Annotated in this window: 50 protein-coding genes (2 of these 50 only partly in view); 21 read left to right on the top strand and 29 right to left on the bottom strand. The window is 63.2% G+C overall.

The window, feature by feature from the left end; genetic code table 11:
- Positions 1-209 carry the final stretch of a Gfo/Idh/MocA family oxidoreductase gene (locus tag P8014_RS01645; protein WP_337815573.1) on the top strand. Its footprint begins 523 nt before the window's first position, so the window shows 209 of its 732 coding nt (coding positions 524-732); the start codon falls outside the window, past its left edge; its stop codon occupies positions 207-209.
- A gap of 120 nt (positions 210-329) precedes the next feature.
- Here P8014_RS01645 and P8014_RS01640 read toward each other — a convergent pair whose 3' ends face one another.
- From P8014_RS01640 to P8014_RS01590, 11 genes are all read right to left on the bottom strand, one after another.
- On the bottom strand, positions 330-2,339 hold the full coding sequence (locus P8014_RS01640) for a hypothetical protein (protein WP_337815566.1): 2,010 nt from the start codon (positions 2,337-2,339) through the stop codon (positions 330-332).
- Between the two features lie 124 nt (positions 2,340-2,463).
- On the bottom strand, positions 2,464-4,092 hold the full coding sequence (locus P8014_RS01635) for a methyl-accepting chemotaxis protein (RefSeq protein ID WP_337815565.1): 1,629 nt from the start codon (positions 4,090-4,092) through the stop codon (positions 2,464-2,466).
- 235 nt (positions 4,093-4,327) lie between these two features.
- Complete coding sequence (locus P8014_RS01630) at positions 4,328-4,690, bottom strand: nucleotide pyrophosphohydrolase (RefSeq protein WP_337815564.1); 363 nt, start codon at positions 4,688-4,690, stop codon at positions 4,328-4,330.
- 40 nt (positions 4,691-4,730) lie between these two features.
- Positions 4,731-5,276: a D-alanyl-D-alanine dipeptidase gene (ddpX, locus tag P8014_RS01625; RefSeq protein ID WP_337815563.1), complete on the bottom strand. Its 546-nt coding sequence runs from the start codon at positions 5,274-5,276 to the stop codon at positions 4,731-4,733.
- 62 nt (positions 5,277-5,338) lie between these two features.
- Positions 5,339-6,304: an ABC transporter ATP-binding protein gene (locus tag P8014_RS01620; protein WP_337815562.1), complete on the bottom strand. Its 966-nt coding sequence runs from the start codon at positions 6,302-6,304 to the stop codon at positions 5,339-5,341.
- Positions 6,301-7,311, bottom strand: a complete 1,011-nt coding sequence (locus tag P8014_RS01615) for an ABC transporter ATP-binding protein (protein WP_337815561.1) — start codon at positions 7,309-7,311, stop codon at positions 6,301-6,303. Before P8014_RS01615 ends, P8014_RS01620 begins: the two co-directional genes overlap by 4 nt.
- Before the next feature lie 11 nt (positions 7,312-7,322).
- Complete coding sequence (ddpC, locus tag P8014_RS01610; RefSeq protein ID WP_337815560.1) at positions 7,323-8,207, bottom strand: D,D-dipeptide ABC transporter permease; 885 nt, start codon at positions 8,205-8,207, stop codon at positions 7,323-7,325.
- Entirely contained in the window at positions 8,207-9,223 is a 1,017-nt protein-coding gene (locus P8014_RS01605) for an ABC transporter permease (RefSeq protein WP_337815559.1), read from the bottom strand. Before P8014_RS01605 ends, ddpC begins: the two co-directional genes overlap by 1 nt.
- Positions 9,224-9,325: 102 nt before the next feature.
- On the bottom strand, positions 9,326-10,888 hold the full coding sequence (locus P8014_RS01600) for an ABC transporter substrate-binding protein (protein ID WP_337815558.1): 1,563 nt from the start codon (positions 10,886-10,888) through the stop codon (positions 9,326-9,328).
- A gap of 66 nt (positions 10,889-10,954) precedes the next feature.
- Positions 10,955-11,809 (bottom strand): MurR/RpiR family transcriptional regulator, encoded by an 855-nt coding sequence (locus P8014_RS01595; RefSeq protein ID WP_337815557.1) that lies wholly within the window; start codon positions 11,807-11,809, stop codon positions 10,955-10,957.
- Between the two features lie 281 nt (positions 11,810-12,090).
- Complete coding sequence (locus tag P8014_RS01590) at positions 12,091-12,399, bottom strand: MazG-like family protein (protein WP_337815556.1); 309 nt, start codon at positions 12,397-12,399, stop codon at positions 12,091-12,093.
- A gap of 600 nt (positions 12,400-12,999) precedes the next feature.
- On the opposite strand from P8014_RS01590, the gene P8014_RS01585 reads away from it, so the two are divergent.
- The 7 genes from P8014_RS01585 (at position 13,000) to P8014_RS01555 (ending at position 19,991) form a co-directional block, all read left to right on the top strand.
- Positions 13,000-14,055 carry an ABC transporter ATP-binding protein gene (locus P8014_RS01585; RefSeq protein WP_337815555.1) on the top strand — a complete coding sequence of 352 codons (1,056 nt, stop codon included), beginning with the start codon at positions 13,000-13,002 and terminating at the stop codon, positions 14,053-14,055.
- A 22-nt stretch (positions 14,056-14,077) separates the two neighbouring features.
- Entirely contained in the window at positions 14,078-14,968 is an 891-nt protein-coding gene (locus tag P8014_RS01580; RefSeq protein ID WP_337815554.1) for an ABC transporter permease, read from the top strand.
- Positions 14,965-15,789 carry an ABC transporter permease gene (locus tag P8014_RS01575; protein ID WP_337815553.1) on the top strand — a complete coding sequence of 275 codons (825 nt, stop codon included), beginning with the start codon at positions 14,965-14,967 and terminating at the stop codon, positions 15,787-15,789. Before P8014_RS01580 ends, P8014_RS01575 begins: the two co-directional genes overlap by 4 nt.
- 70 nt (positions 15,790-15,859) lie before the next feature.
- On the top strand, positions 15,860-16,921 hold the full coding sequence (locus P8014_RS01570; protein ID WP_337815552.1) for a spermidine/putrescine ABC transporter substrate-binding protein: 1,062 nt from the start codon (positions 15,860-15,862) through the stop codon (positions 16,919-16,921).
- A 326-nt stretch (positions 16,922-17,247) separates the two neighbouring features.
- The gene (locus tag P8014_RS01565) at positions 17,248-18,165 is read left to right on the top strand and encodes a nitrilase-related carbon-nitrogen hydrolase (RefSeq protein WP_337815551.1); all 918 of its coding nucleotides are present in this window, start codon (positions 17,248-17,250) and stop codon (positions 18,163-18,165) included.
- A 63-nt stretch (positions 18,166-18,228) separates the two neighbouring features.
- Complete coding sequence (locus P8014_RS01560; RefSeq protein ID WP_337815550.1) at positions 18,229-18,351, top strand: hypothetical protein; 123 nt, start codon at positions 18,229-18,231, stop codon at positions 18,349-18,351.
- 443 nt (positions 18,352-18,794) lie between these two features.
- On the top strand, positions 18,795-19,991 hold the full coding sequence (locus P8014_RS01555; protein WP_337815549.1) for a M48 family metalloprotease: 1,197 nt from the start codon (positions 18,795-18,797) through the stop codon (positions 19,989-19,991).
- 379 nt (positions 19,992-20,370) lie between these two features.
- Here the strand turns inward: P8014_RS01555 and P8014_RS01550 are convergent, their stop codons facing one another.
- On the bottom strand, positions 20,371-21,717 hold the full coding sequence (locus tag P8014_RS01550) for an aspartate aminotransferase family protein (protein ID WP_337815548.1): 1,347 nt from the start codon (positions 21,715-21,717) through the stop codon (positions 20,371-20,373).
- Positions 21,718-21,892: 175 nt separating this feature from the next.
- On the opposite strand from P8014_RS01550, the gene P8014_RS01545 reads away from it, so the two are divergent.
- Entirely contained in the window at positions 21,893-22,435 is a 543-nt protein-coding gene (locus P8014_RS01545) for a cupin domain-containing protein (protein ID WP_337815572.1), read from the top strand.
- A gap of 82 nt (positions 22,436-22,517) precedes the next feature.
- Positions 22,518-24,023: an aldehyde dehydrogenase gene (locus tag P8014_RS01540; protein WP_337815547.1), complete on the top strand. Its 1,506-nt coding sequence runs from the start codon at positions 22,518-22,520 to the stop codon at positions 24,021-24,023.
- 166 nt (positions 24,024-24,189) lie between these two features.
- On the opposite strand, the gene P8014_RS01535 is transcribed toward P8014_RS01540, so the two are convergent.
- From P8014_RS01535 to P8014_RS01525, 3 genes are read right to left on the bottom strand one after another with little or no spacing between them, the layout of a single operon-like run.
- Positions 24,190-24,942 (bottom strand): hypothetical protein, encoded by a 753-nt coding sequence (locus tag P8014_RS01535; protein WP_337815546.1) that lies wholly within the window; start codon positions 24,940-24,942, stop codon positions 24,190-24,192.
- Positions 24,926-27,364: an ATP-binding protein gene (locus P8014_RS01530; RefSeq protein WP_337815545.1), complete on the bottom strand. Its 2,439-nt coding sequence runs from the start codon at positions 27,362-27,364 to the stop codon at positions 24,926-24,928. The genes P8014_RS01535 and P8014_RS01530 overlap by 17 nt, the downstream gene beginning before the upstream one ends.
- Positions 27,365-27,414: 50 nt before the next feature.
- Positions 27,415-27,852, bottom strand: a complete 438-nt coding sequence (locus P8014_RS01525) for a host attachment protein (protein WP_337815544.1) — start codon at positions 27,850-27,852, stop codon at positions 27,415-27,417.
- Between the two features lie 257 nt (positions 27,853-28,109).
- Between P8014_RS01525 and P8014_RS01520 the strand changes: the two genes are divergently transcribed.
- Positions 28,110-29,006 (top strand): DMT family transporter, encoded by an 897-nt coding sequence (locus tag P8014_RS01520; RefSeq protein ID WP_337815543.1) that lies wholly within the window; start codon positions 28,110-28,112, stop codon positions 29,004-29,006.
- A gap of 186 nt (positions 29,007-29,192) precedes the next feature.
- On the opposite strand, the gene dinB is transcribed toward P8014_RS01520, so the two are convergent.
- From dinB to P8014_RS01500, 4 genes are all read right to left on the bottom strand, one after another.
- On the bottom strand, positions 29,193-30,359 hold the full coding sequence (gene dinB, locus P8014_RS01515) for a DNA polymerase IV (protein ID WP_337815542.1): 1,167 nt from the start codon (positions 30,357-30,359) through the stop codon (positions 29,193-29,195).
- Positions 30,360-30,659: 300 nt separating this feature from the next.
- A complete protein-coding gene (locus tag P8014_RS01510; RefSeq protein ID WP_337815541.1) occupies positions 30,660-33,392 on the bottom strand; it encodes an EAL domain-containing protein in 2,733 nt (910 codons plus the stop codon).
- A gap of 4 nt (positions 33,393-33,396) precedes the next feature.
- Complete coding sequence (locus tag P8014_RS01505; RefSeq protein ID WP_337815540.1) at positions 33,397-33,858, bottom strand: prepilin-type N-terminal cleavage/methylation domain-containing protein; 462 nt, start codon at positions 33,856-33,858, stop codon at positions 33,397-33,399.
- Positions 33,859-33,984: 126 nt separating this feature from the next.
- The gene (locus P8014_RS01500; RefSeq protein WP_337815539.1) at positions 33,985-34,473 is read right to left on the bottom strand and encodes a GNAT family N-acetyltransferase; all 489 of its coding nucleotides are present in this window, start codon (positions 34,471-34,473) and stop codon (positions 33,985-33,987) included.
- Between the two features lie 66 nt (positions 34,474-34,539).
- Here P8014_RS01500 and P8014_RS01495 point away from each other — a divergent pair, with 66 nt between their 5' ends.
- On the top strand, positions 34,540-36,258 hold the full coding sequence (locus tag P8014_RS01495) for a GGDEF domain-containing protein (RefSeq protein WP_337815538.1): 1,719 nt from the start codon (positions 34,540-34,542) through the stop codon (positions 36,256-36,258).
- Between the two features lie 86 nt (positions 36,259-36,344).
- On the opposite strand, the gene glcF is transcribed toward P8014_RS01495, so the two are convergent.
- The 6 genes from glcF to P8014_RS01465 form a co-directional block, all read right to left on the bottom strand.
- A complete protein-coding gene (gene glcF, locus P8014_RS01490) occupies positions 36,345-37,559 on the bottom strand; it encodes a glycolate oxidase subunit GlcF (RefSeq protein WP_337815537.1) in 1,215 nt (404 codons plus the stop codon).
- A 4-nt stretch (positions 37,560-37,563) separates the two neighbouring features.
- Positions 37,564-38,628: a glycolate oxidase subunit GlcE gene (gene glcE, locus P8014_RS01485; protein ID WP_337815536.1), complete on the bottom strand. Its 1,065-nt coding sequence runs from the start codon at positions 38,626-38,628 to the stop codon at positions 37,564-37,566.
- Positions 38,628-40,118 carry an FAD-linked oxidase C-terminal domain-containing protein gene (locus P8014_RS01480; RefSeq protein ID WP_337815535.1) on the bottom strand — a complete coding sequence of 497 codons (1,491 nt, stop codon included), beginning with the start codon at positions 40,116-40,118 and terminating at the stop codon, positions 38,628-38,630. The genes glcE and P8014_RS01480 overlap by 1 nt, the downstream gene beginning before the upstream one ends.
- Positions 40,119-40,387: 269 nt before the next feature.
- On the bottom strand, positions 40,388-41,119 hold the full coding sequence (locus P8014_RS01475) for a sulfite exporter TauE/SafE family protein (protein ID WP_337815534.1): 732 nt from the start codon (positions 41,117-41,119) through the stop codon (positions 40,388-40,390).
- Between the two features lie 9 nt (positions 41,120-41,128).
- Entirely contained in the window at positions 41,129-41,701 is a 573-nt protein-coding gene (locus P8014_RS01470) for a mismatch-specific DNA-glycosylase (protein WP_337815533.1), read from the bottom strand.
- Positions 41,680-42,120, bottom strand: a complete 441-nt coding sequence (locus P8014_RS01465; RefSeq protein ID WP_337815532.1) for a response regulator — start codon at positions 42,118-42,120, stop codon at positions 41,680-41,682. The genes P8014_RS01470 and P8014_RS01465 overlap by 22 nt, the downstream gene beginning before the upstream one ends.
- A 364-nt stretch (positions 42,121-42,484) precedes the next feature.
- Between P8014_RS01465 and nhaA the strand changes: the two genes are divergently transcribed.
- From nhaA to rarD, 4 genes are all read left to right on the top strand, one after another.
- Entirely contained in the window at positions 42,485-43,858 is a 1,374-nt protein-coding gene (nhaA, locus tag P8014_RS01460; RefSeq protein ID WP_337815531.1) for a Na+/H+ antiporter NhaA, read from the top strand.
- 28 nt (positions 43,859-43,886) lie between these two features.
- Positions 43,887-44,465: a thioredoxin family protein gene (locus P8014_RS01455; RefSeq protein ID WP_337815530.1), complete on the top strand. Its 579-nt coding sequence runs from the start codon at positions 43,887-43,889 to the stop codon at positions 44,463-44,465.
- Between the two features lie 108 nt (positions 44,466-44,573).
- Positions 44,574-45,155: a hypothetical protein gene (locus P8014_RS01450; protein ID WP_337815529.1), complete on the top strand. Its 582-nt coding sequence runs from the start codon at positions 44,574-44,576 to the stop codon at positions 45,153-45,155.
- 137 nt (positions 45,156-45,292) lie between these two features.
- A complete protein-coding gene (gene rarD / locus P8014_RS01445; RefSeq protein WP_337815528.1) occupies positions 45,293-46,249 on the top strand; it encodes an EamA family transporter RarD in 957 nt (318 codons plus the stop codon).
- Positions 46,250-47,021: 772 nt separating this feature from the next.
- Here the strand turns inward: rarD and P8014_RS01440 are convergent.
- Genes P8014_RS01440 through pta form a run of 3 tightly spaced genes read right to left on the bottom strand, consistent with a single transcriptional unit; the run spans position 47,022 to position 51,376 of the window.
- Positions 47,022-48,041 (bottom strand): histone deacetylase family protein, encoded by a 1,020-nt coding sequence (locus tag P8014_RS01440; protein ID WP_337815527.1) that lies wholly within the window; start codon positions 48,039-48,041, stop codon positions 47,022-47,024.
- A 46-nt stretch (positions 48,042-48,087) separates the two neighbouring features.
- Positions 48,088-49,281 (bottom strand): acetate kinase, encoded by a 1,194-nt coding sequence (locus tag P8014_RS01435; protein WP_337815526.1) that lies wholly within the window; start codon positions 49,279-49,281, stop codon positions 48,088-48,090.
- A gap of 4 nt (positions 49,282-49,285) precedes the next feature.
- Entirely contained in the window at positions 49,286-51,376 is a 2,091-nt protein-coding gene (pta, locus tag P8014_RS01430; protein ID WP_337815525.1) for a phosphate acetyltransferase, read from the bottom strand.
- Between the two features lie 295 nt (positions 51,377-51,671).
- Between pta and P8014_RS01425 the strand changes: the two genes are divergently transcribed.
- Positions 51,672-54,353, top strand: coding sequence for a bifunctional acetate--CoA ligase family protein/GNAT family N-acetyltransferase (locus P8014_RS01425; protein WP_337815524.1), 2,682 nt, complete (start codon positions 51,672-51,674; stop codon positions 54,351-54,353).
- 70 nt (positions 54,354-54,423) lie between these two features.
- On the opposite strand, the gene P8014_RS01420 is transcribed toward P8014_RS01425, so the two are convergent.
- Positions 54,424-54,909 carry a YbjN domain-containing protein gene (locus tag P8014_RS01420; protein WP_337815523.1) on the bottom strand — a complete coding sequence of 162 codons (486 nt, stop codon included), beginning with the start codon at positions 54,907-54,909 and terminating at the stop codon, positions 54,424-54,426.
- A 188-nt stretch (positions 54,910-55,097) separates the two neighbouring features.
- On the opposite strand from P8014_RS01420, the gene P8014_RS01415 reads away from it, so the two are divergent.
- From P8014_RS01415 to panB, 4 genes are all read left to right on the top strand, one after another.
- A complete protein-coding gene (locus P8014_RS01415) occupies positions 55,098-55,352 on the top strand; it encodes a hypothetical protein (protein ID WP_337815522.1) in 255 nt (84 codons plus the stop codon).
- Between the two features lie 23 nt (positions 55,353-55,375).
- Positions 55,376-56,365, top strand: a complete 990-nt coding sequence (locus P8014_RS01410; protein WP_337815521.1) for an MFS transporter — start codon at positions 55,376-55,378, stop codon at positions 56,363-56,365.
- 118 nt (positions 56,366-56,483) lie between these two features.
- Positions 56,484-56,834, top strand: a complete 351-nt coding sequence (locus P8014_RS01405) for a GNAT family N-acetyltransferase (RefSeq protein WP_337815520.1) — start codon at positions 56,484-56,486, stop codon at positions 56,832-56,834.
- Positions 56,831-57,671, top strand: the 5' portion of a protein-coding gene (gene panB, locus P8014_RS01400) for a 3-methyl-2-oxobutanoate hydroxymethyltransferase (protein WP_337815519.1). It continues 32 nt past the right edge of the window; 841 of the gene's 873 nt are visible here — the first part of the coding sequence; it begins with the start codon at positions 56,831-56,833; its stop codon lies beyond the right edge, outside the window. The genes P8014_RS01405 and panB overlap by 4 nt, the downstream gene beginning before the upstream one ends.

Raw genomic sequence — 57,671 nt, 5'->3', positions numbered from 1 at the left:
CCGACTATGCCGCGTTCAGCCCCGCGCCCGGCCACGGCCTGGGCTACAACGACATGAAAATCGTGGAAGCACGCGACCTCGTCGACGGCATCTCTGGCGCACGGCCACTGTGGCCCGATTTCCGCGCCGGCTGGGAGATCGATCGCATCATCGACGCCGTGCTGCGCTCGCACGAACAGCGACGCTGGATTTCTCTAGAGACGTCGTAATCATTGCAGCATGCCATCGCTTACGCCGGCGCTACGCCTGAGCAGCGCAAGACCGGCGTAAGCCCTTCATCTGCCATCACATCGAGCGGCATGCCCAATTCGCCTGCACAAATCAATCGCCTAAAGCGGCACGAAGACCAGCGCCAGGATGTCGTTCTGATAGTCACCCGTGGTCTTGTATTCGCGATAGCCCTGCGACACGGCTGCGCCGACCGCGTAGCGGGCGCCGTCATACACCAGTAATGCCGAAGTCCGTGCGCCGTTCTTCAGCGTGAACAGATCGGCTTCGAGCCGTAGCGTGGAACCGACATCGAGATCGGCGCAGCTGCTGGCGATGATGCGCCCGCCGCGATCTACGAAAACGCCGAACGCACCCTTCAGTACCGCGCCGTCGTCATCGCGCGGCAGCGTGTCGTCCAGCATCGCGGCGAACTGCGGTGCGGAATCGAACACGATACCGATGCCGCCCACCACGCGCCCGGCAGCGCCGGGCGCACGTATCGACGTGAGGTAAATGTAGGTATGGCGCTCGTCGTAGAACGGCGTGGCCACAAACGGGGACACGGCGTAGCGCTGCGACTCATGCACCGCGAGAGCGGTACGCACGATACTCTCGTCAGGCACGGTCTGCCCCAGCCATTCGCGCTGCCGCGCGTCGGATACGGCCACGATCGTACCGCGGGTATCGAACACGAACAGATTGCTGTAGACCGTGTAAAGACTGTTGATGTAGGCGAGCACATCGCCCAACGCCGCGTCATCCGCCGCACTACGCTCCGGCTGGGCGAGAATCTCGCAAAAACTCGACGTCAGCGCCCACCAGCGCACGTCGTTAGCTCGCTCGTACAGATTGCGGTCCATGATGTCAACGGCCTGGAAGGCCTGAAACTGCACTTCGCTGAGCAGCGAAGCCACCACCGTGCTGTAGAGATCGGAGATCGAGGCCTCGAACACGCCGCTGGTGCGTCGCCCGATGTCGCGGATTTCCTCCAGCACAGGACCAAACTCCGCTGCATCGCGCTTGGCGGAAACGATCTGTCCGTTGAGCACCACCAGAGTGAGGTCGTCGGTCACGCGCACTGCATCATGACTGATCCCTCGCAACTCGTCCGAGAACGCTTCCGCCGCCTGCAATCCGCCCTCTCCTGCAGCGGGTTCGTCCTCACCCGAGCCTGCGAAAGCCGAAGCCACCCTACGCATGACATGGCCCTGCCAATCGAGGCCGCGATACCCCTGGTAGCCCCGCGTGGTCTGCGTGCGCGCCACATACTGCTCGCCGCGATGCTGCATCAAACCGAGGTCCTCGCGCCCTTGTCCGTGCACACGGAACTGCGTGGGCAATACCTCCGGGTCGCTGCTGGCGAGCACCTGCCCTTCGGCGTCCAGAATCGCGAGCGTCTCACCAGGGCGCGCCAGATTGGCGAACACGCTGCGCATCTCATCGTCGAAGCGAAAGCACAAACACAATACGCCGAGCACCCTCGCGCCCGATCCGTCGCCGCTGGTGACGGGCGCAGAAAAGACGTGCGCGGCGCGACGCCTCGGCTGCAGGTCGGAAGGGCGAAATGTTTCGACGTAAGCCGCCCGACTGCTCAGCGTCTCGAGGATAAGCGGATCACGGCAGTGCTCGATCGGATTATCAGCGTCCAGATGCGCACGCACCCGCCCCTGCGGATCGAGTAGAACGATTTCATCGTAGACGCTGTATTTGGCGGTGTACTCTCGCAGCCGTCCGACGATGGCCCGCACCGACTCCGGAGACGACTCTGCTTCGCCCAGGAACGTGCGAATATCGCCATCGGTCGCGAGAAAGCCGACGTCGGCGGTACGTTCGAACAGATTGCGAACGAGGATATCTATCGCAACCTGGGCGCGGGCGCTAAATTCAAGCTCCAGTTTGCGGACGTTTTCCTTGATCAGATTGGCGATCAGCCGATCCTGCAGCGTCTCGAAGCGCCGCCGCGTATCCTGCATATCCTCTATCAGGGTCGCCCCCACCGCACGGCTGTTGATCTTCCCGATCAGGGTGACTTTCTGCCACCACTCGCCCAAGGCGTGCAGCGTCTTGTCGTAGCGCGTCACCAACGGCATATACCGCCGACACGCGGCATACAGCGCCGAATCACTCATGCGTTACCCCCCTTACAACTTGTTATTATCAGCCCGGACCGGCGACGTTCCGTCGACACTGAGAGACGGCAGAACGCTGCCGAGACACTCATCATCAGCCCCCGATGACGGAGCGCATTTACCCTCAAATGCCTCGGAAGCGGCCGACCAGATGCCGTAACTCGAAAGACAATCCCGCCAGATCGTTCGCCGCCTCGGTCGATTGTTCGATCGCGCCGACCGTTCCCTCGGTCGCATGGCGGATATTGCTGACGTTGCGGTTGATCTCCTCGGCCACCGCGGACTGCTGCTCCGCCGCCGTGGCGATCTGCGCCGCACGGTCGGCGATGTCGTGCACCATCTCGACGACCTCTCCCAGCGCCTCGGCCACCAGACCAACCTCCTGGCCCGCGGCTTTCGAACGCGCCTGCGTCGCGTCCATCGTCTCCACGGCACTTTCCGCGGTGTGGCCCACCCGCTCGATCATGTCGCGTATCTTGCCTGTTGCCTCCTGGGTCTTCTGCGCCAGCGACCTGACCTCTTCGGCCACCACGGCGAAGCCGCGTCCGTGCTCGCCGGCGCGTGCCGCCTCGATTGCGGCATTCAGCGCCAGCAGATTGGTCTGCTCGGCGATCTGATTGATCAGATTGACGATCCCGCCGATGTCGACCACGCCCCGGCTGAGATCGCCGACGGTCTGGCTGGAACGCGCCAGTTCACTTTCCAGCTGTTCCATCACGGCCACCGCGGATCCAGCACGCTGGGCGCTGGCCTGGCCATTCTGCGCGGCCTTGCTGGCAAGACTGCTGGTCTGTTCGATATTGCGTGCCACCTCCTGCGCCGTCGCGCTCATTTCGTTGATCGCTGCGGCCACCTGCTCGGTTTCCACACGCTGCTGCTGTGCGCCGGACTTGATCTGCTCGGAGGAGACGGACATCTCGCCCGATGACGCCGACACCTGGGTCGCGGAATGGGCGACCTGGGTAATCACCTCATGGATGCGTTCGACGAAACGATTGAACGCCAACGCGATGCGATCCATCTCGTCGCGCCCCTTCACTTCGAGGCGTTGCGAGAGATCCGCGTCGCCGGCTCCGACGTTTTCCATCATCTTGAGCAGAGTCCCGATGCGCGACACCGTCCCAACGATGGTCAGCAACAGGAAACCGCCGCCGAAGACCACGGCGCTCAGCAGCAGCGCCGTGCTCAGCACCCACGTATGGTTGATCGTTTGCGTGATTTCCGCCGCACGGCTCTGGCGTTGCTTCTCCAGCAAGGTATTCAGGTCGTGCAGCGCGGCACGCAGTTTCAGCCACGCCGCATTCTCCTTCGGCAGTATGCCGATGGCGCCGGTGTAGTTGCCGTCCAGCATGGCCTTGAGAATTTCCCCGCGAAGCGCGGCGACCGGTTGCCATTCCTGCGTAATCACTCCCAGTTTCTTCTCCACCGAGGGTTCGCCCCGCGCCAGTTTCCGTGCCTTGGCCAAGGTGGAATCGAACTCGGCGAACAGGCGTTCGAGGGCAGCCGCCTTGCCCGCATTCAGGTCATACGCCATCACCTGCATGCGCAACTGGCTCCCTCCATCCAGACCCACGATGGTCATCGTGCTGACTGCGGCGCTCAGGGGCAAAACGTGCTGAGACTGGACTCCGAACTCGACCTTGATCTTGTTGCTCATAAACATGGTCGTGGCGATGGCGGACAGGGCAAGCACGGCGGTCAACAGGGAAGCCAGCGCCAACCGCCCCTTGATCGTCGACAAGAACGCAAGCATGCATAGTTCCTTGGCGTTATAGGATTTCTCAGGACAAGCCGCGGTGTCCCGCAGCAGCGGTTCACAAAGCAAAATTCAAGCCGGCGCATCGGGCACCGGCCAGCACTTGTATCGGGTGTCCGCCGACTTTCTTGAGTAGTCGATTCGCGCCATGTTTCGGTGCTTAGCGCACCATTCGGGGGCAATTGCATAGCGCCAAATCGCAAGAACGCGGGGATTCGCCCCGCAGCGCACTTCAGTCCTCGTATTCGTCGTATTTCAACGCCTTGCCGCGGACCCGATCGACCGGATATTTCTCCTTGTTGATCAGAATCTTGCGGCGTGCCGCCGCCCAAAGATCGACATCCAGCTGATCCGCGATGCGCACCAGGTACAGCAGCACGTCGGCCAGTTCCTCCTCGACGCCGGCGCGTTTCCTGCCTGCCAGCGTGCGGCTCTCCTCCGGCGTTAACCATTGGAAATGTTCGACCAGCTCAGCGACCTCCACTGACAACGCCATGACCAGATTCTTGGGCGCATGAAACTGATCCCAGTCTCGCTCGCGGGCGAACTCGGCAAGTTCCCGGCGCAGGTTTTCCAACGGATCGACAGAGACCATGGATGGAACGCTCCCGGCAATGAGTCACAGCGGACGCCCTTCAGTCGCCCATCAAACGCGCCACCGTTGCAACATCGTCGAGCAGCGGGTAGCGCAGCGGGTCAGGCAGATTGTAGTGCCACCATTCATGCGGCTCGTGCGCCCAACCGGCGGCGGTCATGATTCCGAGCAGCACGGCGCGGTTGCGCTGGGCCTCTACGGGAATGTCCGTGCGCGCATGATAGGACTGAGGCACCATGGCGTCGAAACCGGTCCCCATTTCCAGCGGCTCGCCTGTCGCATCCGTCAAGGTCAGGTCGACGGCGACGCCGCGGCTATGCGTGGAGCCGCGCGAAGGGTCGGCAACGAACACCGGGTTCGCCAGAGCCTCCCACAAACGCTGCTGTGCAGCACTCGGACGATACGCGTCGTAGATCCGCAGGCACAAACCCTGGCCCTCGGCCAGATTGGCGGCGCGCAGCAGCGCTGCATGGGCATCGGGGTGCAGCAACGCGACCGCACGAGCGTAGATCGGTCGCCCGGTGATGTTGTCCGGCGTCGCATAGCGTAGATCAATGTCGATAGAGGGGTGATTGATTTCCAACAAAACAGAACTCTCCGAATAACGGGAAAAACGGCGTGCCCCACAGGGAGAACACCGTTAAGGGATCAGGCGGCTCCGGCGACACGATGGCATCTGACCTCGTGCGCCACGGGCAAGTCTTGAAGTCTATTCAACAGCTGCGGTCTCTCACAGCCGTCGGTGGCTCGCGGGCAACGCTCGCGGAAAAAGCACCCGGCCGGCAAGCTGCGATTCGAGGGCAATTCAGTGGTATCCGCCGGCGTTTGTGCCGCAGCCGGCTCACCAACCTGCGGCACCGATTCGAGCAACAGCCGAGTGTAGGGGTGGCGCGGCGCCCCAAGCACTTCTTCCGCAGCGCCGAGTTCGACGATCTGCCCCAGATACATCACGGCCACTCGGTCCGCCATGTGCCGGATCACCGAAACGTCGTGCGAAATGAACACGTAGGTCAGACCACGGCTGCGCTGCAACTCGAGCAGCAGATTGAGGATCTGCGCCTGCACGGAGACGTCCAACGCCGACGTCGGCTCGTCGAGGATGATCACCTCGGGATCTGACGCCAGCGCACGGGCGATGGCAATGCGCTGGCGCTGGCCGCCGGAGAACTCGTGCGCATAGCGATCTATGTGCTCCGCGCGCAGACCGACCTGCTCCGCCAGCCGCGCGGCCAGTTCGCGCAGCGTGGCACGGCCGGACCGGCGATGCAGGAACACCGGCTCGGTAATCACGCGCCACACGCGCATGCGCGGATCGAGCGACGAATTGGGATCCTGGAACACGATCTGCACGGGGCGAACATCGCCGGATGCGCCGCTGGCGACGCGCACCGCTCCGGCGCTGGGCCGCACCAGCCCCGTCAGCACCTGCGCCAACGTACTCTTGCCGCAGCCGGACTCGCCGACCACGCCCAGCGTCTCGCCGCGGCGCACCGTCAGGCCGACGCCGTTCAGCGCGTGAGCGTACGACTTCGGCCGCCCCAGCCAGTCGCGGCCGACCGGAAAACGTACCTGCAGATCCTCGACGACCAAAGGCACTGCGTCCAAAGCACTCATACGGACTTCCCCTCCATGTGTTCAAGCCAGCAGGCGGCCGTGTGCCCTGCGGCGCCCGTCCGCGTGAACATAGGCGGGCGTTCACCACAGCGCGCGGCCGCATGCTCGCAGCGCGGCGCAAAGGCACAGCCCGCCGGCGGCGCACGCAGATCGGGCACGCTGCCCGGTATGGCGCGCAGCGGCGCCTTGGGCGGCGCGCCCTCGGGCAAGCCGTTGAGCAGCGCGCGCGTGTAGGGATGCGCCGGCGCGGACAACACATCCCGCGTGCTCCCCGCCTCGACGACCCGCCCGGCGTACATGACGTAGACGCGGTCGGTGTACTGCGACACCACGCCCATATCGTGCGTGATGAGCATGACGGCCGTATGCGAGCGGCGTGCGCGTTCGCGCAGCAGCGTAAGCACCTGGCGCTGTACCGTCACATCGAGCGCAGTGGTCGGCTCGTCGGCAATCAGGATCGCGGGGTCGCCCGAGAAAGCCAGTGCAATCAGCACGCGCTGGCGCATGCCACCGGACAGCTCGAACGGATAGCACCGCATCACCTCGGCGGCGTCCGCGATGCGCATCTCGCCCAGGGCACGGACCGCCAGATCGCGTGCGGCGGCCTTACCGAGCGGCTGATGGCGACGGATCACCTCGATCATCTGCGCGCCGACGCGGCGCGTCGGGTTGAGCGCGGTCAGCGGCTCCTGGAAGATCATCGCAGCACGGCTGCCGCGCAGCTCGCCCAGTTCGCGCTCGGATGCCGTCAGGACATCGGTACCGAGCAGACCGATCGCGCCGGCGCGCACACGGAAACCATCCCTGGGCAGCAAGCCCAGCGCCAGCAGCGAGGTGACCGACTTGCCGCAGCCGGATTCGCCGACCACGCCAACGATTTCGCCACGCCTCACTTCCAGGCTGACGCCGTCCAGTGCACGCACCGCACCGCCGTAGACGGGAAATTCGATACTCAGCTCGCGGATGTCCAGCAGCGCCTCGTCTGCCACCTCCGCCGTTCGGCCCATAACTGTCATCTTCAGCGCACCTTCTGTTTCGGATCGATGAGGTCGCGCAGACCATCGCCGAGGAAGTTGAACGCCACAGCAGTGAACAAAATCGCTGCGCCGGGGAAGCCCGAATACCACCACTGGTCCAGAATGTAGTTGCGCCCGGTGGCCACCATCGCGCCCCACTCAGCGGTCGGCGGCTGCGCTCCGAGTCCGATGAAGCTCAGCGCCGAGGCCATCAGGATGGCGTTACCGACGTCCAGCGTCGCCTGCACGATGATCGGCGGCAACGCGTTGGCGGCGATGTGCCAACGCATCAGCTGCCAAGGGTTGGCGCCGAATACGCGCGCGGCCTTCACATAGCCGCTTTCACGCAGCGTCAGGGTCTGCCCGCGCACCAGGCGTACGTAGGCCGGGATGCGCACCAGCGCGATCGCCAGCATGGCGTTCCACAGACTCGGGCCGAGTGCGGCGGCCAGCGCCAGCGTCAGCACCAGCGAGGGCACGGACATGATCACGTCCATGATCCGCATCACCACCGTATCCACCCAGCGGCCGATGACGCCGGCCAGGGCGCCGATGATCACGCCCGATCCTGCCGAAACGAAAACCACGAAAAACCCGACGCCGATCGAAATGCGCCCGCCGTAGAGCACGCGCGTAAAGATATCGCGCCCGACCTCGTCGGTGCCGAACCAATGCTGCCAGGAAGGTGCCGCCAGGCGTGCGGCCAGGTCGATCTTGTCCGGATTGATACTGAGGAACAGAGGCACGATGAACACCGCGAGCAGCACGCCGACGATCATCAATAGACCGACCACGGTCAACGGGCTGCGCCGCAGACGGTAGGCCAGGTAGCCCCAGTCGAGACGCAGGCGCGCACGGGGGTTTGACAGCGATTCGACGGCGGCCATCAGCCCACCTCCGTGATGCGCGGGTCGAGCGCCAGATAGGCCAGATCGACCGCTAGATTGACCAGCACGTAGGCGAAGGACACCACGATGGTAAAGCCCATGACCGCCGGGAAGTCGAGCGCCTGGATCGAGGCGACGACATAGTCGCCCATGCCGGGCCAGGCGAAAATCGTTTCGGTGAGCACCGCACCGTAGAGCAGGTCGCCGAAGGTGAGCCCCAGAACGGTGACCGAAGGAATCAGCGCGTTGGGCAGCGCATGACCGAGGATGACGCGCGCACGCGACAGGCCGCTCGCGCGCGCCGTGCGTACGTAGTCCTCCTGCAGCTGGTCGAGCATGGCCGAGCGAATCTGCCGCGCGATGATGCCGATATTCACGAAACCCAGCGTGATCGCCGGCAACGCGATGTGCCGCGCACTGCTGACGAAATCAGCCCAGTTGCCCTCGAGCAGCGAGTCGACGAGATAGAAACCGGTGATCCGCGGAGGCGGCACCAGGATCGAACTGATACGCCCGCCTCCGGGAAACCAGCCGAGCTGGCCGTAGAACACCGCGATGAGAATGAGACCGAGCCAGAACGCCGGCGCGGAAATGCCGGTGACGGCCAGTGCGCGGGAAACGTGGTCGATGGGGCGGTCGCGCCACACCGCGGAGGCCACGCCCAGCGGCACGCCGGCAAGCACGGCAAACAGCAACGCCACGACGACGAGTTCCAGCGTAGCGGGCAAGAAGGTCGCGATGTCCTGCGCGACGGGACGACCGGTGCGGATCGACACGCCCAGGTTGCCGTGCAACAGGTCGTTCGCATAGTGTAGATACTGCTGCCACAGCGGCAGATCCAGGCCGAGCTGGTGGCGAATGTTGGCGACCACCGCATTGGAAGCGTGTGGCCCGGCGATGAGACGCGCCGGATCACCCGGGATCATATGCGAGATCACGAAGGTGACGACCGAGACGCCGAACACCACAAGCACGAGGAAGCCCAGGCGCCGTCGAACGATATTCAGGAATGCCATGACTGTCCCGCTGGCAAGAAGTTATCCCGGACACAGAGCCCGGTGCAGGGAGCACGGGAGGCGGTAGCCCGCCTCCCGTCCGGATGAAGATAGCCCCAAGCTCTACTTCGACATGCTGCCGATGTTGTAGATCTGCTCGAGCATCGGATTGAAGACGAAGCCCTTCACGTCCTTGCGCATCGCAATCTGCGAATTCTTCTGGAACAGATACACGTATGCGGCATCCTTGACGACGATCTTCTGCGCCTTCTGGTAGAGCTTCATGCGCTCGGCCTGTGTCGCAGCCACCGCCGCCTCGCGTACCAGCTTGTCCACCTCGGGGTTCGAGTAGAACGAGCGGTTGCCCGCGAGCCCGCCGTTGGAGGAATCGAACCAGTAGTTCATGAACATGTAGGGATCGGCGAAGTCCGGGCTCCAGTTGCCGATGGCGATGTCGAAATCACCCTTGCCGAGACGATCGCGATAGGTTGCGTTGGCGAATTTCTCCAGCTTCACCTTGATGCCCGCGTCCGCCAGGTTGGACTGTACCGCCAGCGCGATGATCGGCCAGTTGGAGTCGGCCGCGGAGAAATCGAAGCTCAGATTCAGGTGATCGACGCCGGCCTTCTTGAGCAGCGCCTTGGCCTTGGCGACATCGCGCGGAACCGGTTTGATGGTGGAGTCATAGCCCCACATACCCTCCGGGATCGGGCCGTTCAACGGTTTCGCTTCACCATAGAGAATGCCGTTGATGATGCCTTTGACATCCACTGCATCGATGATCGCGCGACGCACGTCAACGTTGTTCAGCGGCGCCTTTTTGTTGTTGAGGTAGAGGTAGGTTACCTTCAGGCTCGGATACTCGCGCACCACGACACCCGCGTTGCCGTCCTTCTTCAGTGCCCTGAGCTGATCGATCGGCAGTCCCTCGGCGATATCCAGATCGCCGCGCACGAGCTGCAGGCGGCGCGCGGAAGCGTCCGGCACGATCTTCACGATGACCCGGGAAAAGTGTGGTTTGGGCCCGTGATAGTGCGGATTCGGCTCCATGATCAGACTCTGCCCCTTCTGCCAGCTCACCAGTTGGTAGGCTCCGCTGCCGGCAGTGTGTTCGGACAACCAGCCCTGCGCCATATCGCCGTTGCGCTGGTGTGACATCACCTTGGGATCGATGATCGCCGCGCCGTCATTGGCCAGGGTGTAGAGAAACGGCGCGAACGGCTCCTTGAGGTGGAACTGCACGGTGTGCGGACCGACCACCGTCACCGAGGTCAGATCCTGAAACGGCTCGGACGGGCCCTTGCCCAGCTTGAGCAGGCGATCGAAGGAAAACTTCACTGCCGTGGCGTCAACCGGCGAACCGTCCGCAAAGGCGTTGCCGGACTTGAGCTTGAACGTCCAGGTCAGCTTGTCCGCGGAGACCTTCCACGACTTGGCCAGTTCGCCGACGACGCTGGTGGTGCCCTTGCCGTCCACCGTCTTGTAGCGCACCAGGCGCTGGTAGGCGGGATAGGTGATGGTCCAGTCGTTGTTGTCCATGGTGACGTCCGGATCCAGCGTCTGCGGATCGGCCGCCTTGCCGATCACCAGCACGTTGGCCGGCGTGGCGGCAAACGACGGCGCGCTGGCCAACGCTCCCAGCGCCAGGCACACGACGCCAGTTATTGCCGATGTGTATCTATTCATTGCCCTGCTCCTTTCGTGATTCTTCGGTTGCCAGTGTGCTCCGGCCATGACGAAAACCGCCGGACCTCACTTCGTGTATTGACCGAACAACTCCTGCGCCTCGGAAAGCAGTTCCATCTGCCTGCGCACGTTTTCGCCGTACGCATCGATGACGTCCTGTTCTAGTAATGACAAGCTGAAATGAATTGCCGTATCGGATCTGAAGAACAACGTGGTGGTCGACGGCAAGGCGACCACGTAAGGGGTAATGCCGGCGGCCCAATCGCAGAACTCGTCGCAGAACACGATCACGTCCGCACCGCGCTCGCGCGCCGCCTTGGCCAGCACGGGGCCGTTGCGTCCGTACCGGAAGATGTCGATAAGGATGAGAGTGCGCGCCGACGCAGGGTCGGCAAGCAGCTTGGCGTATACGCCATCGCTACCGTCGAGTTCGTGCACGTTGGGACGCACGTAGCCGAGGCGCATCGACAAACCGCGCGCCAGATAGCTCATGGTCTGGAAGCCGGTCACATACACGCTATCGGCATGTGCCACGTGATCGACGATCTCGCGCCACACGGGCTGAGAACGCATGTCGCAGGCACGCCTGATAGCCGCCGTGCCGATCTGAAGCAGCGTATCGGCATCTATCGGCGACTTGGATTCCCGGAACTGGGCGTAGCGACTGCCGATGCGTACCGCATCCGGACCGAACGCCTGCCGCTTGGCCTTGCGCTTGGCCGCCGCCGCGCTCTCGAAACCGAGCTTCTTGAAAAAGCGCGTAACCGTCATGGGACTTACACCCACGCGCTCGGCAATCGAGGCGCTGGTATCGACCAGCAGGACATCGGGATTGGCCATCAGATAGGCCGCAACCCGCTTCTCCAGACGGGTAAATCCCTCCGCATGCTGCGCAATCGCTTCGGTCCAATCACCGCTCATCGATATCCCTCGACAGGATTCCCGTCCGCTGATGTGTGCCGAACATATAATGATTCACAAAGAACATTCAACATAAAAATGTTAGTGACTTACCATTTTTAGTTTTCAATCCATCACGCTGCGGTAAAGCAAGGAACGAAAACGACGCCGGTCGCCAGCACCGTTTCTCTGCCTTCGGGAGAGGGTCGGGCTGCGTGAACCAGATGGCAATGGCAATGGCAATGGCAATGGCATGGCACTGCATCGAAGCGAAACCCCAAAACATGCCCGATATGAGTGCGTCAAAACCAACGCGCGGTTCCTTGGCGCGACCACTCACAGGCCGCACCAAATGATCGTCTGTCCTCGTATTCGTCGTACTTGAGCGACTTGCACTTGAGCCGCTCGGAAGAATATTTTTCTTTATTTATTAAAATCTTGTGCCGAACGACATCCCAAAGACCGACATCCAGCTTATCCGCGATACTTGCCAGATGCAGAAATACCTCGGCCAGTTCCTCCTTGACACCGGCGCGCTTTTTGCTGCTCAGCGCACGACTTTCTTCCGGAGCCATCCACTGAAAGTGCTCGACCAGTTCGGCGACTGCCACCGAGAGATACCATGACCAGGTTCCTCGGCGCGTGGAACTAATCCCAGTCACGTTCCCATGCGAATTCGGCCAATTCCCGGCGCAGGTTTTCGAGCGGATCCTCAGCTGACGAAACCGGCCTCCCTAACATCTTCGCCGAACCCGGCACACCGCCTAGCATTATTGGAAAGCGAGGCCCGCATACACGGCACGTATTCCCCTGACCTCTCTACAGCAACATCGATGATGTTTAATATTCAAACATCATAAAAACACCTCAAGAGACCTCACCATACCGGACGCAACAACATAACCAGTTGTAAACAATATAAATTATTCGTATTTTTATAAGAATCACATATTTCTTGTATATGAAAAAATCTGCTGCTATGTTTAAAAAAATATACACGCCACCGTCACCACTGCCCTCGAAAATCACAATACCCATCAGGAGGGATCATGCGGTTCTCCCCTACAAACCGACGCATCGAAGCGCCCACCGGCAAGTCAGACATCATTGATGCAAGAAACCGGGAACTTTGCCCGAACCAAGACTGTCTGACCTCGGCTGTTCCGACTGCCTGCAACGGCATGTACCGCGGTCTAGAAGGGGGCTGACCAGTGCAGCGAGTAGGTCTAGAGATTGTCGGCATCACCAAGAGCTACGGCGACCAACCTGCTTTGCGAGGGGTCGACCTCGACGTTCAGGCAGGCGAATTCTTCACACTTCTCGGACCATCCGGCTGCGGCAAGACCACTCTGCTGCGAATCGTCGCCGGCCTGGAACAACCGGATTCAGGGCATATCAACATCGGCGATCGCGAAGTGACCCATGAGCCGGCCCACACCCGGCGGGTCAACACCGTTTTCCAGTCCTACGCACTGTTCCCGCACCTCAACGTCGCGGACAATGTCGGCTTCGGCCTGCGCATGCTCCGAGTGAACAAGGCCGAACGACAGCGCCGCGTGGCCGAAATGCTCGAATTCATGCACATCGCCGCGCTCGCCGAACGGCGCGCCGAACAACTCTCCGGCGGACAACAGCAGCGCGTAGCCCTGGCTCGCGCCCTGGTCAACGAGCCGGACATCCTACTGCTCGACGAGCCACTTTCCGCCCTGGACGCGAAACTGCGCGGTGATCTTCAGCTCGAACTCAAGCGCACGCAGCGCCGCCTCGGCACCACCTTCATCCTCGTCACCCACGATCAGCATGAGGCGCTGACCCTCTCGGACCGCATCGCGGTCATGCACGAGGGCCGCGTCGAGCAGATCGGCGCGCCGGCCGAACTCTACGAGACGCCGCGTACGCCCTATGTCGCCGACTTCCTCGGGCTCTCCAATTGCCTGAAAGTGCTGTCCGCGGACGGCCGCAAGGTCGAAACCCCCGTCGGCAGTCTCCTGCTGACCTCCGAGGGTGCCGTCGGTGCGCAACTCATGATTCGCCCGGAACGGCTGAAGCTCGAGCCCGAACCACGCCCCGAGTACAACCACTTCGACGCAACGGTGCGCGAACGCATCTACCTCGGCTCCAGCATCCGCTACACGCTCGACATCGCGGGTCAGAGCATGAGCGCGATCGTCGCCCACGAGGGTCACGGTCGGCCGCTTCCCGAAGAGGGGGAGCGGGTACTGGCTCAGGTGCACCCCAGCGACGTTGTCCAGCTCGCCGCCGAATGACCGACCCGAGGGGCGCTGACGCATGAATCCGCTCGCACGCAAGACTGCGGGACTGGCCGCCTCCATCGGCCCCGGCGTAACCTGGATCACCTTGTTCCTGTTCCTGCCAGGATTGCTCATGGGCGTACTCGCTTTCATGAGCAACAGTCCCTATGGCCAACCGACCCTGCCGTTCACCACGGCTGCCTTTTCCCAGGTCGCCGGTTACAGCTTCCTCGGCTGGAGCCCGGGCAACATCGAGGTCATCGGCCGCTCCCTGCTGCAGGCGCTGTACGCCACGTTCGCCACCATAGCGCTTGCCTATCCCCTGGCCTTTCTCATCGCCCGGGCTCCGGAGCGCCGGCGCGCCGGCCTGCTGATGCTGGTAATCATCCCCTCGTGGACCAATCAGGTGGTACGCGCCTACGCTTGGATGCAGATTCTCGCGCCCGGCACACCGCTATCGCATCTGGCGGTGACGCTTGGCCTGCTGCCGCAGCACATGGGCCTGTATCCCAGCAGCTTCGCAGTCTCCATGGGCCTGATCTACAACTACCTGCCCTACATGGTGCTACCGCTCTACGCCTCGGTGGAAAAACTCGACTGGCGCCTGGTGGATGCCGCACGCGACCTCTACGCCAACGGCTGGCGGGTATTCTGGCACGGCGTGTTCCCGCAGACCGTCCCCGGCCTGCTCGCCGGCATCATCCTGGTGGCGATCCCCTCGTTCGGCGCCTACATCGTGCCGAAGCTGCTCGGAGGCGACCGCTCCGTGATGCTCGGCAACCTGATCGCACAACAGTTCAGCTCGATGCCCAACTGGCCGTTCAGCGCCGCTCTGACCCTGGTGATGTTGCTGTTCACCTTCCTCGGTCTGATCCTGTTCCGGCGCATGGCTCGACGCCTCAACGCGGGGGAGGCGAACCTGCTGTGAAGCGCACCTCCCTCGTTATCCGTATTTCGCAGTCGGTCGCGATCGCCACGCTAGCCTTCCTCTGGCTGCCGCTGTTCGTCGTGGTCGCCTTCTCGTTCGAGCCCGAAGCCGCCGCTGTGCACCTGACCGGTTTCACTTTCGCCTGGTACGAACGCGTGTGGGAACAGGGCGGCATGCTGCACGCGCTGTACCTCTCGGTCGAGCTGGGCCTGGGCTCGGCCATACTCGGCACGGTGATCGGAGCCCTGCTCGCGGTAGGCCTGCACCGCTACCGCGGACGCGGCTTTGCCGTGCTGGCGCTGATCGTCTACCTGCCCATCGTGATGCCCGACGTCATCTACGGCATCTCGCAGATGGTGTTCTTCAACTACCTGCACCAGCTCATCGGCTGGCCACGCGCCGGCCTGGTCACCATGGGCATCGCGCATGTGAGCTTCCAGATTCCCTACGTCGCCCTGGTCGTCTACGCCCGCCTTGTCGGCCTCGACCGCAATCTTGTACATGCCGCAGCCGACCTCTACGCCTCGCCCTGGAAGAGCGTCTATGCATTCTGGCTGCCGGTACTCAAACCGGCCCTGATCGCAGGATTTCTGCTGGCATTCACGTTGTCGCTGGACGACTTCGTGATCAGTTTCTTCACCAGCGGCCCGGGCAGCGTGACGCTGCCGATCTACATCTGGGGCACCATCGCCCGCCATGGCGTGACACCGGAGACGAACGCCATCGCCAGCCTCATGATCGGTGCGGTGCTGCTGGTGGCGCTGGGGCAGACTTTCATCCGCGCCCGTCGCAACGGACATCTGCTGACGGACACGGCATGACGCTCCGCCAGAAACCCGCGGGGGGAAGCAACCGCCGCAATACCGCTGTATCACCTCAAGGGAGAAACCGATGAAAACGCTGAAGTACCTAATTCCGCTCGCACTGGCGGCAGTGCTGCCGGTCACCGCCTCGGCCCAGGAAACGTTGAACCTGTTCAACTGGACCGACTACATGAACCCCAAGGTCATCAAACAATTCGAGAAGAAGTACCACGTCAAGGTGGTGCAGACCTACTACTCCTCGAATGCCGAACTGCTGGCCAAACTCATGGCTGGCGGCGACTCACAGTACGACGTGGTCGTGCCCTCGAGCTACCTGATCCAGCGCCTCGTGGAAACCCATCTGATCCGCAAGCTGAACAAGGCCGAGCTGCCCAATTTCAAGAACCTGGCGCCGCAGTTCCAGAACACCTCCTACGATCCGCACGACACCTACGCCATTCCCTACCAGTGGGGCACCACCGGTCTGGCCTACGACACGCGCAAGTTCAAGAACCCGCCGCAGACCTGGGGCATCCTGTTCGACAAGAAGGTAAACCCGAGCTATCCCTTCGCGATGATGGGCGGCAGCGGCCAGGACATAATCGGCGCCGCCTGCGCCTATCAGGGCCACGGCATGGGCTGCGACAAGCTGGCTGACTGGAAATCCGCGGCCAAGCTGCTGATCGAGACCAAACAGCGCCACAACTTCGTCGGTTTCGTCGACGGCACTCCGGCGCTGCACCAGCTCGAAAAGGGCATCATCGCTGCCGGCCTGGTGTACAACGGCGACCTCGCCCAGGCCATGGAAAACAGCCCCGAGGCGACCAAGTACATCAAATACATCATTCCCAAGGGCGGCGCGGAAATCTGGGTAGACAACATGGCGATCCCCAGCCATGCCCCCCATCCCAAGCTGGCCCACGAGTTCATCAACTTCATTCTCGACGCCAAGATCGGTGCCGAGCTATCCAACTGGAACGTCTACGCCAGCCCCAACGCCGCAGCCAAGCCCTACCTGGACAAGGTACTGAACTCCAGGCTGGTGCAGCCGACCGCCGCTGAATGGAAGCGCCTGCAGTTCGTACCCGTGCTGAAAGGCGAGAAGCTCACCCAATTCAAGGCGATCTGGAGCGCCGTGCGCGAACACTGATCTAGCACGTCCCTCCCTCCGCCCCGCTCCGGGGCGGAGGTCTTCTTCCAGCTCCGATCAGGCTTAGCCAATCATCGGGCCGGCGACATGCAGTTCTCTCCTTACAGCCCCGATCTATCAGAATTCAGCAATCGCACCCGATGCAGAACCCGGCGCTTGGAATGCACTCCGCCTTTGACATCGGCTGACGCCGTGGTCGATTTAGGGTTCGGTACCGCCGACCTTGCCTCCGATCCCGGCCGCACCGATCATGAATCCCATGCGGCGCCACACGACAACTGAACCGCAGCAGAAACATGACCATCATCAACACGGAACGACCAGACATGGATGCAAGCAGCCGCGAAACCGCCACCGTCGCCCTGTGGGCAGTGAATATGGCGAAACCGCTTCGTAATCTCGACGAATGGCTGTCTGGCGTCGAAGCGAAACTCGCCGAGGCCGCGGCTGGCGGAGCGGATATCCTCGTCATCCCCGAGTACGTCAGCGAACAATGGCTGCAATATGCGCCGGCCGACCTGCCCACGGATCAGGAAATCGACTTCATGGCGACCGAAGGCGAAAAGGCACTCCCGGCACTGTCCGGACTCGCCGTCAAACACGGCGTGGCGCTGCTCGCCGGCAGTTTTCCAATCGCCGCGCCGGGGCGCGATCCGGACGGGGCGCCGCACGTCAATCGTGCCCACCTGTTCCTGCCCGACGGACGCCGGATCGTCCACGACAAACTGAGCCTCACGCCGAGCGAAATGGATCCCGCCGGCTGGAATCTCAACACCGGCTCGCGCATCACCCTGGTCGAATGGAACGGGCTGCGCCTGGCCATGTTGATCTGCCTCGACATCGAAATGCCGGCGCTGTCGGTCGCGCTAGCGCAGCACGCCCCGCAGGTCGACCTGCTGCTGGTACCGTCGATGACGGAGAAACGTTCCGGCTACCACCGCGTCTTCGACTGCGCAAAAGCCCGTGCGGTCGAACTGCAAACGGCTGTCTGCGTGGTCGGCTGCATCGGTTCGATCCCGTCCGACACGCGGCCCAACTACTCCGGCGCCGCCGTCTACCTGCCCTGCGAGGAAGCCTTCGGCTACGACGGACGCTTCGCGGAAATCGCCGGAGCTGCCGCAACGGAGGCCGACGGGCCGCTGCTGATCGCGCGCGACATTCCCGTCGCCGACCTGCGGCGCATGCGCCAGGGTGGCGCAGAGGTTTGGCCCGGCGCCTGGTCGGCCGCCCACGTCAGCTTCTGACCGCGCACGTCGTCCCGAGACACTCCAAGACACGAGCAGCGCGGCGGAAGACACGAATAGCGAATGACGATCCGCCACGCCCCCCCAAAGAGAGCGCCGGAATCGGCGGCCATGCTCGCAAGCGTCAAACACGCCATGGCGATCGACGTCGAGCTCGACCGTTTAACGTTCAACGATGCGTACTAAGCTCGCGCCCTGTTCAGTGAACCCATCGGCAGGAGGGTGGGCAACATTTTTTTGCTGCCCTGCCCTACACCGCAGCTGGGATCGCTATCGGCGTCGGGCGCCTTGAGCGATAGCGTGCTTCCTCAAAGGATACCGCTGCACCGGTAAGGTGGTCATTACCATGTAACCAAACATCCTGATGATGGATTATCTTGACCTGCACAGGTTGACAGACGCTGAAGCGGCACAAATACTAACAATTAAAGAATGGAAATAGCGCGGAACTGGATGCTTTGGGCCAATTTTCCTGATCGTCCGCCCTTCCCTGCTTTATGCGGCGAAATCGCCTCTCTTCTTTGATTTCAGCGGAGCACTCATACCAAAGCCGCGGTTTGCATTCATAGAACATGAAGGCAGCGGCAATACTCGCTTCGAATAAGCATCGCTCAAAATGGGGAGAGATCATGGACGAACTCGTCTATCCGCGCGAACGCGTGCTTGGCACCATCACGCTCGTGCTCGGCATCCTAGTGTGGCTCGCTTTAATCGTTGGTACCGTGGGAATCGCGTTGATCGGATTGCTGATCGGATTCCTGTTCTACCTGTTCATGCATTCGGCACTGATCGCGCACATCAAGGGCAATGGTGTCGAATTATCGGAATCTCAGTTCCCGGATATGTATGCCCAATTCACCGCCTGCTGTGAACGATTGCAGATGGACAGGCACCCGCGGGCCTATATCATGAACGGCGACGGCAGATTCAATGCGTTCGCCACCAAATTTCTTGGCACACCATTCGTCGTGCTGTATTCCGATGTGGTGGACGCAATGGCCAAGCATGCCGACGGCGTACGCTTTTACATCGGCCATGAACTTGGCCACCTGCGCATGAAACACCTGAGCGGTCATTTCCTGCGCTGGCCGGTGTTGTGGTTGCCGTTGCTCGGCGCCGCCTATTCCCGTGCCCGGGAAAGCACCTGTGATCGCCACGGCCTTGCATGCAGCAGCAGCCCCGAAGGCGCCGCCCGCGCGTTGGGGGCGCTTGCCGCCGGTCCGGAACGTTGGCAGCACCTCGACTTGACGGCTTATCGGGAGCAGACGCGTCAGACCTCTGGTTTCTGGATGTCCTTGCACGAACTGCTCGCCGGCTATCCGTGGGTAAGCAAGCGGGTCGCCCGCGTTATGAATCCCGAAGAAAAGTTACCGTCACGCAACGTCTTCTCGTATTTTCTGGCCATATTCGTACCGTATTCCGGCCGACTCGGGTCCGGCTTCGGTCTGTTGGTGATGATCTATATCATCGGCTTGCTGGCAGCCGTGGCAATTCCCGCTTACCAGGGATATGTGACAAGAGCCGAACTCTCCACCGATATCGCCGCGTCGGCATCGATACGCGAAAAACTGACCAGCTACTACCTCACCACCCACGACATCCCAACCTCGTTGAGGGTCGCTGGCCTGCCTTCACATCTGACCGATGGCAGCAAGCTGTCGCTTGACTCCAACAACATGGTACTGACACTTGCCACGCGCAAGGGAACGCTCGTGTTTACGCCGCAAGCGACCAAGGAAGGCAAGATCATTTGGTTTTGTTCCGCCGGAAAGGGGTTGCACAAGAATGCAGTGCCGTTAGCCTGCCGTCAGATGGGTAGGGAATAAAACGGCATTTACGGCGCGCGCGGCCCTTTCTCCTCGGGATTCACGCCCTTTGGAGAGAGACAAGGGGGGCGTGAAACACCGGCAGGCATCGGAGTCCAGCGTTTTACTCGGATAAGCTGCTGACGGAGTTCGGCAAGCGGCGCAGGGAGCGGGGCGTGATCGGCTTCAAATCATGGATCCGGATGCCTTCTACCCACGCCGCCGATCCTTCTCAAGCCAGATCCAGCAACGGCTTAACGCTCGCCCCTCGGAATCGAAGCAATCCATGGCGCGCCGCCAGCCGTGGAACGGCCCCTCCCCGCGGCACGGGACCCTCCGTCGGAACCGCAAACGTCATGCCGGACAAGCAGCAGCCCTAGGAAACGAAAACCGCATCGGCTCAGCGCAGTTCGCGCAGGCCTTCGGCCACGATGCCGACGAGTTCGTCGATCTGTTCGCGCGAGATGATCAGCGGCGGCGACATAGCGACGATGTCGCCGGTGTAGCGCACCAGCACACCCTTGTCGAAGCAGGCGCAATGCAGCTCGTAGCCGCGCTTGCCCGCTTCGCCAGGGCGCGGCTCAAGGTCGATGCCGCCGATCAGGCCGAGGTTGCGCACGTCACGCACATGCGGCAGCTCGCGCAAGCCGTGCAGTTTTTCCTCCCAGTAGCTGGCGAGTTCCGCGCCACGCGTGAGCAGTCCTTCGTCGGCGTAAACGTCCAGCGTTGCTAGACCCGCCGCGGCCGCTACTGGATGCCCGGAGTAGGTATAGCCATGGAACAGCTCGATGGTCGACTCCGGACCCTGCATAAAGGCATCGTAGACATGCTTGCGCACGAACACCGCGCCCATCGGGATCGAACCGTTGGTCAGCCCCTTGGCCGTGGTCATGATGTCCGGCATGACGTCGAAGTACTGCGCGGCGAAGGGCGTGCCGAGACGGCCGAAGCCGGTGATGACCTCGTCAAAGATGAGCAGAATGCCGTACTCATCACAGATTTCGCGCAGTCGCTGCAGATAGCCCTTGGGCGGCAGCAGCACGCCGGCGGAGCCGGCCACCGGCTCGACGATCACCGCGGCGATGGTCGAACCGTCGTGCAGCGCCACCAGTCGCTCCAGCTCGTCGGCCCACTCCACGCCGTGCTCTGGCAAGCCGCGGGTGAATGCGTTGCGCTCGATGTCCAGCGTGTGCCGCAAATGGTCCACGCCGCTCAGCAGGTTGCCGAAGAACTTGCGATTGGTGACGATGCCGCCAACCGAGGTACCGCCGAAATTGACACCGTGATACCCCTTCTCGCGTCCGATCAGGCGCTGACGCTGCCCTTCTCCGCGCATGCGGTGATAGGCCAGCGCGATCTTCAGCGCCGTATCCACCGACTCCGAACCGGAGTTGGTGTAGAACACGTGATCGAGATCGCCGGGGGTCAGCTCCACCAGCCTGTTGGCCAGCTCGAACGGCAGCGGATGTCCCATGTTGAAACTCGGTGCATAGTCCATCTCCGCGATCTGGCGCTGCACCGCCTCGACGATGGGCTTACGGCCGTGCCCGGCATTGACGCACCACAGTCCCGCCTGACCGTCCAGGATGCGGCGCCCATCCGCTGTGGTGTAATGCATTCCTTCTGCCGACACCAGCAGGCGCGGATCGTCCTTGAACTGGCGATTCGCCGTGAACGGCATCCAATAGGCATCGCGCGAGGAACGCTCCTCTGCAATGGCATGGTACGACTCTGGCATGCTGCTCATGGCTTCCTCCGCATAGCTTGATTCTCGATTTCAGAAAGCATAGAAGTGTTTAAAAAAATAAACAACATCCATCAGAATTGCTGGGCAAACCGGGAAATTAGATGAAAGTATGTTTAATATTCCAGTTAACCAACCCATGCAGACATTGACGGCAAAGACAGGAGAACGGATGACTGTGGACGTCGGCAAGCAACTGCGGCAACTGCGTAAAGAATACGGCTTCTCGCAACGCGAACTGGCCAAACAGGCCGGCGTGACCAACGGCACCATCTCCCAGATCGAAAAAGGCCATGCCAGTCCCTCGGTCGGTTCGCTCAAGCGGATCCTGGACTGCATGGGTATTTCGCTGGCCGCCTTCTTCACCCAGGACATCAGGCCCATGGGGCAGGTGTTCTATCCGCACGGGGAACTACCCGACCTGGGCAACGACCAGATCGCGCTACGCCTGGTCGGGGCGCATCGCCAGGACCGAAAACTCAGCGTATTGCACGAGGTCTATCAGCCTGGCGCAGACACCGGACCGGAGCGCCTCAGCCACGAAGGCGAAGAGGCCGGGGTCATCGTGTGCGGCGAGATCGAACTCACCGTCGGCGCCGAAACCCGAGTGCTCGGGCCCGGCGACGCCTACTATTTCGAGAGCCGCATCCCACACCGTTTCCGCAATCCGGGAGAGGTCGAAACCGTCGTCGTCAGCGCCAACACCCCGCCAAGTTTCTGAGCGGCGGAAACGACGGCCCACACCGAACGTCCCAAAGTCTTCCAAGCCGTTGCAACATCGAACCAACCCCCCGAGGTACAACATGACCCAACCGAACCCGACTCTCGCCGACTGGCAGACCCGCGCCGCCGCCCTCGACATCCGCGGCCAGGCCTTTGTCGACGGCCGCTACCTCGATGCCGTCTCGGGCGAAACCTTCGCTTGCATCAACCCGGCCAACGGCACCACCCTGACCACCGTTGCAGCCTGCGACGCCGCCGATGCCGACGCCGCCGTGGCTGCGGCGCGGCGCGTATTCGAAGCCGGCCACTGGTCGCGCATGGCGCCGCGCGCGCGCAAGGCGATAATGATCCGCTTCGGCGACCTGATCGAGGAGCACCTGGAAGAACTTGCGCTGCTCGAGACCCTGGACATGGGCAAACCGATCGGCGACAGCACCACCATCGACGTGCCCGGCGCCGCGCGCTGCATGCGCCACTACGGCGAGGCGATCGACAAGATCTACGACGAGATCGCCCCCACCCCCGACAACGCCCTGGGCATGATCACCCGGGAGCCGATCGGCGTGGTCGCGGCCATCGTGCCGTGGAATTTCCCGATGCTGATGGCGGCCTGGAAGATCGGCCCGGCCTTGGCCGCCGGCAACTCGGTGATCCTCAAACCCTCGGAGAAGGCTCCGTTGAGCGCGATCCGCATCGCCGCGCTGGCGGTCGAAGCAGGCATGCCCGAGGGCGTACTCAACGTCCTGCCCGGCTACGGCCACACCGTCGGCAAGGCCCTGGCCCTGGACATGGACGTCGACTGCATCGCCTTCACCGGCTCGACCGCGGTCGGTAAGCAGATCATGCAGTATGCCGGCCACTCCAACCTCAAGCGCAGTTGGCTGGAGTGCGGCGGCAAGACGCCCAACGTGGTATTCGCCGACGCTCCGGATCTCGATGCCGCCGCCGAAGCGGCCGCCTTCGCAATCTTCTTCAACCAGGGCGAAATGTGCACCGCCGGCTCGCGCCTGCTGGTCGAGGAATCCATCAAGGACGAGTTCGTCGAAAAGGTAATCGCAGCCGGCGAACGCATGCCGGCGGGAGATCCGCTGGACCCTGCGACCCGCGTAGGCGCGATCGTCGACGATTTGCAGCTCGACCGGGTCATGGGCTATATCGAAGCCGGCAAGCAGGGCGGGGCCACGGTACGCCTGGGCGGCGAGCGCGTATTCACCGAAAGCGGCGGCTACTTCGTCGCCCCCACCATCTTCGACAACGTGAGCAACGATATGAAGATCGCCCAGGAGGAGATCTTCGGCCCGGTGCTGTCCACGATCAGCTTCCGCGACGAGGAGGAGGCCCTACGTATCGCCAACGACACGCCCTACGGCCTGGCCGCGGCGGTTTGGACCGCCAACATGAGCCGTGGTCACCGCATGGCCCGGCGCCTGCGTGCCGGCACGCTGTGGGTCAACTGCTTCGACGAAGGCGATCTGACCGTGCCTTTCGGCGGCTTCAAGCAGTCCGGCAACGGCCGCGACAAATCGCTGCACGCGCTCGACAAGTACACCGAACTGAAGACCACCTGGATCGACCTCAGCCGCTGATCGGCCAGATTGAAAAAAGCCCCCGGGGAGCGCGTCTGCGCGCGCTGCCCGAGGAGTCTTCTTCGCGCCCGGTCGATATTCCCGCCCCTCAAACTCTAGTAGACTGCCGGCGGCTTGCGAGTCCGTCCCGGAGAAAGCGGCCGACAGCCGCGGCTCAGCCGCTCTCCTAACGCACCAATACCACCGGCACCGCCACCGCATCCAACAGATGGCCGATTTCAAGCGGTTCGCACGCGGCCAGCTCGCCGGCCGGCAATACCAGCATCTCGGCCGGAAACCCGGCCAACGAGGCCAACAGCCCCGCCATGGAAACGTCAGTGCGTAGGAGACGGCGCACATGCAGCCCGGCTTCCACTATTGGCGGAGTCCCGTCCGCAGGGCCCAGCAGCACGAGTTCCGCACCAAGGCTGCACGCTAGGCGCACTGCGATCTCCAGGGCCGCAGCCGGAGGCTCGATGCTCTGATAGGCCAGCAGCACCGGCCTGGCCAGGGCTTTCAGGCCCGGCGCCGACTGCCAGCGCATGCGCCGTTGCCATGCGGCGACCACCACGTCCTGGCCGGCCGAGAGTTCCAACAGCGCACTGATCCGCCTCGCGCGCAGGGTGCGGAATGACCACTTCACCTGTGCCGGATCGGCCTGGAGAGCAAGCTGCCGGCGCAAGGTTTCGGCCTGCGCGCGCAAAGCGCCGCTCAGACTCTCGGCAGCCACCGGACGCTCGGCGCCGGAGGGCAGGATTTCGCACGCGAAAGGCAGCGTCGAGGAGGTGAACAGATCCGCGTCCTCCAGGAACAACGCATCCAATTCTGCGCTCAGACTGGCTGCGAGCAGGACGCTGCTGCGCAGCGACGCCGAATCCGCGCCGCCCGCCGCCAGCGCCAGCAGAACCCGTCGCGCCTTGAGTTCAGGCGGCGCCGTCATCGCCGTTCTCCACGATAGGCCTGTTTTCGCGCCCGCTCTGGGCATAGCGCTTGCGCAGCGCGGCGAGTTCCTCGACGCGCTTCTGCACCCGCCCGTTGACGCTGTCCGGCGGATAGCGTCCGTCAACATCGGCCTCGCCGGATTCCAGGCCCGTGAGCAGATTGAGCGCCTCGTCGACGTGGCCAACGGCATACACGTGAAACCGCCCCGCCCGGACGGCTTCGACCACCGCCTCATTGAGCATCAGGTGCTTGACGTTGGCCGCCGGGATGATCACGCCCTGCTCGCCGCTGAGGCCACGCATGGCGCACAGATCGAAGAACCCTTCTATCTTCTCGTTGACCCCGCCGATGGCCTGCACCTGGCCGTGCTGGTTGACCGAGCCCGTAATGGCCAACGACTGCCGGATCGGCACGTCGGCCAGCGCCGACAGCAACACGCACAACTCTGCCGTCGATGCACTGTCTCCGTCGATCGTGCCGTAGGACTGTTCGAACACCAGGCTGGCCGCCAGCGACAGCGGCTGGTTGCGCGCATAGCGATCCGCCAGAAAGGCGGAGAGGATCATCACGCCTTTGGAGTGCAGCTTGCCCCCGAGCTTGGCCTCGCGCTCGATGTCGACGACCCCGCCCTGACCGAGACGGGCGGTGGCAGTGATGCGGCCCGGACGGCCGAAGGCATAGTCGCCGAGTTGCAGAACCGCCAAACCGTTGACCTGCGCCGTGCGCGCGCCCTGTGTGTCGATCAACAGGGTTTCGCGCAGGGTGGCGTCGCGCAGGCGTTCCTCGGTCTGGTTCGCCCGGCGCACACGCGCATCCCGCGCACGGCGCACGTCGTCTGCGGCCACGACCTCGCGCCCCGCCTGTCCGGCCCAGTAGTCGGCCTCGCGCAGCAGATCGGAAACGTCGCCCAGATGCACCGACAGCCGCTCGGAATCGTCGGCCCGGCGCGCCGCATGCTCGATGGCCCGGCCCACGGCCTCGCGCGCCAGCGGACGCAGGCCATCGCGCTGCTGCAGCGAGGCGATGAGGCGTGCATAGAGTTGCGTGTTCTCGTCGGTGCGCGGCGTATCCTCGGAGAAATCCGCCAGCACCTTGAACAGCTGGCCGAATTCGGGATCGTAGGCCTTCAGCAGGTAGTACAGCAGGCGATCACCGCTCAGCACCACCTTGAGATCGAGCGGAATCGGCTCGGGCTCCAGCGAAATGGTGCTGACCAAGCTCAGCATGCGCTCCAGCGACTCGATGCGGATCTCGCGCGTGCGTAGTGCCCGCTTGATGCCTTCCCAGCCGAACGGCGTGGTCAGCACCTTGCGTGCGTCGAGCACCAGGTAGCCGCCGTTGGCGCGATGCAGCGCACCGGCCTTGATCAGGGAGAAATTGGTAACCAGCGCACCCATCTGCGCAATGTGCTCCACCCGTCCGACGAGGTTGTGATAATTGGGGTTGTCCTCGTGGACCACCGGCGCCCCGTTTGCCTCGGCATTGTCGACCAGCACATTGACCCGGTAGCGCTGGAGCAGCTCGTGATCGTGCAGCTGCTGAGCCTGCGGCTGCTCTTCCTCCTCGCCGGCGCGGCGGAAAACGTCGACGTTCTCGGCGACGTCCTGCTTGACTGCATTGAGGAATTCCAGGACCTGGGGCGAAGCCGCGTATTTCTCCTCCAGGCCGTGCAGCAACTGCCCGACAGCGGCGTCGCTGACCTCGCGGTTGAGTTCGCGGAAACGCTCACGGCTCTCCTTCTGCCATGCCGCGATCCGGTGGAACACGCCCTTGAGCTTCTCGTTGAGTTCGCGCACCGAGGTCTCGATGGCCTCGCGCTCCGACTCATCCAGCTTCTTGAACTCGTCCGGCCCCAGAACCTCGCCATCGCGCCGCGGAGCCAGCGTGAAGCCCACCGGCGTGCGCAGAATGGCGATGCCCTGCGCCTCGGCCTGCTCGTTGAGTTCGGCGAAGGCGCTTTCCTCGCGCCCCTTGTAGTCGTCGGTGATCTCCTGCGCGCGAATGCGGTATTCGTCGCTCTGGAATGCAGCCGGCACGGCGTGCAGCAGTTCGTCCAGCAGACGCTCCATATCGGCGCGTAGCTCAACACCTCTCCCGGCGGGCAAGGCCAGCGCCTGGGGACGGTGCGGCACATCGAAGTTATTTACGTAGCACCAGTCGGAGGGTGCCGCACCCTTGGCCGCCTCGCCCTCCAACAGTTGCTTCAACAGGGTCTGCTTACCCAGACCGGGCGAACCCATGACGAACAGGTTGTAGCCTTCGTGGCGCATGCCCACGCCGAAATTCAGTGCCTCCAGTGCCCGCTCCTGGCCTAGCGGGCCGGCCAGAGGCTCAAGCTCCGCGGTAGTCCCGAAATCCAGCTGCGAAAGATCGCAAACGCGATAGAGCTGGTCGGGTGCGAGCGCCTTGCTATGGGGCATCCTGATCTCCTTTGCGGATGAACCTGATTGTCCCGGCCGGCGTGTGGCGACTAGAGAAATTCCGGCAGATGCGACCTAATGTCCTCCACCACCTGCCGCGTCAGGTCGAGCGACACCTCTCCGGCGAGCCTGCGCCGCACCTCCACCGCCATGCAGCTACGCAAACTGCCGAGAAAGCGCGGCGCGGCGGCCACGTATAGCCTGTCGAAGCATCCGCCTGCGCAGGCGTGCTCAAGTGCGCTGCAAACCTCCTTGGCGAAGCGGGCTGCCTCTTCCTCTTTGGGCTCCACCGCATGCTCCATACCATAGGACCGCTGGCCGAAGCGGACATGCATTGCGCCGAGACTGTCGGAGCCCATATCGCTGGCCTGCAACCTCCCTTGAGGATGGACCAAGTCTTCGATTTCCGCTAGTTCGCCGCGCGCTCCCTGGGCTTCGAATAGCCTTGCCCGCACTTGGTCCGCCGCGACCACCCAGATCTTCTCCATGCAAACATTCCCCATATTGACGGCATGGAGAAATCTAGCGTTGCGAAGCGGCATCGGCATTGCGCCAGATCAAGTTGTCGCTCAAATCTTTGAACACTGCCGCAACTAGACGGAACTAGACGGAACTAGACGGAACTTTGCAGCCAACGCCTTTGGGACGGGCTATCGCGAGAGCTGGATGAGGACACACCAGTGCGCTGACCTCGCAACCGCCCGAGCAGGTACAATGTCCGTCCGCACATGGATAGTGTCTTCCAATGCCGAGCCATCGCCAAGCCTACACGCTGCTGACCCTGACCGCCCTGTTCTGGGCGGGCAACTTCGTCCTCGCCCGCGCCGTGCACGCCAGCGTACCGCCTATCGGACTGGCCTTCTGGCGCTGGTTCGTGGTGGCGGTGTTCATCGTCCCCTGGGGCTGGGGCGAACTGCGCAGACAATGGCCGTTGATGCGCAGCCGGCCGATCCTGATGCTTGCATTGGGCGTGTTCAGCGTCGGCGCCTTCAACACCTTGATCTACATCGGCGTGCAGACCACGCCGGCGGTCAACGCGCTGCTGCTGATTTCCGCCACCCCGGTGTTCATCCTGCTGTTGGCGCCGCTGGTGCTGGGCAACAAGCTGTTGCTGCGCCAAGCGGTGGGTGTGCTGGTATCCGCCGCCGGCGTGCTGCTGGTGCTCAGCCATGGCGACTTCGCCGCCATCGCCGATCTCGGCCGCCACGGCGGCAACCTCTGGGTGCTGGCCGGCGTGCTAAGTTGGGCGCTGTACTCTGTGCTGCTGCGTAAACTGCCGACCGGCATCGGCGGGCGTGGCCTGTTCGCCGCCACCGTCATCATCGGTGTAGTCGTGCTGCTGCCCTTCTACCTCGGCGAAACCTTCATACAGCATCGCCCCGTACACGCCAACGTGACGCTGTTGCTGACGGTAGCCTACATCGCGGTATTCGCCTCGGTACTTGCATACCTGTTCTGGAACCGGGCCGTGGCCATGATAGGGGCCGAACAATCCGGCGTGTTCATCCACCTCATGCCAGCTTTCGGGCTGATCCTGTCCGCCCTGCTGCTCGGCGAACGGATCACCACCGCGGATCTGGTCGGCTTGGCGTTGATTCTCGGCGGGCTGGTGGTTGCCGCCGGCAAGCTTTGGAGGCACTAAACGCCACAGCGAACCCCTTGGATTCATGGCGTACAAAAGCGCCTTAATCCAACTAGGCAACACGCATCTTCATTCCGAATCCAGTCTCGGCTCATATCGGAACGAACCGCCTCAATAGTCAGCGCCCGCGACAACCGCCTACGCGAGACCGCTCCCTAACTACAAACCCAGCACACTAGGTCCCTGTCAAAGGTCGTCCGGAGCAAACGGCAACTCCCACTGCCACCCGGCGACTTCGGCATTCACCTCCTCCTGCAAAACCAACCCGCCGCAGCGTACTCCCAGGAGACGCAGGCGCCGCTCCAGCGGCACACGCTTCAGACACTCGCCGGCGGCGCGTCGGATGGTCCGCGCGTCCCAGGTCGGTTCAGGCAACGTAAGATCCCGCGTCAGCGTACGGAAGTCGTCGTAGCGCAATTTGATGCCGATGGTGCGGCTCCGATAGCCCTTGCGCCGCAGGTCGCCGGCCACCCGCTCGCACAGCGCGGTAAAGATCGCCGACAGCTCGGCGCGATCATAGCGGGAATGCAGATCGCGCTCGAAGGTCGTCTCGCGGCTGATCGACTTGGGTTCCGATTCGGTGACTACGGGCCGTTCGTCGATTCCGCGCGCGACATCGTACAGCCAGCCTGCATAGCTGGCTCCGAAATGCGCCCGCAGCAGCGAGAGTTCCACCTCTGCCAACTGACCGATGGTAGCGATACCCAGGGCGTCCAGCTTGGCCGCCGACTTGGGCCCGATACCGTTGATCCTGGCCACCGGCAACGGCCAGATGCGTGCTGGAATATCGTCCATACCGAGCACGGTCAAGCCATCGGGCTTGTCCAGTTCCGAGCCAATCTTCGACAGCAGCTTGTTCGGCGTCACGGCGATCGAACAGGTCAGGCCGGTGGCGTCGAACACCGCCTGTTTAAGCCGATGAGCCAGTTCCACCGCTTCACCATGCACTTCGCCGAGATCGACGTATATCTCATCGATGCCGCGGTCCTCGATATGCGGCGCGATGGCAGCGACCGCCGCCTTGAAGCGTCCGGAATAGTGCCGATAGGCCTCGAAATCCGCCGGCAGCAGGATCGCGTCGGGCGCCAGCCTGGCAGCCTTCATCATGGCCATGGCCGAGAACACGCCCAGCGCCCGGGCCTCGTAGGTCGAGGTCGTCACCACGCCGCGTCCGGCATAGTCGCGCAGTCGTGCGTATGACCGGCTCCCGTCCTGGTTCAGCACCGGCTCCGGTGCGCTGCGCCCGCCTACCACGACCGGCTGGCCGCGCAAGTCTGGATAGCGCAACAGCTCCACCGATGCGAAAAACGCGTCCATGTCCAGATGCGCGATGCGGCGCGAAGAGTGGTTCATGTCATCAACGCCGGCGTCAGGGGTGACGAAGCAGACGCCTCACCGGAGCAGTAGACGTTAACAGATTGTTCTTGTCGCTCAGACGAGTGCGAGAAGAGGCCGAATAGGGCGGAGAATCCTCCTGGAAAAGATTTTCGCAGCCTCCACGCAGCGGGCAGGCACAGGGGCCGGCCTGCCAAAAAACATTGTTTACGGGGTATAAATGACCATTTCGAACCCGATTCGGACACGCTATCGCGCCGCATGGGCGGAATTTCAACAGCCTACCGATACTGCTCGTCGGCAGCAAGATACGCTCGATCATATCGCCTTCAGGTCCGCGTCAAGCAGCAGGGCCGCAAACTTGTCCGCTGGTACGGGTATGCTGAAAAAAATTCCCTGAAACAGATCGCAGCCCATATCTTTGAGCATATCGACCTGTTCTTCGTATTCGACGCCTTCGGCGACCACCGCGAAGTTCAGAACCTTCGCCAGCGAAATGATGCGCTCGACAACGGCCTGCTGACGCGCATCCTCTTGCAGCCTGAGAATGAAGCTGCGGTCCAGCTTCAAGGTCCCTACCGGCAGATCGAGCAGGTAACTGAGCGACGAGTACCCAGTACCGAAATCATCAAGCGCGAGCGACACGCCCAAATCGCGCATGCCGCGCAGATTGTCGGATACCACGGGCGCCTGAACAATGGCCGCCGATTCCAGAATCTCGATCTCCAGGCGATCCGGAGTCATGTCATGGCGCTGCAACGCGGCACGCAGCTTGCCGCACAGATCAACGTCCATCAGCTGTTGGGTGCTCAGATTCATGGCGACTGCAACAGGAGGCAGCCCCTGTCTGTCCCACTCGGCCATCTGCGCACAGGTGCGATCCATGACCCACTCTCCAAAACGATCTCCCAGGCCGATGCTCTCCAGCACAGGAATGAATACCTTCGGCAACACGATGCCGCGCGTGGGCGAACGCCAGCGCACCAGGGCCTCGACGCCGGCGATCCGACCGTCATAGGTTACCTTTGGCTGGAAGCACAGAAACAGTTCGTCGGCATCGATGGCGACACGCAATGCCTGAGCCAGCTCGAAACGCTCGTTGACGGACTCGTCCATCGACTGGCTGTACCACCTCAATCTGACACGCGGATCGCGTTTGGCCTCGTACATGGCCGCATCGGCCATTTTCAACAATTCGTCGAAGTTCTCCGCATTATCCGGATACAGCGCGATGCCCGTGCTGGCCTGCGTAGTTACGTCGTGCCCCTGTATCCTGATCGGCTGACTCAGTGACTCATTCAATCGCACCGCAATATCGCGTATCCGCTGTACCGCACCATCCCCCTCCATATCCGGCAGGAGAACCACGAATTCATCACCACCGGGCCGGGCCACCGTGTCACTCGCCCGCAGCTCGTTGCGCAGCCGTTGCGCACAGGTCTGCAGCAGGACGTCACCCGCCGCGTGCCCCAGAGAATCGTTGATCTCCTTGAAACGATCCAGATCCGCCAACAACAGACCGATCCTCGCACCGCTGCGCAGCGCGCGCTCCATGGCCTGTTCCGCCCGATCGCGCAACAACGCACGGTTGGGCAGCCCGGTCAGAAGGTCGTGATAGGCCTGATATCTCAGGGACGCTTCCGCCTCGAGCTTTGCAGTGGCTACCGCAAGCCTGTCGGTCAGACTGCGCACCGCATGCTCGGCATCCCCCTGCAACACCGCCGAGCCCTCATAGATAAGCACGGTCAAACCGATACGATTGGCATTCAGGCATATGCCTTGAAGCAATGCCGGGGCGTGCGCCGACACACCCGCCAGGTGCAGGCAACGAGCCATACGCGCATCGCCGCCCTGCGATTCGAGCCAGTGATCACAGCCGATGTCATCGGCCAACGCGCCCAAATCGCGTACATCGTCCGCCAGCAGCGCTGCGCTGCCGTCCGACGTGAACAACCGGTTCCCCTCGCGATCCGAAAAATGAACGACCGCGACGCGGTACGCGCCGGCCACCTTGGGTAGATACTCGACCAGCACCCGTGCGACCCCGGCAACGTCAACCGCCTCCAGAACGGCCCGATCGAGCCGGGCGAACGCCTCCTGCACATAAAACTTGTCACCCAAGGCATCCGCCATGCGGTTGAACGCATTTGCGACCTGCCCGAATTCGTCATCGCCGCCCGCCTTGGCGCGCACACCGAAATCGCCGGCAGCCAGGTTGCGGGCGCTGTCCATCAAATCCGTCAACGGCGATAACTGACGGCGAATCTGCGTGACCGCCACCCACGCAGCCAGCCCGAGCGCCAGGAAGGCAAGCGCAATATAGAACTGCTTGAAGGCGACCAGCATGCCGATCGCCTCACGGCGCCTTTCGGCGGTCACGATGATCAGCCCCCTGTTGCCGAGCACCCCCCGAAGACCGACGGCCCAGTAGCCGGCCAGAAAATGCTCGCCACCCTGTTCGAATTCGAAACTACCTGTCTCATGATCGGCCCGCAGCGTCAGGGCGGACACGACCGCCTTCGGGCTCATGCCGGAAGAGCAGTACAGCAGCCTTCGATCGCGCGTGAAGATGCAGACATGGTTCGGAGTCATATCGTTGTGCCACAACTGCTGCGCATCCAATTCGGTGCGCAGAATCCGTTGCGTCGTCGGCTGCCTGACGAGCAGCAGCAGCCGCGGCGGCGTTCCCGCTCCGAAACGCAGCACCACGGCTCCGGCATTCAACCTGCGCAGCGCATCGGCATCGGGCGCAGCCGATACCCCCTGCAAATCTCCCAGCAAGCCCCACGGCCAGTCCGCATGCACTGGATAGACTTTTGCCGCGTCGTGCAGAAGCCGGGCCTGTAAATTGAGGCGATCGATGACGGCAAGGCCGAACTGCTTGCTCGCATGTTCGGCCTTCGCCTTGGCTCCACTGTCGAGCATGCGGTACACGGTGAAGTAGGAGTAACCGGCCATTAGTGCGACCGGCAACAACGCCACCAGCACGATCTTCCAGAACAGACGCTGAGCTACTCGACTCCTGAACGCACCGCCATAAGTCACGGCCATCCCGTCAATACCCCGAGGCAGGGCCGATGTAGCTTCCGTTGCCGGCACGTATGACGTCGTCCTGCGAATTGTAAGAGGCAAGCTGAGTCGTTGTCTTGCCATCCTCTCCCATGCTGTACAGATCAAAATCGCTGTTGACCGGATGCATGCTCTTGTCCTTCAAAATCTTTCCTACCTTCGGCGGATTCCGCACGTCGATAGGAACGTAATTGTAGACGTTTCCCCAGGGATCCAGCGGAATGAAGATTCCCAGGCCTGCGAGTGTGGCGGGATAGGTGTTGTGTGTCCTGTAGTAGCGTGTCAGATCGGCTGCCAGCATGGAAATGGTCATCTTCGCCTGATTGACCTTAAGATGCTCCCTGTGTTGCTGATAGGCGGGAACGGCTATCGCCGCCAGAGCTGCGGCAACGACCAGGGCGATCACCAACTCAATCAGCGTAAAGCCCCTGTCGGACGAATGCTTCATGGCTTATTCGTGTAACGTCCGGAGTCACAAGAAAACGACCGTTTTTGATTATCACATTGCCGCGCCGAATAAAACACCATGCCTAGCGAGCGAATATACCGCCCCATCCACACAAGCGACCACGCGTCAGTCGGCCTGCTTTAGGTAGACTTCGAAACCGCGCGCCTGGTAATTGGCCAGAGCCGAGGGGTGATCCAAGGTGCAGGTATGCAGCCAAACGCGTTTCGCGCCCCAAGCCCAGGCTTCCTCGATCGCGCGGGTCAGCAGATATCCGCCGTAGCTCCTGCCGATGAAGGCTTCCGCCAAGCCAAAATAGAGAATTTCGACTTCATCTCCGGTGGACTTCTGCAGCTCGAAATATCCTGCCGGAGTGCCGTGGTCATAGGCGATCCAGGTACGTAGACCGTCCGTTTCGATAATCCCCCGCCAGACATCCTCGCTCCATTCGTCCCGGTCGGTCCACCGCCAGGCGGCGCCGACGTAGCGATAGAGGAAACGATTGACCGCATACTGCGGAATCCCGCACTCACGGACCTCGAATTGCTCATGCGGGCGAGGCTTGCCGTTCAGCCGGGCCGGATCAAGCATTTGCAGGTAATATGTGATGACGCTCATGCACTGCAGCATACCCGCAACAGGGTGATAGAACAGAGTCCTCGTCTTACACCAAGAACGACCATAGTGAATCTTCGTCCCCGGTTCATTCTCCTGATATTGGCTCTATTCGCCATCACCGCTCCGCTGACCTGGCTGGCTGGGCGGTCCGTTGCCGAGGGCATCGTCGAGCAGTGGGCGGTCCGCTATGCGGAAAAACAGCTCCAATACGACAGGGCCCGCATGCAACCGGTCTTCCACGAAATCACCCTGTCGCGCCAGTTGGCCGAAACGCCCGTCATCCGGCAATGGGCCGAACGCCCGAACGATCCGGAAATTACCCGACACGCGCTGGCGGAAATGGAGAACTACCGGCATTTCTTCACCGGCCACAACTACTTCGTTGCCCTGCGCAAGAATCTTTCCTACTACTACAACGATGCGGAAAACAAATACGCCGGGAAACAGTTTCGCTACCGCCTGAACCCCGGAGCGAAAAAGGATGCCTGGTTTTTCGACCTGATCAGGCAAGACAAACGTATCACGCACATCAACATCAATCCGGACCCGGCGCTAGGCGTCACCAAGCTCTGGATCGACGTACTGATCCGAAGCCACGGCAAAGTGCTTGGCATCACCGGCACGGGACTCGACCTGACGCCGTTCATCAAACACAGCGTCGCGAATGCCACACCCGGCATATCGACTCTTTTCGCCGACTACCAGGGCTCCATCCAGCTCTATCGGGATCCGAACCTGATCGACTACGCATCGATCACCAAACACGACGGGGAACACAAGACCATCGACCTGCTGTTGCAGTCGCCCGCCAACCGCGCGGCCGTACACGCAGCGATGACACAGGCCAGAACCGATCATTCGAAAATCACCACGACATTCATAAACTTGCATGATCGGCGCTATCTGGTCAGTGCGGCCTACCTGCCCGAATTGGGCTGGTACGAGATCAACCTCCTCAACCTGTCAGTCATCCTCCCTTACACTCGCTTCATCGACATAGCGGTGGTGTTTCTCGGTGCACTGCTGGCCGCGCTGGCGCTGTTCTACATCGCTCTCGGTCGCTGGGTGATCAGCCCTCTGCAATCGCTGGAACGTACCATTGCAAGCGTCGAAGCGGGGTTGCAGCCCTCAGCCCCATGCGCCGGAGCGGGAGAAATAGGCAGGCTGAGCAGACATTTCGGACGCATGACACAGGCGCTGCTCGATGCCAACAAGGGCCTCGAAGCCAAAGTAGCCGAGAGGACGCAGGCGCTGGAACGCCTCAGCATGATCGACCCCCTGACCGAGATGCTCAATCGGCGAGGCATGACCGAACGTATCGAGGCGGAGTTGGAGCGTTGCCACCGGATGGACAAACAGCTCGCTTTGCTGTGGATCGACGTCGACCATTTCAAATCGGTCAACGATCGGCACGGACACGTTGCCGGCGACCAGGCGCTTAAGCTGGTAGCATCGCTCATCGGTGAAACCCTGCGGCCCGACGACGTCGCTGCGCGTTGGGGCGGTGACGAATTCCTCGTCATGCTCGAACACACTGGCCCGGAAACCATGAGTCGGATCGGAATCAGGCTTCATGATCGCGTCGCGACCGGCACCGCAGAATTCAGCCTGCATGGTGAACGCATCCCGCTCAGCGTCAGCATCGGCGGCTGCCTCGCCCACCCCGGAGAAAGCCTGGAAGACCTGCTCGCCAAAGCCGATCAGGCTCTGTACACCGCAAAGGAAAACGGCCGCAACCGCTATCACCCCTTCGAGGAAAACCCGCAGACGCCCGACACCCCCTGAGCCCGGCGAGGAACGGCCAGTCAATTTTCGTCACAACCCGCACCGGACGACTCCCAGCCACGCTCGCACCCGGCAAGCGCCGAAACTCAGCTCCCTTCGTCCAACAGCTCGATCCAGTGCCGCACCGCGAGCCCCTGCTCGTCATATAGATGCAACTGGCAACCGACGTTGGCCGTGGCAATCGATTCCGGACCGCCCTCGCCCAACTTGGCCAACTTGTCGCTACGCAAACGCTGCGACAGCTCCGGCTGCAATATGGAATACGTGCCCGCCGAACCGCAGCACAGGTGCGCGTCACGCACCTCGGTCAGCACGAAACCGGTCTCACGCAGGATGCGTTCGACCACGCCGACAAGCTGTTGCCCGTGCTGCAGCGTACAGGGGGCATGAAAGGCGATGCGCCGCCCAGCGCCGATGCTCGCGAATGCCGTCAGATCCTCCGCGGCAATCACCTCGGACAAATCGCGCGCCAGGGCGCTGACCCTGACCGCCTTCTCGGCGTAAACCGGGTCGTGGCGCAGCAGATGACCATAGTCCTTGACTACCGCACCGCAGCCGCTGGCGCTGACCACGACGGCTTCGACGCCACGCTCGATCCATGGCCACCAGGCGTCGATATTGGCGCGCATGTAGTCAAACGCCTCTTCGGGAGCGGACAGATGATGGCTCACCGCACCGCAACAGCCCTGCCCTTGCGGGCTGATCAGACCGATGCCCAGGCGGTCAAGCACGCGCGCGGCGGCAGCGTTGGTGGCCGGCGTCGCCACCGACTGCGCACAGCCTTCGAGTACCAGCATGATACGCGCGTGCGAAGCTTGAGGCCGGGCCGGCACCCGCTGCGGCGGCGGCACTCGCACCTTGAGCGCGGCGGGCAGCAGCGGGCGCAAGCCCTGTCCAAGCCGCAGCAGTGGTCCGAACAGCCCTGGCCGGGGCAGTATCCTGCGCAGCGCATAGCGCAACAGCCTTTGCCGCCAAGGACGGGATACCTGCCGCTCCAGAACCTCGCGCCCGATATCGACGAGACGCCCGTACTGCACGCCCGACGGGCAGGTCGTCTCGCAGGCCCGACAGGTCAGGCAGCGGTCGAGATGCAGCTGTGTGCTGCGCCCCGGTGGTTGCCCCTCGAACACCTGCTTGAGCTGGTAGATGCGCCCGCGCGGGCCGTCGAGTTCGTCGCCGAGCAGTTGGTAGGTCGGGCAGGTCGCGGTGCAGAAACCGCAATGCACACAGGCGCGCAGGATAGCATCGGCCTCCCGGCCTTCCGGCGTATTCAGAAACTGTTCGGTCAAATGCGTCTGCATAAAGTCACAGCCCCGCGTAGAGGCGACCGAGGTTGAAAATGCCGGCCGGATCGAGTGCCGCCTTGAGTCGCTTGTGCAAGGCGGCGACGGGCGCCGCCGGAGGATGAAAGTGCGGCTCGCCTTCCCAGCCCCGGTACAGCGTGGCATGGCCATCGGCGTACTCGGCCGCGCGGCGGACCTCCTCCGGGGAGGCATCGCCCACATACCAGCGCTGCGCCCCGCCCCAGTCCAGCAGCCAACGCCCGGGCAGGTCAGGAAGCTGCGCGGTGGAGGCCACCGACAGGCGCCACAGGGGCGCGTCGTGGCGGAAGAAACCGAACTCGTGTTCGCGCAGCCCCCGCCACAGCGCCGCCGCATCATCGACCACGTCACCGCCCAGGCGCTTGTGCGCGGCGGCAACTGCCGCGGCGGCACCGCTTAGGCGCAGGCACAACCGTTCGCCGTGGTGGAAGGCGCCGCTGAGCGGCAGGGGACGCCCCGCCCATTCGTTCATGCGCTGCAAAGCCTCTGCGGCGCTCAGCTCCTGCTCCAGTGTCAGTTCGGCCTGCGGACACGGCAATACCTTGAGGCTGACGTCGAGCATGACGCCGAGCGTGCCGAAGCTGCCGGCCATCAAGCGGGAGAGATCGTAGCCGGCGACGTTCTTCATCACCTCGCCGCCGAAACGCAGGATCTCACCGCGGCCGTTGAGAATGCGCGTACCGAGCACGAAATCCCGCGCCGAACCGGCGTACGGCCGCCGCGGCCCGGAAAGATTGCAGGCGACGGTGCCGCCCAGCGTGGCGTGCGCACCGTAATGCGGCGGCTCGAAGGCCAGCATCTGCCGGTTGTCGGCAAGCAGCGACTCGATTTCGCTCAGCGGCGTACCGGCGCGCGCCGTGAGCACGAGTTCGACCGGTTCGTAACTGATCACACCGCAGTGACCTGCCACGGACAAGACTTCGCCGGCAACCTCGTGGCCGAGGAAACGCTTGCTGCCGGAGCCTTCGATGCGCAGCGCCACCTCTTGCTGCGCGGCCTCGCTCACCTGCCCGGCGAGGGCGTCGCTGATATCCTGATCGGTGCTCATCAGAAACGCTCCAGTTCCGGGAAGGGCAGTTCGCCGTTATGCACGTGCATGGCACCCAGCTCCGCGCAACGGTGCAACGTGGGCACCGCCTTGCCCGGATTGAGCAGTCCATCCGGATCGAAGGCATGCTTGACCGCATGAAATTGGGACAGCTCCGCGCTATCGAACTGCACGCACATCTGATCGATCTTCTCCACGCCGACGCCGTGTTCGCCGGTGATAGTGCCCCCGACCTCCACGCACAGCTCCAGGATCCGCGCCCCGAATTCCTCGGTGCGCTCCAGCTCGTCCGAGGAGTTGGCGTCGTAGAGAATCAGCGGATGCAGATTGCCGTCGCCGGCATGGAACACATTCGCGACGCGCAGGCCGTACTCCTCGCTGAGTCGCGAAATGCCGGCCAGCACCTCGGGCAGCCGACGGCGCGGGATGGTACCGTCCATGCAGTAATAGTCCGGCGACAGGCGGCCCACCGCCGGAAACGCCGCCTTGCGCCCCTTCCACAGCAACTGGCGCTCGGCTTCGTCCTGCGCGGTGCGGATCTGCGTGGCGCCGGCACGGGTGAGCAGATCGTGCACCTGCAAAAGGTGCTCGGACACCTCCTCATTGGTGCCGTCAACCTCGCACAGCAGGATGGCCGCGGCATCCAGCGGATATCCTGCATGCACGAAGGCTTCCGCGGCCTCGATGGCGAAGCCGTCCATCATTTCCAATCCGGCCGGCACGATGCCGGCGGCGATGATCTCGCCCACCGCGCGCCCGGCCGTCGGCACGTCGTCGAAAGCGGCCATCACCACCTGCGCGCGCTCGGGCAGCGGCAGCAGCCGCACCGTGACCTCGACGATCACGCCGAGCATGCCCTCGGAGCCGTGCATCAGCGCCAGCAGGTCGTAGCCCGCGGAATCCAGCGCCGCGCCGCCCAGGCTCAGACGCTCGCCCTCGATGGTGATCACCTCGATGCCGAGCACGTTGTGCACGGTCAGTCCGTACTTGAGGCAATGCACGCCACCCGAGTTTTCGGCCACGTTGCCGCCGATGCTGCAGGCGATCTGCGAGGACGGGTCGGGCGCGTAGTACAAGCCATGGGCGCGCGCGGCCTCGCTGATGGCGAGATTGCGCACGCCCGGCTGTACGCGCGCCACGCGCGCCAGCGGGTCTATGGAAAGAATACGGTTGAAGCGAGCCAGCGACAGCAACACGCCCTCGTCCAACGGCAGCGCGCCGCCGGAAAGCCCCGTTCCGGCGCCGCGCGCGACCACCGCCACCTGTCGCCGGCGGCAGGCCTTAAGCACCGCCTGCACCTGTTCTACGGTCTCCGGCAGCGCCACCGCACCCGGCAGGCGCCGATAGGCGGTCAGACCGTCGCACTCGTAGGGACGTAGCTCCTCCTCTGTGCTCAGCAGCGCCCCCGGCTGGGGCAATATCCTGCGCAGTTTTTCCAGCAGATCGGCATCCACGCAGCCGCGGCGCCCCTCCGCGTTGTCGTCATTCATGGCCGCTCCTTGCATGCGACCGGAAGCGCCGCTTCTGTGCGCCATCCGTCGCAATGTTCCTGTTTGCGTTCCATCGTCATTTCGGCATGCCGGACGGAAACGCGCGCCCAACGCCATGCTACAAGATAGCGTACTCCAACGCGCTTCCGTCGCGGCCTGTTCCCGCAATTCGCAATCGCCTCGCGACCACAGTCTTCATCGACATACAGAACGTCAATACGCGATGTTCGGCATGAGCGCCCCGGCATCGTTTGGCCCGGCCTCAATCTTCACACGCCGCCCATCAGCAGTTTCGCCGCCATGGCCAGAGCGGCGACGGCGACGACGATCCTGATCCAGCGCTCGCCGCCCTTCCGAGCCAGATGCGTTGCCACCCAGGCGCCGACGATGTTGCCGCTGCCGACGGCCAAGCCCAGGCGCCAGTCGACCTTCCCGAGCCACCAGAACACCAGCAGCGCGGGCAACATGTAAAGCAGCACAACGAACACCTTGTGCGCATTGGCCCGCACCAGATCGACGCCGAGCAGACCGCGCAGCGCGGCCAGGAACAGGAAACCCACGCCGATCTGGATGAAGCCGCCATAGAAGCCGATGCCGAGCATCGCCGGATAGACCAGCCAACGCCCTCGCACCCAGCCGTCGGCGGTCAGAAACCGCTGAGGAATGAACAGGCTCAGCGTGGTGAAGATCAACACCCCGACCAACACGAAGCGCAGAACCTCGTCGTCGATCGAAGCACCGTACCAAGCACCGAGAATACTACCCGGCAGAGCCCACAGGGCGAGCTTCATGCTCAGCGCGGCATCGGTCAGCCCTACGCTGTGGAAGCGGCCCACCGCGGTCAGATTCTGCAGCACGATGGCAATGCGATTGGTGCCGTTGGCGACCGTCGGATCCAGGCCGGCGAAAATGAGCAGCGGCACGGTGAGCATCGAGCCGCCGGCCGCCAGCACGTTGACCACCCCGGCCAGCGCACCGACGCCGAACAGCAAAAGCGGCATGGCCTCCACTCAGCGCCTGCCGGCCAGATAGCGCGCCAGAGCGCGGTAGTGCTCCGTCAGATCGTCGAGCGAAAATGCCGCGTTGGCCGGACTGGGGTTGGGCGTGACGAATACCGGTGCGCCGGCCACCCGCTCATCCTGCAATCCCCATTCATCCGCGGGCCGCGTTCCCCGCGCATAGCGCAGGAAATACCCCCAGGCGACACGGCCGTGGAACCACAGCAGTTGCGGTGTCACCGCATCGAGACGCGCCTCGAGTTCACCAGCACCGGTGCGATAATCCGCCGCGCGCAGGTCGCCGGCACCACGGGTCGGGCGCTTGACCAAGTCGGTGAAGCCGATGCCGTGCACCTCGAACAGCCGACGCATCGCCTGCGGGCCCGGCCGCAACTTCTCGTTCACCAGACCCGAAGCGTTCAGCGCCGCCCAGAAACGATTACGCGGATTGGCGAAATAGAAACCGGCCTCGACGGAAGGCAGGGAAGGATTGAGGCCGACGGAAACGATGCGCAAGCCGGGGGCGAGCAGATCGGGGAGCGTCGCGACGCCGTCAGCCGGCGCTAGTCTCGCACCTGAATCCACAACACGTGGCCGTCGCCGGCGATGGGCTTTTTCGGAATCAGATAGTCGCTACGGTACAACACGCCAAGCACGAAACGGTTGATGGCGAAGCCCCACCAGCTGTCCAGCCCGGTCGTCGCCGTCGCCACGCGGCCGCGAAAAGCGCAACGCCGCACCTTGCGCAGCACCTTGAGCCCGGCAAGTTCCGTCTCCATGGAGATATCGGTGACCACGGCGTCGAATTCCGCGCCGCGCTGCTCGAGCAGGTCCATGCCCTCGGCGGCATTGCATGCGCGCTCGATCTGCGCGCCGCGGGCAGCAAGGTCGGCGGTCAATTGTTCGGCATAGAAATCATTGTCGTCGACGACCAGCACGTGCTTGAAAGCGGGCGACTCGCCCACCGCCAGACCGAACCAGCGTCGCGGGGCGGAAGCGCTCACGTGACAGCCTCTGTCTGCAAAGGCGCGTGTTGTAACCCCGCGGGGCATGCGTGTCAAACTGCGCTGCGTCCCGCTCACGCAGCCCGCCACCCCAGCGGTGGCTTTCTCGCACAATCCTCCGCAGGTTATCCTGCATGGGATGTTCCGAGACTCCCAGGGTCTGTTCACACGATTGTGCGGCACGCTGTAGCGTCCGCCTGAGCGCCAATCAAGGCGCGAGGAGAGCAGTTTGGTCACTCCAAATAAACGACGAGCAACGCCGAGTGGCACTCAGACGGACATAACTCGCAGGGCCGGGTCACGAAAAACACCCCGGCAACGCATGGCGCAATAGTAGTGAACAGACCCTAAGGACCACAGACACATGGCGACAGACAGAACCTCCGACGGACGCGTATTGAGACCCTGGGAGCGCACCTTCGACCGCGTCCTCACGCCATTCGAAGAGTTCATCCACAACCAGACCACCGGCGGCATCCTGCTGCTGAGTGCCGCCGTCATCGCCCTGGTCGTCGCCAACTCGCCGCTGGGCGATGCCTACCGGCATCTGCTGCACATGAAGATCGGTTTCCACATCGGCACCTGGGCGCTCAGTCTGAGCCTGCACCACTGGGTCAACGATGGTCTGATGACCCTGTTTTTCTTCCTCGTCGGCCTGGAGATCAAACGCGAGCTGCTGGTCGGCGAACTTTCAGATCTGCGCCAGGCGGCGATGCCCGCAATCGCCGCGGTGGGCGGCATGGTCGTGCCGGCTCTCATCTACACGGCGCTGACGCCGGCCGGCCCCGCCGCCAGCGGTTGGGGCATCCCCATGGCCACCGACATCGCCTTTGCCGTCAGCGCGTTGGTCATTCTGGGCCGGCGTATCCCGCCCGGCCTCATGGCTTTTCTCGTCGCCCTAGCCATCGTCGACGATCTCGGCGCGGTGGCGGTGATCGCCATTTTCTATACCGGCGACGTCAACCTGACGATGCTCGCGATCTCGTTCGGTCTGTTCGGACTCATGGTGGTGCTCAACCTCGGCGGCATCCGCCACCCACTGCCCTACTTCATCATCGGCACCCTGCTCTGGCTGGCCATGCTCGAGTCGGGCATCCACGCCACCATCGCCGGCGTACTCATGGCGCTGGCCATCCCCTCGCGCCCGGAATACGACCCGCCACGCTTCTCGCGCAGCATCGAGAACCTGATGCGGCGCTTCGACTCAAGCCACCGAGAGGACGGCAACATCCTCGCCAACCAGACCCAGTTCTCCATACTCGCGGCGATCGAAACCAACGCGCGCAACGCAGCCACCCCGCTGCAGCGCCTGGAACACGGCCTGCACCATCCGGTCGGTCTGCTCATCATGCCCATCTTCGCGCTGGCCAACGCCGGCATTCCGTTGGGCCTGCACGAGATCGGGCAGGCCCTGCAGTCGCCGGTCACACTCGGCGTCGCCGCCGGCCTGGTGGCCGGCAAGCTGATCGGCGTCTTCGCGTTCACCTGGCTTGCGGTGCGCCTCGGCGTCGGCAAACTGCCCGCGGGTACCGATTTCCGCCACATCGTCGGCGTCGGGCTGCTGGCCGGCATCGGCTTCACCATGTCCATCTTCATTTCCGAACTGGCCTTCGCTGGCCAGGAGCAGGCACTCGTGTTCGCCAAGTCGGGTATCCTGCTCGCTTCGCTCGGTGCCGGGCTGGGCGGCTATCTGTGGCTGCGCCTGGCGGTACCTGCACCCGCGTCCAGACCCTCTTAACCCAATCACACCGACAGGAGGCTGCACAATGGCACGCACGGAATCCACCATGCTCGAACTGGGCACTGCCGCCCCCGACTTCTGCCTTACGGACGTGGTCAGCGGCGACAGCGTCTCGCTGGACGATTTCGCCGGCAAGCCGCTGCTGGTTGCCTTCATCTGCGTGCACTGTCCCTACGTGCAGCTGATCCGCCACGAGTTCTCGCGCTATGCCCGCGCGTACATGGACAAGGGGCTCGCCATCGCCGCCATCCAATCCAACGACATCGCCAGTCACCCCGAGGACGGCCCCGACGGCATGCGCGGCGATGCCCGCCGCTTCCGTTTCCCTTTCCCCTATCTGCTGGACGAGTCGCAGAAGGTGGCCAAGGCCTACCGCGCCGCCTGCACGCCCGACCTGTTCCTGTTCGACGCCGACCACAAGCTCTACTACCGCGGCCAGTTCGACGGCTCGCGTCCGGGCAGCGACATCCCGGTCACCGGCGACAGCCTGCGTGCCGCCACCGACGCCGTGCTGGCCGGTCGAGCCGCGCCGGCAGAGCAGGTGCCCAGCCTGGGCTGCAACATCAAGTGGATAGCCGGCAACGAACCGGCCTACTACGGCTGAACGCCCTCTCCCTCCAGGCGCAGAGCCTGCGCCTGGAGGGAGGCCGTCCCTGCAAGAACGTCTTGGCGACAACCGTCGCTGTTGTTTCGCCGCACTGCCAAGCCTCCCATGAAAAAGACGCCAACCTCCGCCAAGCGCACCCTCGTCGTGGGCACCAGCTGTGCCGGCAAAAGCACCTTCGCGCGCCGGCTCGCAGACGTTTCGGGAGCGACCTGGATCGAACTCGACGAACTGTTCTGGAGCGAACACTGGCGACCAAAACCGCAGGAGGAGTTCGCCCGTCTCGTCGGCGAAGCGACGGCCGGCCCGGCCTGGATCGCGGACGGCAACTACGGCCACGTCCGGGAGGTCCTGTGGCCGCAAGCCGAGCGTCTGATCTGGCTCAACTACGGCAAACCCCGCGTTTTCTGGCGCAGTCTGAAACGCTCGATCCGGCGCTGTTTGTCGAACGAACCGCTCTGGCACGGCAATCGCGAAACCTTCCGCAAGACCTTCCTCTCCAGGGACTCGATACTGCTCTGGGTCTTGACCACATTCGAACGCCGCCGCCGCGAACTGACCGTGCTGCGCAAATCGGCCGCGTATCCGCACCTGGAATGGATCGAGTTCACTCATCCGCGCCAGGCCGAACGCTGGTTATCCGGCCTCGAACAGGCTGGCCACCACCAAGCAACACCGGAAATCCGCTAACGCCGTTCTGAAAGACGGCCTGGCGCACTGCAGCTCCACGCAGGCTGTCTCTTCGGCTATCCTGAGCGCTCTCCACCCGATGTTCCCACCGCCGCTCCGGCCAGGGACGCGACCCCAGCTTTCCCGAGGAAAACCGAATGTCCAACGTCGGCACCCCGCGCAGCGGCCTGCTGTTCGGCCTGACCGCCTATACGCTGTGGGGTGTGTTTCCGCTGTATTTCATGCAGATGGAGTTCGCCTCGGCGGTGGAAATCGTCGCGAACCGCATCATCTGGGCGCTCGCGCTGTGCGTGCTGATCCTGGCCGTTACGCGACATCTGAGCGATCTGCGGCGCATCCTCGCCGACCGGCGCCAGCTCGGCTATCTGGTCATCGCCGCGGTATTCATCAGCCTGAACTGGACCGGCTACGTCTACGCCACCAACAACGGCCAGGTGCTGCAAGCCTCGCTGGGCTACTTCATCAATCCGCTGATTACCGTGCTGCTCGCCGTCATAATCCTCCGCGAACGTCTGCGAGTCCAACAATGGGTGGCCGTTTCTCTGGCACTGGTCGCCGTGATCTGTATCGGCGTCGCCTACGGGCACCCGCCCTGGCTCTCCCTGCTGCTGGCCTTCAGCTTCGGTTTCTACGGTCTGGCGAAAAAATTCGCCGGGCGACACACTGGGGCGGTGCAAAGCCTGGCCATCGAAACGCTCTTGCTGACCCCGATCGCGCTTCTGGTGCTGCTCTGGCTGGGCAGCAAGGGACAGACGCATTTCACCAGCGACGGCCTCACATCCACGCTGTTGCTGATCTCGACCGGGCTGGCGACCACGGTACCTTTGGCCAGCTTCGCCGCCGCTGCACGCCGGCTTCCGCTGAGTACGCTCGGCATGCTGCAGTACATCGCCCCGACGATGCAGTTCATCATCGCCGTGGCGGTGGTGCACGAGGCCATGTCGCCGCTGCGCTGGATCGGCTTCGTGCTGATCTGGATCGCCTTGGGCATATTCACCGCAGACGCCCTGCTGGCCTCGCACCGCGGACGGCGTGCCGCCCGCCACGAGGCCGAGCGGGAGGCGTTGGAGGCGATGACGCAGGAAGTGCACTAGGGCTCGGGGCATCTATAGCTTTTGTTTGTTCGTTTCGGACTCGAATTCGCGATGACTGTTGTGTTCTTGCGTGAGGGGAGGCGACTTACTAGCTGGCGATGGTGGTCTGTTTCGTGCGCGATTCGATGTGAGAGGCATCTATCTGCTGAGATGACGCGCCCGAGCCCCTTTCTTTGCACGCCCAAAGAAAGAGGCGAAAGAAAGGCGCCCGAAAGGCCTTGTCCCTGACGGGCAAACCTCGAGCGCACACCCCGTCACGGGGCACCGCAGGCACTTGCCTTCCAGGCAAAGCCAGCTCGGGCGGCGTCCTGCCGCCCGACCCCGCGCCGGGGCGCACGCTCGAGACAAGGCCACACGGGACCCGAACGTCGAAACAGAACGTACCCCTAACGTCCAATGCCCTGAACAGACTTATTCAGGGCGCTTAACTGTCGGACTCGCCCTGTTTTGACGTTAGGCCCCCCTGATCGCTTGCCTCGCAAACGTGCGCCTGGGCGGGGATGGCCGGCAGGGATGCCGGCCAAGCAGCCCTTCGCAGGGAAGCGAATGGCTGCGGGCCCCGTTCAGGGGTACGTTCGCGAGGTTGCCCGTCAGGGACAAGCGATCTCGGGGGTGCGTTTCTTTCGCCGGTTTCTTTGCGCATTCAAAGAAATCGGCTCGGGCGCGTCACCAATTCAGATCAGAACCACCAGCCTCTGAATCGCGCCCGAAACAGGCGCCTATGGCGAACAAGCACGTCAACTTCAAAACAAACAAAGCGAAAAACCGAACCTCAATCCAACAACGCGTTCAAATGCGCCGCCACGCTGCGCCCCAACGCCGCCAGGTTATACCCACCTTCCAACACCGACACCAACCGCCCCTCGCAATGAGGATCGGCGATCTCCGTCAGCTTCTGCGTCAGCCAACCGTAGTCCTCCGACGTCAGGTAGAGGTGCGAGATCTCATCGTCGTGGTGCGCATCGAACCCCGCCGAAATCATCAGCAACTGCGGCCGGAAGGCGTCCACTGCCGGCAAAAGCTCCTTCTCGAAGCGCTCACGGTACGCGGCACTCTGCGTGCCGGGCGCGAATTCCAGCCACAGCATATTGTCGCCCGCCTTCTGCGGCGAACTCTCCACCCACAGGTCCTTTTCAAAACTAGAGGCCATGAACACCCGCGCTTCGTCGTGAAAAATATCCTCGGTCCCATTGCCGTGGTGGACGTCGAAGTCCACCACAACCACGCGCTCCAGGCCATATTCGGCCAGCGCGTGCGCCGTGCCCACAGCCACGTTGTTGTACAGGCAGAAACCCATGGCGCGCGTACGCGTAGCATGATGGCCAGGGGGGCGAACGGCGCAAAACGCGCGGCGCGGATCACCGGTCATTACCGCATCCACGGCTGCAACCACCGCTCCAGCCGCATGCCTCGCGGCCTCAATGCTGTGCGGCCCGATCACTGTATCCGGGTCCAGATAGCAGATCGATTCCGCCGGCGCGGCATTTTCGAGGGCATCCAGATAGGCCGTCGCGTGAACGCGCTCGAGCTGTTCGCGGGTCACTGCCGGCGCCTCGCGGGACATCAACCACGGATCGACGCCCGAAGCGATCAATTGATCATTGATGGCATCCAGCCGCGCACCGTTTTCCGGATGACCTGGGCTGGTTTCGTGCAGTCGGCAGGCGGGATGAAAAAAATACAATATGGACATGGCGAGATTTTCCAGCGGCTCCAGCCAACGCGCGCAATGCGTGCGCAGCTCACTCAAACATTGAATTGACCGGCGCGGCATTGGCCCGCCGAAATTCATCAGAGCATAACGCGTTTACCGCGCATGGATTGAGTCGGCCGCGCAGTCAGCTTCGCACCAGTTCGGCAGTACTGATGGCGATTTCCAGTTCTTCGTCCGTGGGCACGACCAGGATCCGAACAGGCGACGCGGTGGTCGATATCGATCTGCATTCGCCGCTGGTCTCTGCATTCGCCGCGGGATCCAGGATCAACCCAAGACCCTCGAGTCCTTCGCAGACCAGCCGACGGATCAATGCCGCGTGTTCGCCGATGCCACCGGTGAACAGCAGCGCGTCGACGCGACCTAGCACGGCGTAATAGGCGCCGATGTACTTCTTGATCGCGTAGGCAAACATCTTCTCCGCCAGCCGGGCATCCGCATCCGGGCTCTGATTGACCTCCCGCATGTCCGACAGCGAACAGATGCCCTTGAGTCCGCTGCGCTGGTTCAGCATGTATTCGACTTCGCCGGACCCCATCTGCGCCTCGCGCTGCAGAAAGAACGGCAGGGCCGGATCGATGTCGCCGGAGCGGGTACCCATCATCAGGCCTTGCAGCGGAGTCATCCCCATCGAGGTATCGACACTGGCCCCGCCCCTGATCGCCGCCGCACTGCATCCGTTGCCCAGATGCAGCGAAATCAGGTTGAGTTCTTCCAGCGGCCTGCCCAGCCAGCGGGCCGCTGCCTTGCTGACGAAACAATGCGAGGTGCCGTGGAAGCCATAGCGCCGCACCCGATAGTCGTCGTACAGCTCGCGCGGTACGGCGTAGCGGTACGCCTCGGGCGGCATGGACTGGTGAAAAGCCGTGTCGAACACGGCGACCTGCGGCAGCCCCGGCCAACGCTTGCGCGCGACTTCGACCCCTTCCAGGTTGGCCGGATTGTGCAGCGGCGCCAGCGCGATGGTCTGGATGATCACCTCGACGACCTCGTCGTCGATCAGCACCGGCCGGTCGAAATGTTCGCCGCCGTGGACCACGCGGTGGCCGATGCCCGCGATTTCCGACGCATCGCGCACCACACCGGACTGCTCCAGATGCTGCATGATGCGCTCGAGCGCATCATGGTGCGAGGGAACGTTCAAGGTATCCTCGCTCTGCGTCGGGCAGGGCGAATCCAGGTGCCACTTATGCGTCATCCCGGCATCCGCCTCGCCGATGCGTTCGACCATACCCTTGGCCAACTCGCGCATGTCCGCCATGTCGAACAGCTTGTATTTGAGCGAGGAGCTACCGGCGTTCAGCACCAGGATATTCATCGGCTCATTCCTGCGCTTGAGCCTGGATGGCCGTAATCACGACGGTGTTGACGATGTCGGGCACTTCGCAGCCTCTGCTCAGATCGTTGACCGGCTTGTTCAAGCCCTGCAGCACTGGACCGATGGCGATCGCGTTGGCGGAGCGCTGCACGGCCTTGTAGGTGTTGTTGCCGGTGTTCAGGTCGGGGAAGATGAACACCGTCGCCCGACCGGCCACTTCACTGCCGGGCAGCTTGGACTTGGCCACCGAGGCGTCGACCGCGGCATCGTACTGTATCGGGCCCTCGATCTTGAGGTCCGGACGCTGCGCGCGGGCAATGCGCGCGGCCTCTCGTACCAATTCCACGTCGGTACCCTTGCCGGATTCACCGGTCGAATAGGAAAGCATCGCGGTCAGCGGCTCCACGCCGAAGCGCTGCGCCGTCTCCGACGCGGCGATGGCGATGTCCGCAAGCTGTTCCGAGTTCGGATTCGGGTTGACGGCGCAGTCGCCATACACCAGCACCCGGTCTTCCAGGCACATGAAGAACACGCTGGACACCAGCGTGGTGCCCGGACGGGTCTTGATGATCTCGAAGGCCGGCCGGATCGTGTGCTGGGTGGTATGCGCCGCTCCGGACACCATGCCGTCGGCATAGCCGTGGTGCACCATCAGCGTGCCGAAATAGCTGATGTCATGCACGGTGTCGGTCGCCATCTCCAGCGTGATGCCCTTGTGCTTGCGCAGTTCATAATAGGTTTGCGCGAACTCGGGCAGCCAGGGCGATCGCTCCGGATCGACGATGTTCACCCCGCGCAACTGTAGGCTGAGCTGCTGCTGTTTCTGGCGCACCCGTTCCTCGTTTCCGAGCAGCGTCAAATCGACCACGTCGCGCAGGCTGATGATCTCGGCCGCACGCAGAATACGCTCGTCGGTGCCTTCCGGCAGCACGATGTGTTTGCGCTGCGCCTTGGCGCGCTGGATCAGCTCGTACTCGAACATCAGCGGCGTCTTGCGCTGGCTGTGGCCGGATTTGCGCGTGAGCAAGTCTGCAAGTTCCGCCACGTCGACGTTCGATTCCAGAGTCCCGAGCGCCAGGGCGATCTTGCCGTCGTCACTGGGCAGAATGCTACCCTTGACCTCGGTCACCTTCATCGCGGTGGTGAAGGTATCCCAAGGCGAAAGCAGGATGGGCACGCGCGATACCTGCAACCCGCGGACGACCTGCAGCACCGACTCCGCCGGCCGGTCGCCGCCGGTCAGCAGCAGGCCCGAGATCGTCGGCGTGTCCAGCGCCGCATGAAACGCGAGGGACGCGAGCACGACATCCGGCCGGCTGCCCGGCGTAATCACCAGTGTGCCGCTTTCATCCAGACGTGAGAGGAATTCATCCACCGGCATCGCCGCAATCTTGAATCCCTCGACAACATGGTTCAGCAACGCCTCGTCGCCGGCAAACGTTTCGAAGTTCAGATCCCGCGCGATCTCGCCGACGGTCGGCTTGCCCAGCATCGAGCGCTCGGGCAACACGTAGCAGGGGAATCTAGCCTCCGCCAGCTTGTCGCGGACTTCGTCGACCCGCCCGGGATCGACACGATTGACGAAGGCGGCGAGCAGTTCGCAATGCTGCCCTTCCAGGTATTCCTCCAGCAGCATCACCGCATCGACCGTATCGGAGGCCTTGTCTCCGTGCCCCCTGATCACCGGCAGCAGCGAACAACCGAGGTTGTTGGCCAGCTCCACGTTGAAGTCCAGGCCCAGCGGCGCAGTCTCATCGGAAAAGTCCGAACCGACACAGACCACGATGTCGTGCGACTGCTCGATCGCCTTGAACTTTTCGACAATCACCTTCAGCAGTTCCTCGTACTGATGGTGCGCGATCATCCTGGCCGCCTGTTCCTGCGTGACCCCATACAGGGCCTCGGACGGTAGGCCGATGTTGTGACGCTGACCGATGAGATGGGTCAGCGGATCAGGCGCCTGATCCTGGGCGACGATCGGTCGGAAGAATCCGACCTTGGGCGTCTTCGCGGTGAGCATTTCCATCATGCCGAGCGCGACGAGCGATTTGCCGCTGCGGGGCTCGGCTCCTGCGATATAGATACTGTGAAACATCGCCATTCCCTGCCCTGCCGGCCTCCGTTGCCTTGATGGTCGATGGCAGGATAGCGAATTGGAAGGCAAGGGGGTTGTTCCAGATCATATTTTCTTCGGAACACACCGAACGAATGGCTGCCCCGGCAGCCTCAACAGGCGATCCATGGACAAGATGAACAAGGCTCGCGCGGCGCACTTCGCCCCAAGCCACCGTTCGCGATTCAATCGGGGTTTCCCTGCACGAATCCAGGGTATTTTGGCGTATGCTGTGATCATTCCAACCATCACATGAAATCAGTCATCGGAGAGCGTCATGCGCAGCGCACATCATTCGCTGGAGACCTTCTTCGCCGCCACGAGTATTGCGGTCATCGGCGCCAGCAAAAAACCCGGCGCCGTCGGTACCCGCTTGCTGCAGAACCTCATCGAGGCCGAGTACAAGGGCAAGATATACCCGGTCAACCCGAAATACACCGAACTCGGCGACCTGCACTGCTATGCCGACGTCGGCGCCATCGAAGGCCGCATCGATCTGGCGGTGATTGCCAGCCCGGCGCACACCGTGCCGGGCGTACTGCGCGAGTGCGGCGAACAGGGCATTGGCGCCGCCATCGTCGTCTCGGCCGGCTTCGGCGAAGGCGGCAAGGACGGCAGGCGCCTGCAGGAGGACCTCCTCGACACCGCGCGGCGCTACGACATCCGCGTCCTCGGCCCGAATTGCCTCGGCCTGATTCGCCCGCACCTCGGCCTCAACGCCACCTTCAGCAAAAACCAGGCGGGCGCCGGCGACCTCGCGCTGATCTCGCAGTCCGGCGCATTATGCACCGCGATCATGGACTGGGCCGAACCGAACAAGGTCGGCTTCTCCGCCGTCGTCTCGCTGGGCGACGCCGCCGACCTCGACTTCGGCGACATCCTGGACTTTCTCGCCCTCGACCCGCACACGCGCAGCATCCTGCTCTATGTCGAGGGCATCAAGGACGCACGGCGCTTCATCAGCGGCCTGCGCGCGGCGGCGCGCATGAAGCCGGTCATCGTGATCAAGTCTGGCCGCCATCCGGCGGGCTCGCGCGCGGCGACCTCGCACACCGGCGCCCTAGTCGGCGCCGACGACGTCTTCGACGCCGCCCTGGAGCGCGCCGGCGTAGTGCGCACCCACACCATCGAACAACTGTTCTCGGCCGCCCAGATTCTGTCCAGCAGCCATCGCTTGCGCGGCGAACGCCTGGCCATCATGGGCAACGCCGGCGGCCCCGGCGTTCTGGCCACCGACCACGCCACCGACATGCACATCGAGCTGGCCGAGCTGACGCCGCAGACGCTGGAGAAACTCGACGGCGTCCTACCGCCGCAATGGCCGCACGCCAACCCCATCGACATCCTCGGCGACGCAGGCCCGGAGCGCTACGGCAAGGCGCTGGACCTCGTGCTGCGCGACCCCAACGTCGACGCCGCGCTGGTCATGCTCACCCCGCAGGGCATGACCGACCCCGAGGGCTGTGCCGAGGCGGTAATCAAGACGCCGCGCCAGGGCAAGCCGGTACTCACCTGCTGGATGGGGCAGAAACAGGTCTCCCCCTCCTGGGATCGTTTCGCCGCAGCCCGCGTGCCCTACTTCCATACCCCCGAAGCGGCGATCGAGGCCTTCGCATCGCTGGCCCGCTACAACCGCAACCAGCACCTGCTGATGGAGGTTCCGGGATCGCTGTCGGAGCATGCCGAACCCGACATCGAAGGCGCACGCATGATCATCGAAGGCGCGCTGAGCGAAGGCCGGCGCGTCCTCACCTCGCTGGAATCCAAGGCCATGCTGACCGCCTTCCGCATCCCGGTGATGCCGGCGATGCTCGCGCGCAACGCCAACGAGGCGCTGGTCGCGGCGCAGACCTTCGGCCTGCCGGTGGCAATGAAAATCAGCGGCAGGGGTCTTACCCACAAATCCGACGTCGGCGGCGTACGCCTGAACGTCCGCTCCGCGGCCGGCGTGCGCACCACCTATCGAGAAATCATCGAAGCGGTACAGCGCACGCACCCCGACGCCGAGATCGACGGCATCACCGTCGAACGCATGGCCGACACGCGCAACGCCCGCGAGCTGCTCATCGGCGTGGTGCGCGACCCGGTGTTCGGGCCGTCGATCAGCTTCGGCGCCGGCGGCACCCAGGTCGAGATCCTCAAGGACCGCGCCATCGCCCTGCCACCGCTCAACTCCCTGCTGATCCAGTCCATGGTCGAACGCACCCGCATGGCGCGGCTGCTCAAGGATTTCCGCGACCTGCCGGCGATCGATCACGACGCGCTGGAACACGCGCTGCTGCGCGTCTCGGAAATGGTCTGCGAGTTGCCCGAGATCCAGGAAATGGACGTCAACCCGCTGATTGCGACCGACCGTGGCGTGGTTGCGGTAGACGCCCGTTTCGTGGTCGCCCCCGCCACCACCGGACCGGATCCCTACGAACACATGGCGATCCACCCGTATCCGGCCCACCTCACCCAGCACTGGCAACTGGCCAACGGCACGGACATTCTCATCCGCCCAATCCGCCCGGAAGACGCCGAGGCCGAACAGAACTTCGTTCTTGGGCTGTCCGAGGAAAGCAAGTACTTCCGTTTCCGGCAGACGCTCAACGCCCTCACGCCGGAAATGCTGGTGCGCTTCACGCAAATCGACTACGACCGCGAGATGGCCTTCATCGCGGTCACCGAGCAGGGCAACAGAGAGATCGAGATCGGTGTCACGCGCTACATCACCAACCCCGACCATGAAAGCTGCGAGTTCGCCCTGGTCGTCGCCGACGCCTGGCACGGCAAGGGCATCGGCTCACGGCTCATGGAGCACCTCATGCGTACCGCGCACGCGCGCGGCCTGCGGCGGATGGAAGGTGAGGTCATCTCGCGCAACCGCCCCATGCTCAAACTCATGACCCGTCTGGGGTTCTCGGTTCGACCCAACCCGGACGATCCGGAAATCCAACTGGTCGCCCGGGCCCTTTAGCACCATCCGCCCCGCTCGGAAGCGGGGCGGGAAAGCCTGCGGATCAGTTAGCTGCCGGCGGCGAGGCTATTTATTGGGAAGCTCTGAGGTGTCGCACCCACACGACGAAGGACGTGCGGCAGTTTTTCAGATAGCCCTTCACGTGCGCCTCGCTGACACCGCCGTCCAATACGAGATACATCTTAAGGTTCGGCCGCCCTTTACTGTCGATGAAGGACGTCGAATACCGCTTCGTCCGATTCCAGGCATTGACCGCCGCTAGAGAAGCCTTGCCGCTGAAACCCTTGCGAAACTTGATGATCTGGCCATCGCCCTGCACGTAGACATAGGCGCTGTAGCCGTCGATCTTCCATAACAGTTGCCCAGGACGACCGGTGCTCGAGGCCGCATAGCCCTCGCCAGTCATGATGTTCAGCAAACGATCGGTCGTTATCGTGGTGATCAGGGACTCAGCCCGTACGCTGCCCGCATACGACAGCATCGACACCACCCCCAACACGGCAAACAGACGCAGAATCACCTTGCCGAACAGGTCCAAACGCATGGATCCGTTCATGTTCTCTTTCTCCCCTTCTCCGCCGATTCACGGCGGAATCACTTGTTGATAGCCCAAAGCAGCCCCATGATCAGCGGGGCTGAAACAGGCTTACCACGACACTGCTAGAAACACAATCGTGCCTGGGCCAGCGTAGACGACAGGCTCGCAATCTTCTCTGCGCGGACTGCGCATGCGATAGTCCCGACATGCTTCTCCGACACCCCCGCCAGACCTGGGCCTGGATGTTCTACGACTGGGCCAATTCCGCGTTCGCCACGGTGGTGATCGCCGGCTTCTTCCCGGTGTTCTTCCGTGAATTCTGGAGTCGCGGCGAAGCCTCTCCGGACATCACCTTCCATCTCGGTGCCGCCAATTCCCTGGCCAGCCTCGTCATCGTGCTGGTGGCGCCGTTCATCGGCGCCGTCGCCGACAGCGGCGGCCTGAAAAACGTCTGCTGCTGAGCTTTGCCGGCCTCGGCGTCGCTATGACCGGCTCACTATTCTGGCTGCAGGCCGGCCAATGGCAGTTGGCTGCAACGCTCTACGCACTGGCCACCATCGGCTTCATGGGCGCCAACGTGTTCTACGACTCTCTGCTGGTCGACGTTGCCAAGCCGCACCGCTACGACGCCGTGTCTGCCGGCGGCTACGCGATCGGCTATCTCGGCGGCGGCCTGCTGTTCGCCGTGTGCGTCGCCCTGACCCTGCAGCCGCACTGGTTCGGCCTGGCGGACCCGGCGGCCGCAGTGCGCCTGTCATTTCTGTTCACCGCCGCCTGGTGGACCGTATTTTCCATCCCGCTGTTGCTGTGGGTGCCGGAACCGGCGGCCAGAGGCAGCGGCGCGGGCCGGGCCGTCGCCGGTGGCTGGGCTCAGCTCGTCTGTACGTTTCACGAGATACGCCGGCTGCGAGTACTCTCGCTGTTCCTGATCGCATACTGGCTGTACATCGACGGCGTCGATACGGTCATCCGTATGGCCGTGGACTATGGTCTGGCACTCGGCTTCGACAGTTCGCAGCTGATCACAGCTCTGCTCATCACCCAGTTCGTCGGCTTTCCCTCCGCAGTCGTGTTCGGCCGACTCGGCGAACGCTTCGGCACCAAGCGCAGCATTGGCATCGGCATCGCCGTTTTCGCACTCGTCACGGTGGCCGCCTCCGTCATGCGCGAAACCTGGCAGTTCTACGCCGTGGCGATCGTCATCGGCCTGGTGCTCGGCGGCGTACAATCGCTCAGCCGCGCTTTCTACGCCCGCCTCATTCCGCCCGGCAAATCGGCCGAGTTCTTCGGCTTCTACAACATGCTCGGCAAGTTCGCAGCCGTGATCGGTCCGACCCTGATGGGCGGCGTCGCCCTGTTCATCGGGGATCAGCGCCTGGCGATGCTGTCGCTGCTACTGCTATTCCTGGCCGGCGGCGTATTGCTGTGCTTCGTCGACCAGGCCGAAGGAGAAGCGGCGGCGCGGCAGCTTTGAGGCCTTTTTTCTATACTTCCCCTCCGTGCTTACGACGATCCGGTTCCGAACAACCTCATGAATCTCCAGATCCGCAGCGCTACAGAGACCGATGCCGCTCGCGTGGTGGAGCTTTACCATGACACCGAATACCTGCGCGCACTGGGCGACGCCCCCCGACGCGCGCCTGACACCGGAACTGTTCCGCCGCGACGGCTTCGGACCGACGCCTGCGTTCCACACACTGGTAGCGGAGCGTGACGGCGTCGTTATCGACTATCTGCTCTATCATTTCGGCTATGACGCCGAACTTGCCGCCCGCGCCATGCACATCGTCGATCTCTACGCGACCCGGCATCACCGCGGACAAGGCGCGGGAAGTGCACTGATGACCAGCGCCCGCGCAATCTGCTGCGCCGACGCAATTCCGAGAATGGTCTGGTCAGACTACAAGCCGAACAGACTGCGCGCCTGTTCTATGAACGCATGAGGGCAGAAATCGCCGACGATCTCGACCTCATGTACCTCAAGATCGACCAGGGCTTGTTCACACTATTGCGCCCGCCTCCCGGGCATCAACCAGACGAGCTACGAATGCCAGCAAGCAACACGACAAAACAGACCGCAGAATCGCTTCGACGCATGAAGTCGGTGCATCCGATCCCCATGCTGACCGCCTATACCACACCGATCGCCCGCAGCCTGGAGAAAGCCGGCGTTCCCGTACTGCTCGTGGGCGACACCGTAGGCATGGTGGAAATGGGCTTCGACAGCACCCGCGAGGTCACGCTCGAACACATGTGCTACCACGCCGGCGCGGTGCGCCGCAGCGCTCCTTCCACCCATATCGTCGGCGACCTGCCGTACGGCAGCGACCACGACTCCGACACCGCCCTGCAGAGTGCGCGGTCACTGCTCGAAGCCGGTGCCGACAGTGTAAAGCTGGAAGGCCCCAAACTCGACCTGATCAAACACCTAGTCACCAACGGCGTAGACGTCGTCGGCCACACCGGCCTTACCCCCCAGACTTCGGCCAGTTTCCGTCAGGTCGGCCGCGAAGCCGAAGACGCCGCTCGCATCCGCGAGGAAGCGAACGCCATCGCCGCGGCAGGCGCTTTCATGCTGGTGCTGGAGCACATCCCCGATACGCTCGCCGAGACCATCACCAGCGAGATCCCGGTTCCGACCATCGGCATCGGTGCGGGTCCGTCCTGCGACGGACAGGTGCTGGTAATCAACGATGCCATTGGGCTGGGTGACAAATGGCCGCCCTTTTCACGGCAGTACGCCTATGTCGGCGACACGATTGTCGAAGCGGCGGAGACCT

The organism is Acidihalobacter sp. (assembly GCF_037381185.1).
Classification (GTDB): domain Bacteria; phylum Pseudomonadota; class Gammaproteobacteria; order DSM-5130; family Acidihalobacteraceae; genus Acidihalobacter_A.
This window is presented reverse-complemented; position numbering and strand designations above follow the sequence as displayed.

Excerpts from the sequence above, each read along its gene's own strand:
- P8014_RS01640 (WP_337815566.1), bottom strand. The coding sequence starts at position 2,339 with ATGAGTGATTCGGCGCTGTATGCCGCGTGTCGGCGGTATATGCCGTTG.
- P8014_RS01635 (WP_337815565.1), bottom strand. The coding sequence starts at position 4,092 with ATGCTTGCGTTCTTGTCGACGATCAAGGGGCGGTTGGCGCTGGCTTCC.
- P8014_RS01630 (WP_337815564.1), bottom strand. The coding sequence starts at position 4,690 with ATGGTCTCTGTCGATCCGTTGGAAAACCTGCGCCGGGAACTTGCCGAG.
- P8014_RS01620 (WP_337815562.1), bottom strand. The coding sequence starts at position 6,304 with ATGAGTGCTTTGGACGCAGTGCCTTTGGTCGTCGAGGATCTGCAGGTA.
- P8014_RS01615 (WP_337815561.1), bottom strand. The coding sequence starts at position 7,311 with ATGGGCCGAACGGCGGAGGTGGCAGACGAGGCGCTGCTGGACATCCGC.
- ddpC (WP_337815560.1), bottom strand. The coding sequence starts at position 8,207 with ATGGCCGCCGTCGAATCGCTGTCAAACCCCCGTGCGCGCCTGCGTCTC.
- P8014_RS01605 (WP_337815559.1), bottom strand. The coding sequence starts at position 9,223 with ATGGCATTCCTGAATATCGTTCGACGGCGCCTGGGCTTCCTCGTGCTT.
- P8014_RS01600 (WP_337815558.1), bottom strand. The coding sequence starts at position 10,888 with ATGAATAGATACACATCGGCAATAACTGGCGTCGTGTGCCTGGCGCTG.
- P8014_RS01595 (WP_337815557.1), bottom strand. The coding sequence starts at position 11,809 with ATGAGCGGTGATTGGACCGAAGCGATTGCGCAGCATGCGGAGGGATTT.
- P8014_RS01580 (WP_337815554.1), top strand. The coding sequence starts at position 14,078 with ATGAATCCGCTCGCACGCAAGACTGCGGGACTGGCCGCCTCCATCGGC.
- P8014_RS01570 (WP_337815552.1), top strand. The coding sequence starts at position 15,860 with ATGAAAACGCTGAAGTACCTAATTCCGCTCGCACTGGCGGCAGTGCTG.
- P8014_RS01565 (WP_337815551.1), top strand. The coding sequence starts at position 17,248 with ATGGATGCAAGCAGCCGCGAAACCGCCACCGTCGCCCTGTGGGCAGTG.
- P8014_RS01560 (WP_337815550.1), top strand. The coding sequence starts at position 18,229 with ATGACGATCCGCCACGCCCCCCCAAAGAGAGCGCCGGAATCGGCGGCC.
- P8014_RS01555 (WP_337815549.1), top strand. The coding sequence starts at position 18,795 with ATGGACGAACTCGTCTATCCGCGCGAACGCGTGCTTGGCACCATCACG.
- P8014_RS01550 (WP_337815548.1), bottom strand. The coding sequence starts at position 21,717 with ATGAGCAGCATGCCAGAGTCGTACCATGCCATTGCAGAGGAGCGTTCC.
- P8014_RS01540 (WP_337815547.1), top strand. The coding sequence starts at position 22,518 with ATGACCCAACCGAACCCGACTCTCGCCGACTGGCAGACCCGCGCCGCC.
- P8014_RS01535 (WP_337815546.1), bottom strand. The coding sequence starts at position 24,942 with ATGACGGCGCCGCCTGAACTCAAGGCGCGACGGGTTCTGCTGGCGCTG.
- P8014_RS01530 (WP_337815545.1), bottom strand. The coding sequence starts at position 27,364 with ATGCCCCATAGCAAGGCGCTCGCACCCGACCAGCTCTATCGCGTTTGC.
- P8014_RS01525 (WP_337815544.1), bottom strand. The coding sequence starts at position 27,852 with ATGGAGAAGATCTGGGTGGTCGCGGCGGACCAAGTGCGGGCAAGGCTA.
- P8014_RS01520 (WP_337815543.1), top strand. The coding sequence starts at position 28,110 with ATGCCGAGCCATCGCCAAGCCTACACGCTGCTGACCCTGACCGCCCTG.
- dinB (WP_337815542.1), bottom strand. The coding sequence starts at position 30,359 with ATGAACCACTCTTCGCGCCGCATCGCGCATCTGGACATGGACGCGTTT.
- P8014_RS01510 (WP_337815541.1), bottom strand. The coding sequence starts at position 33,392 with ATGGCCGTGACTTATGGCGGTGCGTTCAGGAGTCGAGTAGCTCAGCGT.
- P8014_RS01505 (WP_337815540.1), bottom strand. The coding sequence starts at position 33,858 with ATGAAGCATTCGTCCGACAGGGGCTTTACGCTGATTGAGTTGGTGATC.
- P8014_RS01500 (WP_337815539.1), bottom strand. The coding sequence starts at position 34,473 with ATGAGCGTCATCACATATTACCTGCAAATGCTTGATCCGGCCCGGCTG.
- glcF (WP_337815537.1), bottom strand. The coding sequence starts at position 37,559 with ATGCAGACGCATTTGACCGAACAGTTTCTGAATACGCCGGAAGGCCGG.
- glcE (WP_337815536.1), bottom strand. The coding sequence starts at position 38,628 with ATGAGCACCGATCAGGATATCAGCGACGCCCTCGCCGGGCAGGTGAGC.
- P8014_RS01480 (WP_337815535.1), bottom strand. The coding sequence starts at position 40,118 with ATGAATGACGACAACGCGGAGGGGCGCCGCGGCTGCGTGGATGCCGAT.
- P8014_RS01475 (WP_337815534.1), bottom strand. The coding sequence starts at position 41,119 with ATGCCGCTTTTGCTGTTCGGCGTCGGTGCGCTGGCCGGGGTGGTCAAC.
- nhaA (WP_337815531.1), top strand. The coding sequence starts at position 42,485 with ATGGCGACAGACAGAACCTCCGACGGACGCGTATTGAGACCCTGGGAG.
- P8014_RS01455 (WP_337815530.1), top strand. The coding sequence starts at position 43,887 with ATGGCACGCACGGAATCCACCATGCTCGAACTGGGCACTGCCGCCCCC.
- P8014_RS01450 (WP_337815529.1), top strand. The coding sequence starts at position 44,574 with ATGAAAAAGACGCCAACCTCCGCCAAGCGCACCCTCGTCGTGGGCACC.
- rarD (WP_337815528.1), top strand. The coding sequence starts at position 45,293 with ATGTCCAACGTCGGCACCCCGCGCAGCGGCCTGCTGTTCGGCCTGACC.
- P8014_RS01440 (WP_337815527.1), bottom strand. The coding sequence starts at position 48,041 with ATGAATTTCGGCGGGCCAATGCCGCGCCGGTCAATTCAATGTTTGAGT.
- P8014_RS01435 (WP_337815526.1), bottom strand. The coding sequence starts at position 49,281 with ATGAATATCCTGGTGCTGAACGCCGGTAGCTCCTCGCTCAAATACAAG.
- pta (WP_337815525.1), bottom strand. The coding sequence starts at position 51,376 with ATGTTTCACAGTATCTATATCGCAGGAGCCGAGCCCCGCAGCGGCAAA.
- P8014_RS01425 (WP_337815524.1), top strand. The coding sequence starts at position 51,672 with ATGCGCAGCGCACATCATTCGCTGGAGACCTTCTTCGCCGCCACGAGT.
- P8014_RS01420 (WP_337815523.1), bottom strand. The coding sequence starts at position 54,909 with ATGAACGGATCCATGCGTTTGGACCTGTTCGGCAAGGTGATTCTGCGT.
- P8014_RS01415 (WP_337815522.1), top strand. The coding sequence starts at position 55,098 with ATGCTTCTCCGACACCCCCGCCAGACCTGGGCCTGGATGTTCTACGAC.
- P8014_RS01410 (WP_337815521.1), top strand. The coding sequence starts at position 55,376 with ATGACCGGCTCACTATTCTGGCTGCAGGCCGGCCAATGGCAGTTGGCT.
- P8014_RS01405 (WP_337815520.1), top strand. The coding sequence starts at position 56,484 with ATGACACCGAATACCTGCGCGCACTGGGCGACGCCCCCCGACGCGCGC.